The following is a 55,568-nucleotide window of genomic DNA, read 5'->3' as shown; positions in this document are numbered from 1 at the left end:
CGGTAACCATAGCGGGTCAGCAAACGGCGCGTGACGTACAGCACGTTTTCATCATCATCTACGAGCAACACATGCTCGTCCCCGGCGACCGCACGGACCTCAGCCTGCTGTTCAGAACTGAGTGCCGGCATCAGCGGATAAAACAAGCTAAACCGCGTGCCCTTACCGAGCTCAGATTGCAATTCGACCCGGCCACGAGATTCCTCAACACTATTATGAACAATGGTTAGGCCCAACCCGGTGCCCTTGCCCACCGGTTTAGTTGAAAAGAACGGCTCGAATACCTTCTGCTGCACCTCTTCGCTCATGCCCGGTCCGGTATCGGTGACATCCAATCGGACTACGCCGATCGCCTCATCCGGCAAATCGTCCAGCGCATTGTTTTCTGCCTGGCTGATCCGCAGAACAACTTCGCCTGGCTGATCGCCCATTGCCTCAAACGCGTTGTGGCACAGGTTCAAAAGGGTCTGGAAAAACAGGGTTGCGTCAAAATCGGAAAAGGCTGCGTCGATCTCAATGTCAAAACGGGTCTCGACGCTGGGCGGCGCGGAAACCTTGATCAGATCCAGAGCCTCTTGCGTCGCTTTCACCAAGTCGCCACGTTGCGGGTTGCGCGGACGCTGACGGGCAAAAGTCAGCATTTTGCGCACAAGAGCCTGTGCCCGGCGTGCAGCTATGCGGATATGGCTGACCGACGTCTGGACGTCATCGTTCCCTTCAGCATCCAATTCGATCAGATCGGCGTTGCCAATGACGCTCATCAGCACGTTGTTGAAGTCATGCGCGACCGAACCCGCAAGGATACTGACGGCCTCCATCTTTTGAACCTGGGCGAACTGTTCCCGTGTGCGGCGCGTTTCGGTGATGTCTTCACCGATACCGATGTAATGAGTGACAGCCCCGTTGTGGTCGACCAGCGGGAATATCGCGGTAGAAACCCAGAAATGCGTACCATCCTTGCGGAGGTTTCTGAACACGCCGTACCAGCTTTGACCACGTTTCAACCTGTCCTTCAGGTCTGCATAAACGCCTTGCCCAGAGTGCCCGGACTGCAACATTCTGGGTGAGTGGCCATAGACCTCATCTGCCGTATACCCGCTTAAGTCAAAGAATTTGCGGTTTGCATATTCGATCTTGAGGTCAGTATCCGTTATGAGGATCGAAGCTGGACTTTGCTCGACAGCGCGGGCCAGTTTTCTTTCAGCAAGCTCAACCTGTTCACGCAAGGCAAGCTCTGCCTTCAGACGCCTGTTGGTGCGCAGAATATTGGCGATCAGCAATGTGGTAAGTAGCGCGATCACTCCGACTAGAATGATCAGGCCGACCAGCAACACCGAGAAGTTCCGAACCAGCCGTTCGCCATCCGAAAACGCTCGAACCATGCCTGACAAGCTACGGTCACGTTCCTCGACCCAAAGGTTTTCTAATGTGGCCAGGGCTGCAAGCGCACTGCTATCGTCAACCCGTACAAGCGCATCAATTTCCTCGGCACTGAGGCCTGCTGCGATACCGTCCTCTATTAACGGGATGTTGCCGGTGTATTCTCGCGCTACCGCTTCAATCTGTTGTAACGCGTCCAGTTCGGTCTGCGACGGAGAGGAATTGCGATAGGCTTCAATCGTCGCCAACAGGCGGTCTGACTGCTGCCTGAGGATCGGACCGAAGTCCGGATTCTGACGCAACACGTAGTTCTTGAAATTGTGGATCAGGCCGCCGTAACCGAAATCTTCGCGAATATCCGAAATCCAATACCCGCGAGGCGTCGTTTCGGCTGAGTAACTATGCCAAGCCGTCCGCATCTCACCAATGCGGTTGCCGGTTTCCCGCGACATATAGAGAAACACTGACAAAATGATCGCCAGTGCAATCCCAATCGCAAACGCTACAGCCAGCGGCCGTTTCGGATATCCATCCACCGCTTCAGGGACGTTATTCATACCTGCACCTGACCAACCAGAACCTTGAGAACGGGTTTGTCACGTTTCGTCTGGCCGCGCCACGTTCGTCAGCGACGCACCCATTTGCCATCCTCAGCTTTGCCAAGCTCCAAACAATATGCCTAAACCGCCTGATGTACTTCGATAATGTTGCCTTCGGGATCTTGGAAGAAGACCTGATGCCATTCTTTCGCAAACGCAGTCCCGTAATCGGAATAGGGAACATCGTTTTCGTCCAACAATGCCTTGAAGGCCTCAATATCGTCTGTCCGAAAGGCAATGTGACCGTGTGAAACTGGGTTTATGGATTCGCCGTGCTTAAAGGCGACACCAAAATCCCGTTGGGCCAAATGCATCTGCATCTTTCCGTCAGTCGCAAACCGTATCTGACCACTGTATCCCTTTTCTTCGGTTTCTTTTGGCCGCGGAAAATTCTCGATCGGAATGTCATCCAATCCGAGAATGTCTGTATAGAACCGATGCAGCCCCTCAACGTTTTCTGAGACATAGTTGATGTGATGGAATTCCAGTTTCATTACAGCGTTTTCCTGATTTGCAGCGTATCTGAGCGGTGTTGATCAACCGCAGTCCAAGCGACGGCGCGAAATCCACATGCCGTGCTGATCTTAGTTTCTTTTGTAGTTGTGGCGTCTCGATCCCGCTGGCGTTGCCTAGCACAGACACTCAAGGTTTTCACCTACAGCCGCTATTAGAATTTGCCCTTATTACGCAAAAACCTCGCTCTGTCTTCGCACCCAACGTTGCAATAAATCCTAAGTTTTTCGTTTTTCGAGTTCTGCAACAGCGGCCTTTCCCACTGAAACAAAACCCGAGGACTCGAGTTAACTAGGCGTTGGGCCCACTGATTTTTTACGTTGAGACTAGCGATCCGTACGACACGGAAGTGTAAATTTTAAACCATTTCTCTCTGTTCAACGTAAAACAAATACCCGTGTGAGTGCGGGTACTATTTTGAGTACCTTTCGCATTGGTTAGCCCCGCGTCGTCTACAATGATCCCCAGGTGTCGATGCGGGGCGATTTCTTATGACAATCAGAAAATTGTTTAACCACGGCTGCAGACCCCTGCCCTATTTCGATCGGGCGTTGGAACCAGTGACTGATTGTGCTCAGCATGTTTGGATGAAAAGCCGTAAAGTCAAAAATTGTGATTTGAATATACATCATGTTGAAGTATCTTCTCACCTATAAACAACATATTGATCAGCAGCACAGGAGGGGATGGTGAGGCACATAAGGTCAGTCGTCTTAAGTACGCTATCTGCAATGTTGTTGATTTGCCCCAACTTAAGCCTTGCGAGCCAAGTCTCTGAACAGATTGCGGCATTGATCGGCAAAAGTGCGGACGTCAAAAACACGTTGCCTGACAGCAAGAGCCTGGATGCCGAGATTCTGGTGCCGCGTTTCTATCAAGAGAGGGATTATCAACCAGCTTGGACACGGCCTGAATTGGCCGACGAACTCTTTATAGAACTGGATAGCGCCGTTGAGCAGGGCTTTAGACCGGATGATTTCAAAGTTGCCGAACTTCGAGCCGCGTTTAGGTCGGCTCAAAGTGGTGGAGCCTCTGATCAGGCTTTGTTCGATATTCTCGCGACCGATGCAGCCGTAAAGCTCATCCATCATTTGGTGTTTGGAAAAGTTGACCCCAATGCGCTGGACGATGATTGGAATTTCTCGAAGCCAGTCATACAGCAAGATCCAGCAATCGTTTTGAGTCAGCACCTCCAAGGAGACGGATTTAGCGCACTGATTGAGCGCATCGACATCGACAACGCGCAATATGCGATGCTGGTAAGTGCTTTAAACAAATACAAAGCCATAGCTGCATTGGGCGGATGGACCAAAGTTCCCGAAGAAAACGCTCTGAAGCCAGATGTCGTGGATCCTGCCGTCGCAAGGCTGCGCGATAGGCTTGCTGCCGAGGGCTACGGTGAAGCGAGCGAATTACCTGAAGGCAACCAAGATGGCGTAAACCCAGCGTGGGTTTATGACGCAAGACTGGTGGAGGTCGTAAAGACTTTTCAGAACCGCCACGGACTGGAAGCGGACGGAGTCATAGGCGGCAAAACCTTCGCATCGCTCAACAAGCCTGTGGAAGATCGCATCAACAAACTGCGTCTGAGCCTTGAACGGGGCCGCTGGCTGATGCGGGAAGTCGATGAAGAATTTGTGTTGGTGAACATCGCAGGCGCCCGAACCTATTTGGTCAAGTCGGACGGCACGCTTTGGACCACCAGGTCAATTACAGGCTCCGCTTACCGAAAGACACCGATCTTTCGGGACGAAATCGAATATATGGAATTTAACCCAACCTGGACCGTTCCCGCCTCGATTTTCCGGAAGGATAAGCTTCAACGCATCCGCAAAGATCCGGCTTACCTAACGCGCAACAACTATATTGTTCGGACTAAAGACGGGCACACAATTCCACCTAATGCGGTGAATTGGGGGGCCAAAAATCCCGGTGTCACACTTGTTCAACAACCCGGCCCGGACAATGCTTTGGGATTGGTGAAGTTTATGTTTCCAAACAAATACGCAGTGTATTTGCACGACACCAACGACCGCAGTCTTTTTGACCGCAACGAGAGAAACCTCAGTTCAGGCTGTGTTCGACTGGAGTACCCGTTTGAATTTGCAAGTCTTCTGATGGAAGGCGTGCCGGGCTGGAATCGTCAAAAGATGCAATCCATTCTGGACAGCGGCAAGACAACCAGGGTCGAGCTTCCAGAACCAATGCCCGTTCTTCTCACCTACTGGACGGCATGGGTCGAAGACGGAAACGTTCATTTCCGCGAAGACCCCTATGAGCGGGATGACCGCATCCTGGCAGCATTGGATCGATGAACTCCGCTAGTTCGACGCAAAAGCGGCCGGTTTGTCCTGCAAGTTGGTTGGTCTTGGACTGCCGCCTAACTGATTTTGATTGAATGAAGAAAAGCTAGAAAGGGCTGGGTGGCCTGATTTAGCCTTTGAGCGGCTGAGGCTGCTCTGCCTGACATTCCAGAACCGCTTGGATTGCTTTTGCAGACCCGCTGAGATCCAGCGTCACCTCGGCTCCGCTTTCACCTGTAATCATCACGCTTTGCCTCTTTCCGAACTCGCTTACAAAGGCGGGGTTGTCGAAGTAGGCGTAACCACCGGGGACTCCATTCTTAAATGTTCCCACTGCATCCCCTGCAAATGTGGCATCACCAAAATCAAAGCGCACTATTCCGGTCACGCCTTCTTCGATTTGCTCCCAAGCAGGATTAAAGGCTGCGAAAAACCCACCCGCCTGATTGGGCGCAGCTCCGATCTCTACTGTCATCCCGTCTTCAAGCTGCTGCCATGCAAGACATCCATTGCCCTTTTCGGGATCGATCAAAATAGTCCAATCACCAGACTCGCCCCAACGCTCCATACCGGCGGCAGAAACAAATCCTGCAGAGAGCAGGAGGATCGCAGTCAGTACACTTCTGTTCATCTGGCACCTCAAATCCAAACCAAGACCTCGAAACTCAGCGAGGCTGATCATGCAAGAACACAAGAGAAAACTCGATAGCTTTGGTCCAAATTAATTCGTCTTTGCACGAAGATTCCAAATTGACTGCGATGGCCCCATACGTTCGCCTTTCCACAATGGGGAGCTTTCGCGGTGAGCAATCAGCGAGTCTTTAGGGTGACGCTCCAATTGGAGGAAAACCAAAAGACAACAGAGTTTTGTGCGCTGAAAACTTTCAGACCTTCTCGCAAGATTTTGATGTATCCTCGATATGTATAGTCAATTAGGAGAAGCTTTTGGGGGTAGAGAGATGAAGCCATGGATCGCCATGGTTCATATTTGTTTGGCGCTGGCTCTTGCTGCTTGCGCACCCAAAGTTCGCACGTACGAAAAAACCGTAACATCCCTAAAGCAATCACCCGCTAACAGCTCTCTTCAACGTGCGGCAAACAGGCTCGGAGACCCTAAGGACGGGCGTTCAGGCGTAAAACTGATCAGCGATGGAGAGCAAGCGCTTGTCTCAAGGTTGGTGCTGGCTGCTGAAGCCGAGCACACAATTGATGCCCAATACTACCTTTTGCACAACGACCCCACCGGCCACTTATTTGCAGCCAGCCTGCTTCGGGCCGCAGATCGGGGTGTACGTGTCAGGCTGCTGCTGGATGACATGGATACGTCCAGCTATGACGCAATGACTGCAGCCTTGGATCAACATGAAAACATTGAAATTCGGCTGTTCAATCCATTCTGGCGTGACCAAAGCCTGCTCTTTGCTGGCCTGACGGATTTCCAACGCATCAACCGAAGAATGCACAACAAGTCCATGACGGCCGACAACACGTTTACGATTGTCGGCGGTCGTAACATCGGAGCCGAGTATTTTCTGGCCAGAAAAGAAATGAACTACGCCGATCTGGACGTACTGGCCGCAGGCCCGGTCGTGAATGAGGTTTCAAAGAGCTTTGATGCATACTGGAACAGTGAATTTGCTGTGCCCGCGCGTGTCGTCATAGGAGAACCAGAAGACCTCAGCCTCGGCGATGCACGGCGAAGGCTCGACCAACTCGTCGAAGATGCGAAGCAAACGCAATATGGAGCTGCGCTGAGAAGGTCCGCCAAGGAAAACTTCTCGGATGGCGCGCTTTCGCTGGATTGGGTTTCCGCACGCCTCTACGCGGACCCTCCTTCAAAAGCCGCAGGAAAGGAGTCCGCTGACCCGATCCTTGCGTCTCAATTGCTGCCGTATTTCGAGAGCGCCGAAAGCGAAGTGAATATCGTTTCGGCATATTTTGTGCCACGCAATAACGGCGTTAAATGGATGACAGAGCTGGAAAATCGCGGCGTCGATGTGAAGGTTGTGACCAATTCGTTGGCCTCCAACGACGTTGCGCCGGTTTATGCACATTACGCCAAAAAACGCCGAGCATTGCTTCGTGGAGGCGTTGAACTCTATGAATTACGTCCGGACGCATATCAAGTTCAGCGGCGCGGCATAAATTGGGCACAGTCCCGCTCAGGCCTTCATTCCAAGGCGTTCGCGATCGACGACCGTTTTTTGTTTGTTGGGTCGTTCAATTGGGATCCACGTTCCGTAAACATCAACACCGAGATGGGAATACTTATCGACTCGCCCCAATTGGCCACCCAGACGATGCGCGCGCTAGACGATGCATTACCAGCATACACTTACAACGTGACGCTCGAGGAAGCGGGCCAGCTAAAGTGGAGTACGCGGCGCGAGGATGGAACTGTTGTTGAATATTCAGCGGAACCGACAGGCTCGACATGGGACCATATCGTGTCTGGGTTTCTGAGCATCCTGCCTATTGGGTCGCAGCTATAAAGCTTCTGGGGTCATGTAGTTGTTTGCATTGCCTCGCGCCGCAGAGGCCGAACGCGGAAGATCACTGCACTGACACCCAACAAAAGGAACCCAAGTGCAACGGGACGAGTCACAAAGATTATAAACCCGTTGCCGGATTAAGTTCGGGCCTGACGCGCGGCAGCCCTGCTTAAGGCCTTTTAAACCCCAGATCTTTTGTTGACACGCTGGTACCAAGGCTATCCAAATGCAGCGCAAAATTGAAAGCGCAGACCATGTCGAAACAGAGCAAGACATTATCCCGAATTCTGAGACACGAGCCGCAACTCGTGGGGTTATCCCTGATGCCGGGTGGATGGGTGCGTACCGAAGACCTGTTGCGCGGCATGAAACGGATTGGGTTGCCGCTGCGAATTGGAGAGTTGCGCGAAATCGTCGAGGGCAATGACAAGAAACGATTCACGCTGTCAGATGATGGAACACTTATAAGAGCAGCCCAGGGGCACTCGATTGAGGTCGACTTGGGATTGGATGCTGTCACACCACCACAAACCTTGTTTCACGGCACCGCCCGGTCCAACCTCGACAGCATTTTCGCCGAAGGGCTCAAACCCGGCAAACGGCAACAAGTCCACCTTTCGCTGGACCCGGACACAGCCGAAAAAGTTGGGCAGCGGCACGGCAAGCCGGTGGTTCTTCGCGTCGACACTGGCGGTATGCACAACGCCGGGCATCAGTTCTTTCGTGCAGACAATGGTGTTTGGCTGACAGATACTGTCCCCGTTAGTTTTATAGGCTTCTGATCACTACCCGCATTCAAAGGCAGGTACGCCAAAGCAGTCGACCTGACAGATGCAGACAAGGGTTGGTTCAACCAAAGGGTCGAGTAATTAGGCTGGGATACCAATGATCACCCCTTGCAAGCCGTCGATGCCTTGCTGAGGCTTGTGGCACGGATGCGTTGGTTCAAAAAGACATGCTCTTGGGGGGGTCAACACCCACCACATTCGCCACCCTTGCGGTCGTAGCCAACTATGTTTCCCTTTTGGTCCAGAGAAAACTCACAGCAATCCTCAAATAGCTTGCGTAGTTGCCGACGGCTTGCCTGAACTTGGGACTTAAGGGTTGAGTAACTAATGCCGACCTTGGCTGCATAGTCTTTTTGCGAAACACCCTGCAGGTCAATCTGCTGTAGCAGTTTGCCCATTTCGGGCGGCAAAGCGTCCAGAAAGGGTTCCACACACCCCTCCAGTACATGTTGATCATCTTCAGCCAAATTGCTGTACCAAAGATCGTCTGGGTGCACGGGCTTTTGCCGCCCCCTGTTCCGGTAAAAGTCGATGATCGTGTTGTTCGCAATTTGGAACAACCATGCTTTCAGGTTTTCAACCCCTTCAAGGTCACTCAAATTCTTGTGGGTTTTCAGCAAGATTTCCTGGAGTAGGTCTTCAGCATCCTCGCGGTTTGCGACTTTTGAGCGAAGAAAGGACAACAGGCTGGCCCGATACTCTGACCAAACATGCTCAAGATCTGGCGCCGCTTGTGTCATTGATTTTCGCCTCTGTTCTCTCACTTTTTAGTATTTATGATCAATGAGTTGATAAATACACCTCAAAACAGATCGTCTTTTTTGGCAGCCGTTCGTCTTACAGGTTAGATCAACCAAGAAGGACTACACCAATGATCAAGATCGTCAGTTTCAAGATCTGCCCGTTTGTTCAGCGCGTAACTGCTATGCTCGAAGCCAAGCACGTCCCTTACGATATTGAATACATCGACTTAAAGAACAAGCCCACGTGGTTTCTGGATATATCGCCCACCGGCCAGGTTCCAGTATTGATAACCGAAAGCGGGCAACCGTTATTCGAGTCAGATGCAATCGTAGAGTATATCGACGAAATTACTGCCCCGCTTCAGGCTGACCTTACCCCCGAGCAGCGCGCAATTAACCGCGCCTGGAGCTATCAGGCGACCAAACACTATTTGGTTCAATGCAGCACCATGCAAAGCAACGACAAAGGTGTGCTGGACGAACGCTTGGTCAAGCTCAACAAGTCCTTCGAAAAGGTCGAGCGGCAGTTGGGACATGGGCCTTATTTCTCTGGCGATAGTTTGGGGAACGTGGACATTGCGTGGCTGCCCCTTCTTCACCGTGCAGCAATTGTTGAGGACCACAACGGCTACGACATGTTAGCCGGATTTCCCAAGGTTAAGGCTTGGCAACAAACGCTTTTGAACAGTGGAATACCCGCGAAATCAGTGCCTGAGGATTTTCTAACGAAGTTCTCAGACTTCTATCTCGCCGATCGGACATGGCTAGGACGTGGGGCCAATCTGAACGAAGCGCCTTGCGAACCCAGGCAACCCAAATCGGGCGGGTGCTGCGGCTGACACTCCCCATCAACCCCGCCCATTTGCCAACTGCAAGTGGGCGGGCGCATAGTTGAACCAGGCAAGGCTACAAAAGTGAGCGTGAAATGGACAAATGGGTTGCAGAGGCCATCGCAAAGATCAATGCAGACGCACATAGGTCAGCGGACACGCACTTATTCAAGCTGCCAGTTCCACATCTGGATGGCGTTGACATCTATCTAAAGGACGAAAGTACGCACCCAACCGGTAGTTTGAAACATCGATTAGCCCGGTCTTTGTTCCTTTACGCGTTGTGCAACGGCAAGATCAAAAAAGACACGACGATCATAGAGGCGTCCTCCGGCAGCACCGCAGTTTCTGAGGCCTACTTTGCGCGTATGATTGGCCTGCCCTTTGTTGCGGTGATCCCCAAAAGCACAGCACACAGCAAAATCAAGCTGATCGAGTTTTACGGAGGCCAGACGCATTTCGTGGATTCCGCACCTGAAATGCACGGCACTTCTGTGGAATTGGCTGAGGCCATTGGTGGTTACTTTATGGATCAGTTCACCTATGCCGAACGCGCTACTGACTGGCGCGGAAACAACAACATTGCCGAGAGCATTTTCCGCCAAATGGAATATGAGCCGCACCCGGTGCCAACAATGTTGGTGATGAGCGCTGGCACCGGTGGGACTTCGGCAACACTGGGGCGGTTCATACGATACAAAGGGTATGATACATCTCTGACGGTCGTCGATCCTGAGAATTCTGTATTCTATGACAGCTACTTGACCGGAGATCGCACCCTTAAGTCTGACACTTCTAGCAGGATCGAGGGCATCGGCCGGCCCAAGGTTGAAAACTCATTCCAACCGGATGTCATCGACCGAATGATCAAAGTCCCGGATCCAGCAAGTGTCGCAACCATGCTTTGGCTGGAAAAAAGGATCGGGCGACGTGCGGGAGCATCTACTGGAACCAATTTATGGGGAGCGTTGCTGATCGCCAATGAGATGAGGCGCAACAACCGGCAGGGCTCAATCGTCACACTGCTATGCGACAGTGGGGATCGATACCTTGATACGTATTACAATCCAGAGTGGGTTGGTGCGCATATCGGCGATCTCGGGCCATTTACTGAAATTCTCAACCAAGAAATGCGCTAGGAACAACCTTGCCTTCCATTTATTACGGCCTCTGTTGACTGTTTACCGGTCGGACCATTCCGCAGGACTGTTTGTGATTTCGATCCAAGGCTTAGATTTTTACGGATATGATCGTGTTCGCAGAGTTGTCCTACCGCGACCTAAAAGGTCATTGTTGAACGAGGCCCACACCGAGCCGCTGAGCCGTACAAAACGCCAATACGGATTCTCAAAAGGCTCGTAGGCGCAATAAATGAAACAACAGTTTTTGCTGGATCGACACGGCCTCTGCTAAGGTAAAGGTGTTTGTGATTAACTCCGTTTGGCCGCCAACAAATGCGACAACCGAAGCGTTGCAGAGAGTGCTATCTGCTTATCAAGCAAATCAATCAATCGGCGCCTAACACTCATAAATTACAAGAAATCCAAATCCATTTTACACCGCTCAGCCAGAGCGGATTATTGGTCGTAAATGGCTTTCAAAGATCAAAGGCCGTTTGGCAGCCACGGTTCTGTACTTACTACTGTATCAACTCAGAATTGACCCATTCGACTGTTTGCAATTTGAGATCAAACGCACCCGAAGCCACAGATTGTGTCGCCGAAAATCACAGCTCCGCCATTTTCTTACCTTGTTTCACCTCTAGCGTCGGCAGTGCGAGCGTTAAATTGTGGCTCGAATCTTAAGTATAGCCATCAAACCGTGGCAGAGTTCAGTTCAGTGACCATGTGTAAAGAGATTGCCCAGTTAAGCCCTCATAAAACAAAAGCTCCCGAACCTATTCCGTTCTATCGACACGGGCTGGACCGCACAGACAGTGAAAAGATCGGGGCGATTCTTGCTTCTCCGATACTCACATCTGGACAAGTGGGGCGCGACGTCGAAGCGCAATTGTGCGAGTTCTACAACGCCTCCGGCGCGAAGTTGACGAACAGCTGGACCAATGGCGCCGTCGCCGTTCTGTTGGCCATGGAAATCGGGCCGGGTGACGAAGTCATCGTCCCAGCCATGACCTTTATCGCCAGCACCAATGTGGTTGAGTTAGTTGGCGCCACACCCGTGTTCGTCGATGTCGACCCTGCGACGCAACTGATTGATCTTGATGCAGTTCGCGCGGCCCTGACACCGCGGACCAAGGTGATCATTCCTGTGCATCTCTATGGACAAATGGTAGATGTGCAGCGCCTTCGCCAAATTGCTGGCCCCGATATTCATATCGTTGAAGACTGTGCGCACGCCTTTGAAAGCCAACTCTTCAACACACGACCTGCCGCTTATTCTGATGCTGCAATCTTTTCGTTCTATGCCACCAAGAACGTCACATGTGGCGAAGGTGGTGCGATCGTTTCGAACAATGAACAACTTATGGCGGAGGTCCGGCAGACTGTCCTGCACGGTATGAGCGCGGGCGCAGACCGCCGATTTGAGGGCGCTCATTACAGGCACTGGGAGATGGCACGCCTAGGAACCAAAGCCAACCTGCCCGACATTCTCGCCGCGCTTTTGCCAGAGCAGATCCGCAAGGTGGAAGAGCGCAGGTTACAGCGCGAGGCGCTGGTGCAACGATATCGTAACGCATTCTCGGAATTGCCGAATTTGTCTCTTGTAGCGGAAGTGAAGGAATGCGTCTCTGCACACCATCTCTTTGCAGTCGGTGCTCCGCTTGGTGCACGCGACCGTGTGATGCACGAACTGAATACAGCTGGGGTTGGAGCCACGGTCAATTATCGGGCTATCCACACGATGCAATATTACGAAAAGAAATATCGCATTCCCAAAGACGCCCTCCCCAACGCCTACGAATGGGGAGAACGAACGTTAAGCCTGCCGCTGTTTCCCGGACTTTCCTCGGATGAACAATCCCGGGTCATTTCTGTCGTCGACAAAATCTTCAGCGCGCTGGACAAACCTTTATAATATCTGGATTTATCATGAGCAGTCCTCAACTCCACGGAAAATCAGTTCTTGTCACCGGCGCCGGGGGATACATTGGCTGTGTCCTTACCGACATGCTTCTAAACGAGGGTGCGAGGGTCATAGCATTTGACCGTTTCTTCTTCGGAGAGCGAACTCTGGTGAATGGCTATCAATCGAATTCAGAGGAACTAAAGCTCATTAAAAAGGATATTCGCGACGCCGAAGAATCCGATTTTGAAGGGGTCGATATTGTGATCGACCTTGCGGCCCTGTCGAATGACCCCTCAGGTGACCTCGAACCTGAATTGACCTGGGCTATCAACTCTACCGGACGCCGGCACTTGGCGAACATGGCTAAGGCAGCGGGGGTGAAACGCTTTGTGATGTCATCGACCTGCTCAATCTATGGCGCGGCAGAAAACCATTTGTGTGACGAAACGACTTCGGCGAACCCGCTTAGCGTCTACGCAAAGTCAAACTATGAATGCGAACAAGCCGTGCGGGGCATGAACTCGGCCAACTTCACTACGTGCGCCTTGCGCAACGCAACCGTGTTTGGCCTGTCCCGCAGGATGCGATTTGATCTGGTCGTAAATCTGATGACGCTGTCCGCATTCGAAAAGGGCCAGATTACGATTATGGGCGGCGGCCGACAGTGGCGCCCACTGGTACACGTCAAGGACGTTGCCCAAGCCTTGATCAAGCTTGCGACAGCTGACGCTAACGTCGTCGGTGGTGAGATCTATAACGTAGGTATCGGCAATTTTCAGGTTAAGACCATAGCAGCTATTATCCGCGAAGTTCTTCCGTTCCCCATTCAGCTTCAGATCGCACCAGACGACCCGGATCGCCGGGACTATGCCGTCAATTTTGGTCGGTTAAAGAAAGACTTGGGCTTCGAGGCGCAGTACGACATCGAGTATGGCGTCAAAGAGATCTACGAAGGCCTGAAACTGGGCCAGATCGAGAATGGACCGCGGTGCTCTACTGTGGGTTGGTATCGCCACCTGCTTGAAGCGAGATCCATCCTTCAGGAAGTCGAGCTGAATGGCCGACTGTTCTAACGGAGGCACGTCATGACCCACATTGCCTGTATTGTTCCAGTATTGAACGAAGCGCCGAACATAGACGAACTTGTCAATCGTCTGGTTTCTGCCTTGGGTTCCATCACTACGAACTTCCGTGTGATTATCGTGGATGACGGCTCGACAGACGAAACATGGCGCAAGTTGTCAGTCCACTCCGAAGAGGATGCACGGGTTTGTGGCATACGTCTTTCGCGCAACTTTGGGCAGCACACAGCAATTACCGCGGGTCTTGATGCCGCTGACGCTGATTGGGTCATCGTGATGGATGGGGATTTGCAGGATCGGCCAGAGGTTATCCCTGATCTTTATGAAAAAGCGCAGGAGGGGCATCAGGTCGTTTTTGTACAGCGCAAAGACCGTCCTGAGGGCAAGCTCTATATGGCAATGCAAAGGTTGTTCTACGGCACGCTGCGCCGTTTGACGAATACAACCTATGATGGCTCACATGGGAATTTCTCAATCATTTCCCGCGATGTTCTGAACCAGTACAAAGATTTCTCAGAAAGCGGTCGCTTTTATGGTGGGCTTGTCGATTGGCTGGGCTTCGAACGCGTGAGCATCGAGGCGAAGCACGGAGAGCGTTTTGCCGGCAAGCCGTCTTACAATTTCCTAAAACGTTTCCGCTTTGCCAAAAACATAGTCCTTTCCTTTTCCACCAAACCACTGGAACTCACGCTATCGATAGGCCTGTTGGTAACCTTGGGCGCGCTGTCGTTTGGGTTTGTTACTCTGCTCAGGGCTTACTTCTTCGGTTATTCGATTGAAGGCTGGGCGAGCCTTATGGTCTCAATCTATTTCCTTGGCGGTGTACAGATGATCATGATCGGTATGGTCGGTCTTTATGTCGGCCGCATTTCTGACGAGGTAAAGGGGCGTCCTGGCTATGTGGCACGCGACCGATTGGGGTTTTGCGAAATCGGGGAACAATCTGATTCCTCCGATCAAAGCAAGAGCCGTTCGGACTTGTTGGTAGCGGAGTGACCAGATGGGATACCTCAGCGAGGATGACCTGCGGGCGTTGGGGTTTGCCCGGCTCGGGGAAAACGTAAAGATCAGCGACAAAGCAGCAATTTACGATGCGGAACGTATTGAGATCGGCGACAATTGCCGCGTCGACGATTTCTCGACCCTGTCGGGTACGATCACGATGGGGCGCAACGTGATGATTTCGGCCTTATGCCATGTCGCAGGTGGCACACCTGGCGTTGAGTTGGCGGATTTCGCCACGCTCGCATACGGCGTGAAAGTCATGAGCCAAAGCGACGACTACTCGGGCGCGACGATGACGGGACCAACTGTGCCGGCCGAGTTCAAACGCGAGATAAAAGAAAAGTCGCGCCTAGGTCTCCACGTCATTGTCGGAACAAACAGCGTGGTCCTGCCGGGTGTCGATGTGGCAGATGGCTGTTCGGTTGGCGCGATGTCATTGGTCACCAAATCTACTAAGCCTTGGGGCGTGTATGCTGGCTGCCCAGTGCGGCGACTGAAGGATCGGAAGAAAGACCTCCTGGCACTCGAACGCGCTTATCGCGCGACCGATCCGCATAGCTAGGAGACGCTGATGGACTTCGTCCGCAAACCAACAGCGCTCTTTAGTCAGCTGACAAGATACGGCCTGTTTGGAACTTTGCTGAACGTAGGCCTCTATGTGGCTTACTTGTGCCTGACAGCCGTACACCTTTCGCCGCCGATTGCGTCAACAATAGTGTTTGTGTTGGGCATACCCTTGTCTCTGATGGTGCATGGGCGGCTGACCTTTCGCGTACCCGGAGTAAACACGCGACGAAAGTTGCTTTTTGCTTGCGGATACATCGTTGGGTACACGGTGCAGATGGGAGTTTTGATCGGTCTCTACCGCGGATTGGGTGTACCGCACCAACTTGCTCAGCTTTGCGCGATTATCGGCGTCGCACTGGTACTGTTTTTCTATCAACGCCACGTAGTCTTTCAGCAATGAGGGCCTCCGTCGGCTATATCAAGGGCGCGATCCCGGTTGAGGCGATGGCTCTCATCGGGGGGCTTTTTGCTCTGCTTTTGATCAACTTACAGCTTTGGGGTATCGATGCCGCCCCACTGATAGATTGGCCGAACCATCTTGCCCGGCATATCCTGCAGTGCGGTGGGCCCGGAGCAGACTTGATCGGGCGGTACTACGAGTATGACTTGGAGATCGTTCCAAATCTCACCTCAGACCTAATCCACACGCTGGATGTTGCCTGCAGAAATCCCGAGATCACCCAGAAGGTTCTCATCCAAGCCTCAAGTATAGGGGTGGTCCTGTCGACTGTCGTGTTGAACCGAGCGATCTGGGGGACTTTCTCGGTCTGGCCGGTGATCTCTGGATTGATCATGCATCATATGTCATGGGCTTACGGTTTCGAGAATTTTACTCTGACCATTCCAATCACGCTATTGGTTCTCGCTTTTTGGTTCGCCTTTGCAAATCAAAGCACAGTGATCCGCCTCATGTTGCTTTGGCCCTTGGCCGTTGGTCTATATGTCCTGCATATCTACGCTTTTGCCTTTTTGCTCTTGGTGGTTGGCTGCCTAGAGATAGAACGTCTTTGGACCGCGGGCGTCTCAAAAAGCACATGGCGATCAACGATCACCACATTTGCTCTGCTTGTCTTGATCGCAGCCTTTCCAGCATTTCACACGATTACGTCAATAAATTCGTCGCCTGAAATACAAGCAACGCAGTGGCAGCATGGGGGACTCTCCACGCTTATCAAAACGTTGATTTCGCCGTTTTCCGGGTTCAGTGACCCAACTCAGTCCAACCAGGCGATGTTTTCTGGTGTTGCCGCGCTGTTAGCATTTGCCTTAATCTGCTCGGGTTTAAGCAGGTACAGCAAGGGAATGACCATAGACCCGCGCGTGCGGCACATCCTTCCTGTTTTATTGTTGGCTACCTTGGTTGCGCCCAATAATTTCTTTGGGGTCTTCTTTTCCAATATCCGCATTCCGGTTCTGGTATTGGCGCTTTTGATTGCCGCGACTCGGGTTGCAATGCCAACTCGAGTTGTTTGGGCTTTTACCAGCGCTGTAATGATCGCTGTCGCTCTAAAGACCGGTTGGATCGCTTCCAAATGGCGTATCCACGATGAACAGGTTGCCGAACTGAGACAGGCCGCAGATTTCCTCAAACCAACAGATCACTTGCTTGTCCTCAGAGAAGCGAGGAACGAGCCGGTTATCCTCCATTCCCACAGCGCATCATATTTGGTGCGTGATCGGGGTAGCTATTGGATGGGGTTGTTTACCGGTGGGAACTCACTCTCGCCGCGCCCGGAATATGCACAACGCGATCACACCCAGCCTTTTCCCTTTTATTGGCGCTATCTAGACTCCGACTACCAAGACCTACCCCTCTTTAACGAAGGAGGTCTGTTGTACCAGTGGCCAACGTTTTATACCCACGCTCTACTGTTGTTCGACCCGGAAACAGATCGGCCGGACGCTTCTGCTTTGGGGGATGTGCTTTCGTCAGGTTCATTCTTTACTATCTACCAAATCTCTCCGGCTACGGCCGAAGATGGAACAATTTCAAAGTTCTGAACGCGACGCGTAACCTCCGCAATCGAACCGAAATCACATGGCTGGCGCGACACGCAACTTGAAGGGTCAGAAGGCCGGGTTTCGTGCGTTAATCATCAATGTCAAAGTGCGCTCGTAACACTACATTTCCCACGCTGAGTTTATTCAGGAAAATCTAGGAAGTTTGCCCAAAACTGTGCGCGGCTTTCACGGATAACTTTGCGCGATCCTCCGAAAGTACTCACAGTTACCATTTTGGTGTGGGTTTAAATCCTTCCGAATGTTTCCTTAAGTTCCGCGACTTGTGCTGCATCCAACATCCGGGTTGGCATACCGCGTAAAGCCACGAGCAGCTTGGCCGTTTCTTCCAGCTCTTCTGCTGCACAGACCGCCGAGAAGAGGTTCTTTCCCGATACGACGGGTCCGTGATTGGCCAACAGAACAGCACTATAATTGCCACCCAGTTCACGGATCAAATCACCGGATTTCGGATCACCCGGCTTGACGTATGGAACCAGTTTGACCGTGCCGACACGCATCACCACGTATGGTGTAAGCGGTGGAATACAGTCATTGGGATCCGTGTCTTCCAGACAGGACAGAGCAGTGGCCCACGTCGAGTGCAGATGAACCACAGCACCCGCTTCCGGTCTTGTCTCATAAAAGGCTTGATGCAGAAAAACCTCTTTGGTCGGCTTATCCCCCGAGACGTGGTTCCCATCAAAATCAATCTTAGCGATGCGCTGGGGGTCGATATCGCCCAAGGTGCTATTGGTTGGCGTCATAAGTATTCCGTCTTTCAGACGCGCGGAGACATTGCCCGCAGTGCCAACGGAAAAGCCGCGCGCAAACAGCGAGGCGCACAGTTCCGACATCTGCTGTCGCAGCGCCAGTTCTTCAGAACTCATCTGCCTGCCTCCATCACGCTGAGCGCTTTAGCGAAGAAATCCTGAGCGCCAAAGTTCCCAGACTTTAGAGCCATCGCAATCGGTTTAGTTTTTCCAATACTCAGGACTGGCACGCCCGGGTCAATCTCTGGTCCGATTGACATTGCGGGCGAACCCAAGCTTTCAGACACGGCCTGAGAAACTGCGCCAGACGTCTCCCCTCCAGCTACAACCAGACGAGTGAAACCTGTCTGCAAAAGTTCCCTTGCTGTTTCCGCAAAGAGATTGTCCAGCTTTTCCGCAACTGCTTCCTGACCGAATTGACTTTGGATCGCGCGCACCTCTTCCGGGCTTCCTGATGAGTAGGCGAGCGGGGCCGCACCTGAATGAGTTTCAAAGAAATCCAGAAGCGTTTGCGTGGTCACATCCCCGGACATGACACCCGGAACATCGATTGCGAACGTCGGATTGGATTCCGCATGAACATCGATCTGACCGCGTGTCGCACCTGAACAAGACCCTGCAAGGATCGCGGCAGGCCCGGCGATACCGGTGAACTCATTGCCAGTAATTTTGGATGGGGCCTCTCTGCGGAAATTCCTAGGTAGCCCCAGCGCTATCCCCGATCCACCGGTAATGAGCTTGGCGTCTTTTAGAGACCCACCCCACGCCAACAGATCTTCGTCCGAAATCGCATCGCCGATCACAAATCGTTCCTCGGCGCACTGCAAAGCAGCAGCAATCGCCTCCGGTCCTTGCTTCACGGCGTCAATAGAAACCAACCCGACCGCTTCTTCGGTCTGATGCTGCAACCATCGCCTGATGTTCGCATCCGTCATCGGAGTAAGAGGGTGATTTTCCATCCCCGACTCGTGCAACAACTCACCAAGTACAAAGAGATGACCGTAATAGACAGTACGCCCCGTTGTCGGAAAGGCCGGGCAGAAAACCACCTTTTGCGCACTCAGTTCATTGGCCAACGCTTCCGCAACGGGGCCGATGTTTCCTTCCTTTGTGGAATCGAAAGTCGAGCAATATTTGAAGATGAACTGCTGGCATCCTTGATCTTTAAGCCACCGCAGAGCCCGCAGGCTGTCCGCAACAGCTTCTTCGACAGGTGCGGTGCGGCTTTTGAGCGAGATCACACCCGCTTCGATCTCTTCGTTGGCCGGGGCAGTCGGAATACCCGGAAACTGAGCCGTTCGTAATCCACCTTCCGGCTCCACGCCCTTTGCCAGGGTGTTCGCGATATCACTCGCACCGGTAAAGTCGTCCGCTATGACACCGATTTTCATAGTTCAATGTCCCTCGTCGGACCTGAATCCAGCCTATGGATATGTGGTGCCGCACCGATGGGAAACACCTCTCGCACAAGTGGATCATGGCCGGGTACGATAAGCCGAGGATGCGAGGCCAACCTCTCGAGTGTCTCGAAACCATCCATCATGTCTTGCAGGTCGACGACGATGGGAAAGGCTTTGCGCGCCATGAAATTCTCATAGTAATGCGACGCATCTGAGGCCAGAACCATCCACCCGGCTGCTGTCTTTACGCGAACGCACTGCAACCCACGCGAATGCCCCCCGATACAGTGCACGGTCACACCATCTGCTATCTCGGCTTCTCCATCGTAGAACACAACCTTCCCTGAATAGAGACGCTTTACCACCTCGCAAACATGGCCTGCCGTGAAAGGCGCACGCAGGTGGTCAAGGCACATGCACGGGCCGGTGGCGAAGGCCATTTCCGCCGATTGCATGTGTAACTTCGCGTTTGGGAACATATGCAGCCCCCCCGCGTGATCATAGTGAAGATGGGTCACGATGATGTCTGTCACGGCTTCCGGCGAAATGCCTAAAGGCTGCAATGCCTCGCGTGGGTCCATTGCAATGGGACGACCACGGGCAGCTGCCTCATCGGAATCGTAGCCGGTATCAACCAGAATGATTTCGCTGCCGCGTTTGAGCACCCACACAAAATAATCCATCGCATGAGGTGCATCGTGATTGTCATCGACGATGAAGCTATCGCGTCGTGTGCGGGCATTGCGATCCGCGTATTTGACGGCGTGGATTTCCCAATCGTTCATCGGATGACCTCGGAATACTGGTTAACTGTCTTCGTGGCGATCATATCAGTCACAGCCGCATCAAAGGATTTGAAATGCTCGCTTTCCAGGTGGGCGGAGAACGCCTCGCTGTCATCATAGACCTCATAGAGGAAAATAGTCTCGGGATCGCCGCCGAGGCAAACGTCAAACTGCTGACATCCGGGTTCTTCACGCAAAGAGGTTGAAGCGTTTTCGACCATTAGAGGCAAAAAGCTGCCCCGCGTTCCGGGCTTGAGAGTGAAGGTCACAGTAACTGCAAACATCAGACAGAAATTCCTTTTAGGCGTGAGAAAGCGCGTTTTGCGACGGGCAATTGGCTGAGGATCAGACCAATGTTGAGCACCAGCAGAATGGCGGCACCCGGTCGCGAAAAGAAGACCGATAGATCCCCGTCCGACAAGAACAGCGACCGGCGGAAGGTTTCGTCAAACAGGCTTCCTAGAATAACACCGATCACCAACGGGGCGATTGGGTATTTCATCAGGTTCATGAAATAGGCAACAGCGCCGACACCAAGCATCAGGTAGAGATCATTGATGCCACCACCGACACTGAAGGACCCGATTGTTGTCAGGACCATCACGACCGGCAAGAAGATGGTCTGCGGGATGGCGAGTATTTTGATAAAGACCCGAGCGGTAAAAAGCCCCATCAGGAACATCGTCAGGGATGCAAGTACAAGGATTGCAACCACGCGCAGAATGATCTCGGGATCAATCGTCGGCCCCGGTATCACATTGTTAATCTTGAAAGCGCCCATCAAAGCGGCGGCGGGTGGTGAACCGGGGATGCCCAACACCAAAAGAGGGATCAGCGCGCCGCCAATACAGGCGTTGTTTGCGGTCTCAGAGCACAGCAGACCTTCCAAGGACCCTTTTCCGTACTTGTCGCCCTCGGCGGATACGGTCTTTCCAACGCCGTAACTGACCCAACCGGCCACATCTTCTCCAACGCCAGGAAGCGCCCCTACCCCAGTCCCAATCACTCCTGATCGGCCAATTGTCGGTAGGTAGCGTCGAATAGAGCTGAGGTTTGGAAGGATACGACCTTTAAGCGCCAAAACTTTTCCGGCCTCGACGTGCCTCAAACCGTCGATGATTTGGGGGATCGCAAAGGCCCCCATCAAAACTGGCACGACCTGAAATCCGCTCATCAAGTACGACCAACCAAAGGTATAGCGCGGTTCAGACAACAGAGGGTCAAGCCCCACCATGGATATCGCAAGCCCGATCAGCCCGGCGATCCATCCCTTAATAACCAGGTCTTCGCTCATCAAAGTGCCAGAAAGCAAAATGCCGAACAGGGCCAGCAACGCTTTCTCCGGGCTTGCGATGTTCTTTGAAACCAATAGCAACGCCCAGACGAAAATCAAAAGCGTGATGGTCCCGATAACTGTGCCAATGAAGCTGGCCGTCGTGGTCAATCCTAGTGCCTCGCCACCTCGACCCGCTTTGGCCAAGGGATAGCCATCCATGGCCGTCGCCGCGCTGGCTGCCGTGCCCGGAATGTTCAGTAGGATTGACGGGTAGGAGCCACCGTAAATCGCGCCAACATAGGCCCCGAGCAAAGCAATGAGCGAATAGTCCAATGGGATCTTGTTGCCGAAAAAACCTGTCAGGATCGTCACCGCGAGCGTTGCCGTAAGTCCGGGCAACGCACCGAATGTGATGCCCAGAAATACGGATGCAATCAGATACAGGTAGGTCAGCGGGTCCACTGCGAGACCAACGAACGCCGCCCCAAATCCAGCCAGTTGCGATAGGATAAAGTCCATCCGGTCAGTCTTTCCATAACGGACGAAGCGTCACGTAATAGCGGTATTCGATTTGCTTGAAGATCAGCCCGCCGCGCGCGGGCACGTTCTGTCGGAAAACAAAGGCCATCGCGCAAACAAGGATCAGCGGGGCCAATATCGCGACCAACGGAACGAACCGCAAAACGCGTTCGGTAGTCGCTTTGGTCAGCACCAACAGCGTCAACGCGACCCATACGGCCAATGTAAACCAATCATCACCGTGTGCATTCCAATCCGCCTGAGCAGGAAACACGGCGAACGCAAACAAACCGGCGACGACAACTGCGATACAAGCCATCAAAGCACGCCGCGCGTGACCGCCGTAGTAGCCGTAAGTCAAAGCTGTAATCAGCAAGCCAGAACACAGAATGAAGTCCACTCTTGGAACCAACCCAACGACATATGCAAGAAGGATCAGTCCTATGGTTGTAGCTCGATAGGCTTCAGACTTATCCCATCCCAACCCTAAAGAACTGAGCGCGTGTTGGGCTCCACCTGCACGGATCGAAATAGCCAACAAAACGAAGGACAAGCCAAGCAATCCACCGAAGATGAACAGCGGAACAATTGCAGCCGAGTTGTACCAATCAGATCCACTTACACCTGCGCGGTTTTCACCCCAAAGCGGGATGTCCGACGTCTTCCAAAGGAAAAAAACGGACACTGCTATCAGAACAATCGCGGCCCAAAAGTCGCGCGTCCGCATGACCAGTGTTTCGTCAGGTTTGTCCATGCCTGCCTCCCGTGGGAAAGGGCGCGATCAAGCGCGCCCTTCCAAAAGTGATCGGATTAGGGCTTCTCGATACCCAGCGAGGCCGGATCGACCGTGGCTGCGCCCAGATCCTGCAAGGTATAGGCAAAGGTAGCCTCGAGGTTCGCAAACAACTCTTGAGCCTCTTCGCCGTGTTGACCACCGACATCATAATTGTTTGCAGAGGCCCATTCAGCGACGGTGTCGGAGGCAATCGCTTGCTCGAAGGCATCACCAAGCGCGGCCTTTACGTCGTCCCCGGCTGAACTGTGAACTGCAAACCCGATGGCCTGTTTGAGTGGCAGATACTGATCGAGGCCGTCATAGATGCCAAAGGCAGATGGCACCGTAACTCCTGCAATCTGAGCATCTTCGGGCGTGAGCATCGCAAGTGGTTTCAACTGACCGCCTTCGATCAAGGGTGCCTGTTCAGCCAGCGAAGTCACAACCAACGCAACCTCGCCCGCTATCGCTGCTTCCTGACCTGGTGCCGAGCCTTTGTATGGAACAAATTTGAATTCAGCCTCGGACCCCTTCTCGATGGCCAGAAGGTTCAAATGGTGGATCGAACCTGCGCCTGAAGCCGCAGCTGGAATAGTGCCAGGAGCAGCTTTTGCGGCGTCGACCAGCTCTTCCAGAGTATTGTAAGGGCTGTCTGCCGGGACCGAGATCAGATCAGGCGATCCGCCAACAATGAACGGATACCAGAAATCAAATTTCTTGTCCCAACCACCCTGCACAGCAGCGGTGACATTCGACTCTGATAGACCAACCAATGTGTAGCCATCATCTGGTTGGTTCATGACGTAGACCATACCGTTGGAGCCTGCGACCCCACCAGTTTGATTGATCACATTAATCGAGACCGGAAGGTGCTTTTCCATTTCGGCCATGATCATACGGTTGATCGTGTCCGTGCCGCCACCGGCCCCCCAGACCACAGCTGTGGTGATATCGCGATAGGGGTAATCCTGCGCGGAAACTGCCCCCGCGATCCCGGTCGCCATCACGGCTGCGGCCGCCAACCGCCCTAGCTTCAGTTTCATTTCCAAGTCCTCCCAAAACAACTTCGCGTTTATTGTTGCATTTATTTGCGTATACATTAAAGAATGCATTGTCAACGGACTGTAGTGGAAGCTGCGATCGCGCTATGAATGCGAAACGGGAAGGAAGCGGGCCAAAATGAAAAAGACTTACGATATTGCAGTGTTCCACGGGGACGGGATCGGCCCGGAAATTATGGTCCCTACGCTTGAAATTCTGCGTCAGCTCTCCGACAACGATCCCAGCTACGACCTGGCGTTTACAGACGCGCCAGCAGGTGCAGGCCACTACGCCAAAACTGGAGAATCGTTTCCAAAAGGATCACTTGAAACTGCACGCAAGGCCGACGCGATTCTGCTCTCTGCAATGGGTTTGCCGGATGTTCGCTACCCTGACGGAACCGAGATTTCACCACAGATCGATCTGAGAAAGCAGCTTGGCCTTTTTGCCGGTGTGCGCCCGGTAAAGGTAAGCAACGGGCAAACGACGCCTTTGTCGCTCCCCAACGGAAAAGAGATTGACTTCGTTTTGATCCGTGAAAGCACCGAAGGGCTTTTCTTCACCCAAGGAACAGGTGAGGTCACGGAAGATGAGGCGCGCGAAACCCTTCTGATCACCCGCGAGGTATCGGAAAAACTATTCCGATTTGCATTTGACCTTGCCAAAAATCGCAAAGCATCCGGCCGCGGCCAAGGACGGGTCACATGTGTCGACAAAGCCAATGTGTTCAGGGCTTTTGCATTTTTCAGGTCACTGTTTGACGCCGAGGCCGCCAACCATCCAGATTTGTATGCTGACCATGCCTATGTAGATGCGACCGCTCTATGGATGGTTCAAAAGCCTTGGGAATTTGATGTCTTGGTGACTGAGAACATGTTCGGAGACATCCTCTCTGACCTTGGCGCAGGCCTCATGGGTGGTCTTGGACTGGCTCCTTCCGCGGATATTGGGTTGAAGCACGCCGTATTCCAACCCTGCCACGGCTCCGCGCCGGACATTGCTGGACAAGGTATTGCCAACCCATTTGCGATGATCCTTTCCGCGGCAATGATGCTTGAATGGCTGGGGTTAACCCATGATCACCAAGAACTATCTAACGACGGAGAGCGTTTGCGCGAAGCCGTTGAAAAAGTGACAGCGAACGGTCGAAACCTGACGCGGGACTTGGGCGGCAGCGCGGGGACGCAAGACGCAGCCTCATCGGTATTGGAAGCGTTGCAGGCATGAACACTCCACAAGTCATCAGAGTCGCATGTGTGGGGGCGGGATATTTCAGCAAGTTCCACTACGAAAGCTGGTCTCGAATGCCCGGCGCCGTTCCAGTTGCATCTTGCAACCGTAATATTAACAAGGCGAAGGAGACGGGACTGACCGCCTACGATGATCTGACAAAAATGCTAAAGGCAGAAGAACCAGATCTCGTGGACATTATCCTTCCACCTGTGGCGCAAGCCGACGCTATCCGGACTGCGCTGCATTCGGGCATCAAATGGCTTATCTGCCAAAAACCTTTCTGCAAATCTTTGGATGAAGCGGAGAAGATCGTTTCTGAGGCTGAGGCAGTAGGTGCAACCATAGTTGTGCACGAGAATTTTCGCTTTCAGCCCTGGTATCGGGCAATCAAGGAGGCGATGGCCGAGGGTCAAATTGGAACACCACTACAAGCGACTTTCCGACTTCGGCCCGGCGACGGACAGGGGCCAAGCGCCTATCTTGACCGACAACCGTATTTTCAGGAAATGCCACGTTTCCTAGTTCATGAAACAGCGGTTCACTGGGTAGACACGTTCCGATATTTGTTCGGTGCGCCCAAAGCAGTTTACGCAGACTTGCGCAAAGTTAACCCCGTTATCGCAGGCGAGGATGCAGGTTACATCCTATTTGACCACCCCAACGGTTTGAAAGCTCTGTTCGACGGGAACAGGTGTTTGGACCACAGCGCTGAAAACCTGCGTCAGACAATGGGCGAAGCTCTCATCGAAGGAACAGAAGGCTCATTGGTTCTCAATGGCGACGGGTCAGTGGAACTCCGCGCTTTTGGAGAGCAGGAGCGACAGCGGATTCTACCTCCGAGCGATCATGATGGGTTTGGAGGAGACTGCGTCCATGCCTTGCAAAGTCACGTTGTTTCGGGCCTTTTAAACGGTACGCCATTGGAGAACTCTGCCCGAGATTATCTGGACGTGATCCGCATCGAAGAGAATATCTATCTTTCGGCTGCGGAGGGACGAAAAATCAACCTGGAGACGCCGTGAAGGATCAGGACAACAAAACTCTTTCCAATACACAACGCGCCGTAAGGGACTTACGGCGGATGATCCTGTCTGGCGAACTAGCAGCTGGGACTGACCATCTGGAGTCGGAGCTCGCCGAAACACTGGGCATGTCCCGCACGCCGATACGGGAAGCTGCACTGATGTTGGAAAGTAAGGGGTTGCTGGAAATGCGGCCCCGCAAAGGTGTGCGAATACTGCCCGTTTCGTCGGACGATATGCGCGAAATCTACGACATCTTAACAGAACTCGAGAGCCTCGCTGCACAGCGCGCTGCCGAAGCCGGCTATTCAGAAGATGAATTGGCCGTGCTTGCTGGATCAATCGCAAAAATGGATCAAGCCATCGAAACCGAAGATCTGGAAGCCTGGGCGGAGGCCGACGAGTTGTTCCATCAGGAACTCGTGCGTTTGGGAGGCAACAAACGGGTCGAAGCGATTGTCGCCATGATGAGCGACCAGGTGCGTCGCGCGCGTGCAACCACGTTGTTCATCCGCCCCCTGCCCGTCAAATCGAATGAGGATCACAGAGTCGTTTTCCAAGCGATTAGTGACGGTCGACCAGACGTAGCGCGAGAACGCCATCGAGAACACAGACTCCAAGCCAAGGCCATGCTTTGCGGGATACTAGAGAAGCATCGGCTTAACAGCCTTTGATCTACTTGGACGCTTTTTCGAGGATTCACTAAATCCCGACGACCACCGGCGAAATTGCTGCTTTCTGGCTCCTTGCAGCCATTTAGCGAAATTCACTGAAGGCCTTTGCTTTGGGGTTACTGATTTCAGAGCTCGATACGAGTCACCCTAATTCAGAGAAAACCCGGTGTTTTTCCCAAAAACGCTCAAGCTTCAGCGATCAATGTGCCCCAGCTGGAAAAACCACCGCCTGTCTCACAGATGATCGTTTCCGCCCCGGTTACCGTATCGTTCCCAAAGTAGCATTCCGCAAACGCACCAGTGCCAGCAAATGATAGGGTCAGGGCAACAAGGCCCAAAGCTGCAATCCTCTTCATGATACTCACTCCTTTAGATGAGCGTCATGTGGGAGTTGTTTTTGACTGGAAGTACTTTGCTTCGATTAAGATTATTTAATTGAAGAATGCCTGTGGAGTTATCTCTTTAGAAAGAAGCACGCCCAGCAAAGACATGTTCAGAACTTGAAATGAAAAAACGGCGCTTCGGCTTTAGCATTGTCACGTTTCGATCTCGCACGGTGTTAAGCAGACCTATATGGAGATTGCAGCCATCGCTTGTGCGACGTTCAGTAGAAACCAATCTCGCTGACATCTACGCGGACCTCGTGATCGCGCCCATAGGCCACAACTCCAACTGAGGTGATTTCGTCAGCGACTGGAATAGCCTGCAACACCGCACCTGAAGCCTTGAAGCCTGTCAAAGGTAAAGAGACTTCGCTCCATTCTTCAGAAGTTGCGAACTCGGCCTGATAGTATTGCGACGGAAGCACCGTGCCACGTGTCCTGAGATGAAGGAAGTATTGCTCGCCATTCCCTCGTACCAATAGCCTAACGCCCGATACACTCGCATCTGGCCAACCAGACAACTTGCGTCGAAACTGGATGAAACCACCGTTGTTTTTTGTACTGACGGTTCCGGTCAGCCGCGCGAATGCAACCTCACCTTCCGAACTAAACTGCACCTGCCCCGAAGAGACCCCTCCCATGACAGTGTCAGCAACGTAGTCCCAACGCGTCTCCGGAGACTTGGTGAAGTCCTCAGCAAGATTTTCATCAGCCTGTGCCATTGTAGATCCGATGATAACAAGACCTGAAACAAGCCCAATGAAGTTGGCACGCATTTTGTTCCTTCTCAGTTCAATATCGCAATGGAAAGGTTCAGCGCCGTGGCAAATGCGACCCACGCCAAGTACGGCAGGAAGGCTATTGCGGAAACCTGATCCGAGTTCCTTACCCGAGCGATGAACATGACAATCACAATCAACAACGCGACAATGACCACAAACGCAAACCACGGCAGTTGCAGTACGAAAAAGGTTGGGGACCATAAGAAGTTCAGACCCACCTGCGCCCACCACAGCTTCATGGCTGTCGAGCTTTGGCCTGCTTCGAACTGGCGCCAACCCGCCACGGCGATCAACACATAAAGAACCGTCCAAACCGGGCCAAAAATCCAATTTGGTGGATTGAAAGAAGGTTTAGAAAGCTGCGCATACCAATCACCGGGTGCGGTCAGCGTCCCGATCAGGATGCCGCCCCCCAACATGAGCGCAAGAAATGCTAAGCGGATCAACCAATTCGACACTGTAGGGAGCCTTTCAGCAGTCCTTGGTCTTTACGTTAACAAGCGCTTCCGAAGAGAAGTTAGCCGTACTGGTCTCATCCGCATCAGTATAGGACACCGTGGCGCCTTCGATCTCCGACCCTGATACGGTGATTTCGCGTTGCCCGATTGTGTCATCTACATCGATAGTAAAGGCTAGCTTGTCCCCAGCTGCGAGGGAGGCGATCTCTAGTTCAATTGTATTTTGCCCGTCTACGATCGAAGGAAGTTTACGTAATGCATCAACGCCCTCAACGAATTCGAGAGGCTGGAAGACTTCCACACCAGCACCTTTCTCGGTAACGTCGAAAATCAAACGTCCGGCAGATTGCGACAAGTCAATTTTTAGGGTCGAGGCTTCTACCTCGCACGTTCCGACATTTGTCAGAACAAAACGGTCCTTGGGCGCGCCTTCTATGAAGCGAATTTGAACTCCGGCTTGAAGCGAGGTGGCTGCGAACATTCCAAAAGTCGCCGCAAGAATACTCTTCGGAAGCATATTTATCTCCTTACTTAGAGGTTCGTGATAGATACGCTTCGGCGGGTTTCTTGGATCAGACTTATACCGTTTGACTATAGTGGCTTAGCCGGCGGGTACTTTCGGCGTTATTTCCAGAAGCTTTGCAATCAGATTCAACCGTAACATTGCACTCCAAATTTCAGGAGTACTTCGCATGCCGTCACCGTTCATGGTCGGCGAAGCTCGCCTCTCCCATCGAAATTTCCAAAGGAGGCAAACGGCCCAAAGCCGACCTTAGGTAAAGTCTTTGATTGCGACAGGTACAGCCTACGTTTCGGGCATTTTCTACCAGCGCATAATGAGGAAGCCGTAGTGGGCTAGCACAGCGGGTCGAAGCTGTCGTTCCCCCCTACGCCGGCTTTGGAGACAGCTCCAACAGCCAAGATGCACCACCGGTGGGCAGCGGTCATTCTCTACTGGGCTTATGCAACAGTTGAACTTCCCTGAAACAGACATTCATATTTCAACCAAAACCGGAGGCACATGGCCAACCCGTACCCTTCTCTGCTTTCCGTCGGCTGGTATGAAAGTGCCGTAGTAGCTAACTGCCACGCGCATGAAGCACATTCTTGCGATCGGTAGATAATAGTAACCGCGTTCGCCCAACAATTGGCTTCCGAATAATTATTCGCGGACCCTAAAAGCCTCGATTTCATCGGGCAAACCGCGGATAGAATGATAGCCAACTGACTGCATGCTTCGCGCCATGTGCTCTGAGACGCTCTGTGTCACCAGTAGCTTTTCGTCGAGTTTCTTGCACAGTTCTTGAACGCGGCTGGCGACGTTAACAGCCTGACCGACGACGGTGAAATCCAAGCGATCAGGACTGCCGATGTTGCCAAAGGTGACGCGACCGAAATCAATACCGACTACGAATTCGATTGGCTCTTTTCTCTTTTCAGCGGTTGTATCGTTATAGTGTCTCAGGTTGGCCAGGGCTTGTTCTGCCGCCTGCACCGCAGATCTGCACGAGGCTTCGGCGTCGTCATCAACGTTGAAGACAGCAAGTATACCGTCCCCCATGAATTTGAGAACGTCACCCCCCTCTTCCTGAATAGGTGATACCGCCATCTCGAAGTACTCACCCATCATGCTAAGTAAGTCGTTTTCTGACCAGGATGAGGCTTTCTCAGTGAAACCGCGAAGATCCGCAAAAAGGATAGCGGCCGAAACTGTTCTGTGTTCTCCGCGCTTTATGTGCCCCTGGTCGATTTCTTCGGCAGGACCGTGACCCAGATAAGTTTGAAGTAGACTCTTCTGTGAATGGCGCACCGCAATGGGTTCCAAAGCCGCGGCAAGCGCGTATCGCGTGTCTTCAATGTACCGGATGTGCTCGTCCGAAAACCCTTTGTCCGCATTCGAGGTGAAACTGGTACCCTGAACCGATCCGTTGCCATGTTCCAGCGGGATGGCCAGAAAATCGGTGGCGCCTGTTTCGACGAGCTCGGTATAGATCGGGTGTTCTGCCAGAAGGTCGAGATCGGACAGGCGTTTGCGCAATGGGCGCCGCTGTGTGACAACATATTCAAACGGGCTGCCGTGCCACGCGCTGGTCGACAAAACCGTGGTCGGCACGGTGTAGCGGCGGGTTTCTTCGGGTGTCCAGATGATCCCCCACGCACTGAGCAAAGGGTTGGAGTAATTCTGAGCGATGCGTGCCCGTGCCAAGGGGACGCCAAGGGCGGTCAGTCCTTCGCAATACCCTTTGACGATGAGTCTCTCGTCGCCTAGCAGGCGACCATCGGAAATCAACCAGTGGTTCAGGCGATCAGTCTCGGTCACAGTGGTCTCACACTCTTGTTCCGCGCTGATAGTTTACCTGTCATTGGTCGTGAGAGAACCCGCGCCGTCTGGAAAACCCGTGTTTTCTGCCCGGCGCAGGATAGGCTGACGTCAACTTACCGCCGCAGCCAGTGAAGGGTCGTCTTCCAATTGCTTGAGCAAACGGGCCTGTCTAACCTTGGGGTCCAGTTCGGGATCGCTCAAATAGGCCAGCATATGGGGCACGTTCTCATCTATCTGCTCCTGAGTAGCCACCGCCATGCCATGGGCCACAAACGGACGCAGATAAGTCATTCCGGCCAGAATCGCCGTTTGTTGGAACGGTTTCAGAAACTCGGCCATCGTAAAGTTGTTGTATCCGCCTGCGTGATAGCTGTGCTCAGGACCTCCGGTCGAAACAAGGATGAGGTACTCACGCCCTTTCAGTTGGTCACCGCCCGGCCCATAAGCGAAACCATAGTTCAACACCTGATCCATCCAAGCTTTCATGACCGGCGGCGCTGAGTACCAATAGAATGGAAATTGAAACACGATCCGGTCATGGGCCAGCAAGAGGGCCTGTTCGGCTTCGATGTCAAAACGCATCTCGGCACCGCCAATGGCGGTCAGATCTCGGGTCGTCACGTTGGCAGCTTCTGAAAGTGCGTCAAACCAGGCGCGGTTGATGCGCGATTTGCTCAGGTCCGGATGAGCGGTAAGAACGAGGGTTTTCATGTATCTGCCTCTTACAAGAATGTTGCGGAATAATGGGTGATCAGCGGGCGGCCATTGGGCCGGGTTTCAAAGCGCCAGTTCTCCAGAACCCGCGCTTCGAGACGCTCGCCCGCAATTGTCGTGGCACGAAACAGAACTTCGAACTGTGCAGCGCCGGGTGTGATCGCGAGGTTGCTGACGTGATGATCGGTCGGGCGCTGCAAGGTTTCAAGCACGCCACGATACCAGGCCCGCACACGATCATGCCCTCCGAGCGTGGTATCGACATCGGGCATGTCCCAGGTCACGTCGGGATGGAGGTCGGGTAGGAAGGCCTCAATCGGATCCAGCCTGTCAAATTGGGCAAACCAGTCTGTGATGAACCTGCGTATTTCGGGATAATCGGTCATTTGTTTCACCAGTCGATGGATTATTTGGCCAGCCGCTCGGGAACTGGGGCCAACGTGTATTGAGACCAGAAAAACGTGTTGGCCGCGTCCTGATCGGCGGACAGGTTGGTTGCCTCGACGATCTTGCCATTCTCGATCCGGTAGACGAGGGCCCACGTCGTATCGACATTTGGTTTGCCAACAGCGTTCGACCAGCCACGGTGGATATCAACCACGTGCGTCTCGTCCGCTCCGAAATAGATGGGTTCAGCCTGAAATCCGGCGACGCCCAGTTGTTCGAAGAAGGCCAGCACCTCATCCCGACCAATCTTGGTTCCGGACAGAGGGTGGCGGCCCGGGATGTGCCATTGGACGTTCTCGTCCATCACCGCTGCGATGCCATCCAGATCGTTGGCACCATAGGCGGTAAAAAAGTCCTGTACGACCTTGATATTGTCTTCGGGGGATGCGGCCATGGCGGTCTCTCCTGCGATCAGAGCGGCGGTGAGGGCAGCAACTTTGGTCAGATTGTTCATCTTGTGTCCTCCTGAATACTTGGTGACAGCCTTCTGGGCTGTGATGACACGAAGATAATAATCCCGGTGGAACGTGATAATTCACCCTGTTTTCACTTCTTTCATGTATATAGTCGAATAATGAAGTAGTTTGGGGACACGATGCGCCTGCCACTTGCCACGCTTGAAGTCTTTACCGCCATCGCGCGACACGGGTCGTTGCGTGCCGCGGCCGAGGCGCTGGGTATCAAGCCGTCGACCGTCAGCCACCAGTTGAAGGCGCTGGAAGAACAACTGGGAACCTCGCTATTCATTCGGACAACGCGATCGATCAGCCTGACCGAGGCTGGGCGAGCCCTGATCCGCGGCGCGGGACCCGCCTTTGATCAACTATCCGAGGCCGTGGAAAGCGCACGCAGCACCGGTCACGCCGCACGGGGGACTCTGAAACTGGCGATGCCGGAATTCGCCTATCACCTCTATGTTGGCCCGATCCTCAAAAGCTTTTGCGCCGAATATCCCGAGATCGAGTTGGAACTGTCACTGACCGATGCGCTATCGGATATTCTGGGCGAAGAACTGCATGCCGGGTTCCGTTTGGGGGATCGTGTAGCACAGGACATGGTGGCGGTGCGATTGACGCAACCGCTGCCGGTGACCGTCGTGGCCAGCCTGGACTACCTGTCCAACCGGGGGATCCCCGAAACGCCGCGTGATCTGCTTGGGCACAACTGCATTCGCTACAGGTTCCAGTCGTCGGGCCAGATTGCGCCATGGAGTTTTCAATCGAGTGAGGGGGAGTACTCTGTCGATGTACAAGGCAATCTGATCGCCAATGCCCTTCCTGCTTCCGTCGATTTGGCCAAGCGAGGGCTTGGGTTGGCCTATACGTTCCAAGCCTATGTCGACACGCAGATTGCTGCGGGAGAGTTGCAACAGGTTCTGGGCGACCACTTGGGCCTCACCCCCGGTATTTTCTTGTATTTCCCACGTGAATACAGGTCGATGATGCCGCTCCGGCTCTTCATCGATCACTTAAAACGCAAGCAAGGTGTTTGACCCTGCATCTGTTGGCCCCAGTATCTAATGTCGTCTATGCAGCCGAGCGCCAATCGTCGCGCGCGTCAACAGCGGTGCAACTGTAATCCGTATGCTTTGATGCTTGGTATTGTCGACAAAAACCCGCAAGGCCTTACAACGCCTCAATCTGGTTCTGACATCAGCACAGCAGCCGAAGGACGCCCAATCGCGTCGCTATAAAGCAACGGCTCAGAATGGCAGATGTCTGCATACCTCAGTGGCAACCTCTGTTTCCCGCCCTGACCTCGGACAATTTTCGTAGTTATCTGACTTGCAGATAACGTGCTTGGTTTCATGCAGGCGACAGAACCGCTCAATTCACCTGCTGGGTCCGGCCATCCACATTAGTTGCGTCACTCCAATAGGAGCCTTCTTTCCTGTCTATGTGGAGCTTCAACACATCCAGAGCTTTTGAAACATCACCATTCTCGACGCACTGAAGCAACTCAATGTGCTCCCGATAGGACTTAGCCATATGATCCGGGTGGTGCCCTAACCGGCTGCGTAACGCCGCCATTTTCAATGCAATCGTTTGATAGGCGTCATTCAGAAATCGATTGTCCGCACAATCAAATAGACATTGGTGGAACAGGGTATCCTGATACAAGTACTCTGCATCATCCGCTGCCTCCCGTGCCGCTTTCATCCGATCGATGCAAGCGGCAAGCGCAACATGAAGCGCCTGCGGGTCTGCTTGCATGGCTGAAGTTAGGGCGGTTGTCTCAAGGCAGACACGGGCATCGCAGAGCTTGGCCAATTCTTCCGGTTCCAGATTGAACACGAAAGACCCCCTTTGCGGCTCAACGACCAATAGACCTTCCATTTCAAGCCGGTTGATTGCCTCGCGCACAGGGGTGCGGCTGACTTCAAGATTTTTGGCGATTCTGGCTTCAGACAGTTGTTCACCCAATTCGAACTCACCTTTGATGATCCGTTCTCGCAAGTTCTCGGTCACCAATTCCGTCAATGATTTCGGTCTGTTGAATAGGCTCATATCGCTCTCCTCGCGTCGACAGTAGCAGCCCTGCACCTGGCATACAATGTGTTAGTGTTGACAGATTAGCATACTGTATGCCAGTTTTGATTCTCACGAGGAGACGGCATTGGGAGGGGCGTCTTTGCAAACTCTGGAAACATGGATTGTTGCGTTGAACAGGGCGCTGGTGGCTTTGGCTCTGGCTGCGGTCTTTGCAATCGTCTTCGCCAATGTGGTGGGACGGTACGGGTTTGGTACGTCCATGGCCTGGGTAGAAGAAGTCGCCCGGCACCTGATGATCCTTGGTGCGTTTTGCGGTGCGGGCCTGGCTCTGCGCGAAGGTCGTTTGGTTGCGATCACCACATTTCCAGACTTGCTGCCGGACCCGTTGGCCCGCCTTCTGCGCTGGGGAATTGTCATTGTGATGTTTGGATTCATGGCAACTATGCTGTGGCTCGGCATCCAGTTCGTTGAATTTGGTTGGAACAAGGAAACCATGTCCACCGGCATTTCGCGCGGCATCCCCTATCTGGCAATCCCGATCGGGTGCGCATTGTTCCTGATACAGCTGGCCTTTTTCGCAAAACGATTCGTCACCCAGGAGTTTGAACACGGCCCCGAAGGCGATGAGGCGGAGGTCTGAGCCGTGGCGAAAACTCTGATCATCCTGTTCTTTGCGACGCTGTTTCTGGGTGTTCCCGTCGCCTTTACGATGGGGATCGCCGGGCTGACGGCGATCTTTATCGACGGATCCTTGAACCCGCTTGTCGCAACACAACGCATGTTCGCCGGGATCGACAGTTTCCCGCTGATGGCGGTGCCGTTCTTCATTCTGGCCTCTGAACTCATGACAGCCTGTGGCCTGACCAACGCCTTGTTGCGCTTCGCCAATGCTTTGGTCGGCCATGTGCGCGGCGGGTTGGGGCATGTGAACATTCTGGTGTCGATGCTGTTTGCCGGGATCAGCGGGTCTGCGCTGGCGGACGCCGCAGGACCTTCGGCCATCGTCATGCGAATGATGCGAGAAGCAGGGTATGAAAAGAACTACGCTGGCGCTTTGTCCGCCGCGACAGCGACCATTGGCCCGATTATCCCACCATCCATTCTGGCCGTAATCTTTGCAATCTCAACCAATGGCGTGACTGTTGCGGGACTGTTTCTGGCCGGGATCGTGCCAGGGGTTCTGCTGGGCGTTGCGCTGGCCATCGCCAACCACATCGTCTCGACCCGCTATGGCTATCGCGGGCGCGAACATCGCGCCACCATGACCGAGCTGCGCAGTGCAACCCTGTCTGCGATTCCGGCCCTGATCATGCCCGCGATCATTCTGGGGGGTATCCTGTTCGGTGTGTTCACCCCGACCGAAGCCGGCGCGGTGGCCTCAGCGTATGCGCTGTTCCTGGGCTTCCTCCTGCGGGCCTTCACGCTTCGCACGCTGTATGTCGCGTTTGTGCGGGCTGCGGTGGTGACCTCCTCGGTCTTCTTGATCGTAGCGATGGCGTCGATCTTTGCCTGGCTACTGACCTACCTGCAAATCCCGCAGGAACTGGCGAAACTGATTACCCAGATCACCGACAACCGTCTGTGCATACTGTTCATTCTGGCCGCCTTTGCGCTAATCTGCGGATTTTTCATCGACACGTTGCCCGCGCTCATCATCCTGACTCCGATCCTCGGCCCCATTGCCTATTCCGCAGGGATCGACCCGCTGCAATTTGGGATGATGCTGGTGCTGAACCTCACCATCGGGATGATCACCCCTCCGGTTGGTCCGGTGCTGTTCGTGATCGCCACGGTCGGACAATTGAAAATCGAACGGCTTTCAAAGGCGGTGCTGCCGCTGCTGCTGGCTGAACTCGTGGTGCTTTTGCTGGTCATCCTCGTGCCAAGCGTCAGCACCTTCATCCCCAACTTCTTTGGATTTGCGAACTGACATGAAAGGGAGGAACCTCATGAAAACGATGTCGAAATTGATAACAGCCACGGCTGTTGTCGCCATGACCGCCGCAGGTGCGGCCTCGGCCAAGGAGCTGAAATACGCGCATTTTCAGGCCGCTGATCTGAGCTCGCCGAAACACGCCGCAGCTCTGGCCTTTGAGGCCTGTGTCGAGGGCAAGACCTCCGGCTCGATCGACGTGCAGATCTTCCCGGCGTCGCAGTTGGGCGGTGGTTCTGAAATTATGGAGGGTCTCCAACTGGGCACCGTTCAGATGGCGGCAATTCATGATGGTCCGATCTCGGCTGTCTACAAGCCCTTCTCGGTTCTGGCGATGCCCTACTTGTTCGACGATCAGGCGATGGCTTGGGCGGTGATGGACGGTGAATTCGGTGACGCGCTGGCCGAGGATATGCTGGCCAAAACCGGCATCCGCAGCTTTGGCGTAGCCGACAACGGCGTGCGCAACTTCACCAATAACGTCAAGCCCGTTGCCGAGCCTGCCGATATGGAAGGCCTGAAAATGCGCGTAATGACCGCGCCGGTCTGGGTGACTCTGGTCGAAAGCCTGGGAGCATCGGCAACTCCAGTACCGTGGCCTGAACTGCCCGGCGCTCTGCAGCAAGGCGTTGTGGACGGACAAGAGAATGGCGTGACCAACATCGTCAACGCCTCACTCTATCAGCACCAGAAATACGTCTCCTTGGATGGTCACGTGTTCAGCTGGCACGCCTATCTGATGTCGGACATGTTCTACGAAAGCCTGACGGACGACGAGAAAAAAGCAGTCGATCAGTGCGTTGAGATCTCGAAGACGATTCACCGCGGTATGACCGCCGCGCAGGACGCGAACGCAACTGCGATCCTGTCGGAAAAAGGCATGGAAGTGGTGCCAGTCAGCCCCGAGCAGAAGGCCAAGTTCCGCGCTGCCGCTCAGCCCGCCGTACGCGAGTACATTGTGGGTGAAATCGGCGAGGAATGGCCCGATCGCCTCGACGCCGCTGTCGAAACCTACAAGGCCCAATAATCCATGCCGAGAGACCGTCACATGACCCGCCAAACCATCGCAATCCTTGAACCAGGCTATGCCGCCTATGACACCGAAGCTTCGGTTCTGGCCGAGCAGGGCGTCAAGATCGCGCCGGTCGGGCCAGAGACTGAGGCGGTCCCGGCTTTGCGGGAACTGGATCCGGTCGCCATCCTTGTGCGGGAACGCACTGTGGATGCGGCCGTGATCGATGCTTGTCCTAACCTGAAAGTCGTCGTCCGCTATGGGGTGGGCGTCGACAATATCGATCTGGAGTATGCGCAATCGCGCGGCATCTATGTTGCTAATGTGCCGGACTATGGCGCGGAGACAGAAGTCAGCGAACATGCGCTGGCGCTGTATCTGGCCGTGCAGAGGCGCATCCCGTCCCGAGATGCCGAAGTGCGGCAGGGTCAATGGGGAATCGGACAGGCGGCGATGATCCCCGGCCGCGAAAATGCCACCCTTGGTCTGATCGGATGCGGTAAGATCGGCCTACAAACGGCGGGGAAATTCCGGGCCTTGGGGTTCTCTTCGGTTCTGGTATTTGACCCCTATCTGAGCGATGATGCAGTCCGAGCGGCGGACGTGCAAAAGGTGGATTTGATCGACCTATGCAAAGCCGCAGACGTGATCAGCCTGCATGCGCCCTTGACGCCCGAAACGCGTCATATTTTGGACGCCGAGCACATCGCCCTGATGAAGCCGACCTCGATCGTGATCAACGTCTCACGCGGCGGTTTGGTAGATGAGACGGCGCTGGCCGACGCCCTGAATCAAGGCCGCATTTTCGGGGCTGGGATCGATGTCTTCGAACAGGAGCCGGTCGACCTTACCAACCCCCTGCTTCACAGCCCCAACACCATCGTGTCGGATCATGCTGCCTGGTACTCCGAACGCTCGGTCGCGGTGCTGCAGCGATGTGCTGCCCGTGAAGTCGCGAGAGTTCTTAAGTATGAGCAACCCAATCACTGGGTGAACAAATGGTAGATTTGGTCGACACCCTTCGTTCTGCGCAAATTGTCCCGGTGATCCGCCATAGCGACCCGGAGATCGCTTGGACAGCCTGTGACCTGCTGGCAGAGGCCGGAATTCGCGCATTGGAGATTACTACGACGGTTCCAGACGCCGCTGCCCTGATCGCTGAACTGCGCCAACGCTATCCTGAAATCTGCACTGGCGCCGGAACGGTTCTTGAAGCTAGTCAGGCCGACAAGGTGTTGGCAGCCGGAGCCGAATTTGTTGTCTCTCCGTGCTGGAGCGATGCTGCCGCGCGGGAAGCCGGTGCTGCAAGAGTGCCCTATCTGCCCGGCGCAATGACCCCTGGTGAGGTTCATCATCATGCGGAAAACGGCGCAGCGGTGATCAAGATTTTTCCGGCCGATGCTGCGGGTGGTCCTCAATTCCTAAAGGCGGTCAAATCCGTGTTTCCCGGCCTCGCCCTGATGCCGACCGGAGGCGTGTCTCCTGACACCGCACAACCCTATCTGAACGCCGGCGCACTTTGCGTCGGCATGGGTGGAAACCTGCTGCCTGCCCAGGCACTTGAGTCCGGTCACATCGACTTGGCTCGCGCAGAAATCAACGCGGCTCTCACGGCCGCATCCTTTCAAACTTCCTAACGTAAGAGGATACTCTCATGAACACCCAAGAACTCGTTGCCGGGTTTCGCGACGCGGCTACCGCATCCGTCGCGGATGCCGTGGACAAGGTGGCGGGCAAGACCGGCTTTCTGCCCGCCTCGATCAAGCCTCGGATCAACGAAAAGAAAATAGTTGGCCCGGCCGTAACAATTCTGGAAGGCCCCACCGACGAATTCCTGCCGCCGCAGCACGCGCTGGACGCCATCGACGAATCCGAGGCCGGATCCGTCATCGTGATCTCGACCAATGGCACCACTGATGTGGCGCTGTGGGGTGGTCTGATGACCGCCGGCGCCGTCGCCAACAAACACGAAGGCGCCGTTCTGGACGGTGGCGTGCGTGATCTGGTTGAGATCAAGCGCGACTACGACTTCCCGGTCTATTCCCGCTGCGTTAACCCGGGCACCACTCTGGGCCGCGTTCGTACGCTGGCGTCGAATGTAGAAGTCGACATGGGCGGTGTGATTGTACACCCCGGCGACATCGTTGTGGCTGATATCGACGGTGCGGTTGTGGTTCCCCGTGAACATGCAGAAGCCATCTTGGAAATGGCGCGCGAGATTGATGAACGCGAAGCCGAGCAGGCGCGTCTGATCATCGAAACCGGCTCGCTGCGCGAAGGTCTGGCGAAATACGGTCGCATCTAACCAAAACGCCCCGCAGGTTGCTCGCAACAACCTGCGGGACACCAGAGCACAGCAAGGGAGGAATACATGCTGAAACGAATGCTCAACACGGTGGCCCTTACCGCCGTTCTGGCCACCCCGGCGCTCGCGAACGGGCCCGAGGTCGTCGCGGAATGGAACAGTCTGCCCTATGCCGTCAAGGACGAGGCAACAAAATCCGCCTGGGAGGGCAGCGAGATTTACGGCAAGGCGCTGGTTCAGGGCGCCAAGGTCGACAGTCAGGGCAACATCTATGTTTCGACCGCGCGCTGGGGTGGGGCCGAGATCCCCTCGACAGTCTCAAAGTTGGTCAAGAACGGTGACACGTGGGAGTTAGAGGCGTTTCCGTCTGAGGAAATAAACAGTATGTCAAACCCTGATGGGCTTAAGGCCGTGCTGGGTTTTGAGATCGACCGCAACGACGTGATGTGGATTCTGGATCAGGGCCATGTGGCCGGCCCTCCGTTCGAGGATGGCGACGCCAAGCTGGTGTTATGGGACCTGAAAGAGAACAAGGAAATTCAGCGTTACGTCTTCACTGCGGAAGAAGCAGACCGTCAATGCTCCTTCCTGAACGATCTGGCTGTCGATAACGACACCGGCTTTGCCTACATCGCTGACAGCGGCATCTTCTGCGATCCGCTGCATGGCGGTCTGATCGTCTATGACAGCAACACCAACTCGGTGCGCCGGATTCTGGATCAACACCGGTTCACCAATGACGAGCCGAACTTCTTCTTCAACATCGACGACCGCCCTGTTCTGAAAGAAGGCGGCATGCGCACAGGTGCGGATGGCATTGCATTGTCGGGCGACAAGGAAACGCTCTATTGGACGAACCTGACCGGCAATCACCTGTATAGTCTGCCGACGGAAATCCTGCGTGATTTTGAGACCAATGAGACGGTCATCGAAAACGCCGTTGAGGTTGCGGCAGTGCTGCCCTCGAACACCGATGGAATGACGGCGGACAACGCAGGCAACATCTACATGACCGCACTGTCGCTGGACGGGATCATGAAGTTCGATGAATCCACGCGCGAGGTCAGCCGTTTCGTCCACCACCCAGAAATGAACTGGCCCGACACGCTGGCCTGGGGTCCGGATGGCGAGATGTATGTGGTCTCGAACCACCTGCATATCTGGGTCGATGGCGACATGAACTTTGAAGACCCTGAAATCCCGAACTTCCGTATCTGGAAGATTCCGGGTGTCGGCCAAAGCTATACGGCCGAATAATCCTCCCAACACCTTGGTCAGCCCTGCTGGGCTGACCCTTGAAGCAAAGATGAGATGACCATGACCCCCGATATCCTGTGCCTTGGCGAACCGATGCTGGAGTTCAACCAGCAACCCGACGGGAACTACCTGCCCGGACATGGCGGGGATACCTCAAACTGCGCCATCGCTGCCGCGCGTCAGGGGGCGTCCGTCGGCTATGTGACGCATATCGGGGCGGACACATTCGGCAATTCCTTCATGGATCTATGGAAGGCTGAGGGGATCGACACCTCGACCGTGCGGCAGGTCACGGATGCTCATACCGGGGTTTATTTCGTGACTCATGGCGCAAACGGGCATGAGTTTAGCTATTTCCGCGCAGGCTCTGCCAGCAGCCGGATGGGGCCGGAAGATCTGCCGGTAGCCGCGCTAAAATCGGCCAAGATTCTGCATGTTTCAGGCATCAGTCAGGCGATATCGGATGTTGCGGCTGATGCTGTGTTTCGCGCCATCCAGATCGTGAAAGGCGCCGGCGGCCTCGTGTCATACGACACCAATCTACGCCTGAAGCTCTGGCCGATTGAGCGCGCGCGCGCCGTGACGCATGCCGCCATGTCGCAGTGCGGTATTGCCCTTCCCGGTCTGGATGATGCCGAGCAACTGACCGGCCTGTCTGATCCGGATGCCATCGCAGACTTCTACCTGAATCTTGGGGCAAAAACCGTCGCCCTGACGCTGGGGGCCGAAGGGACTCTGGTTGCGACATCTGACAAGCGCGAGCGTGTCAAAGGCCGCCGGGTCGAAGCGGTTGATGCCACGGCCGCGGGCGACACATTTGACGGTGCTTTCCTGTCTCGCATCGTGGCCGGTGACAATCCCTTCGCAGCCGCCCGCTATGCCAACGCAGCTGCTGCCTTGTCGACCCAGGGGTACGGAGCAGTTGCCCCGATGCCGCGTAAAGATGCGGTCGAGGCATTTCTGGCGAAGGGGGACTGACCTATGAAACATGTCGTTGTCATTGGTGGAACTCGGGGCATCGGTGCCGGGATCGCGGGTGAGTTGCGACGCAAGGGCTGGCGCGTGATGGTGACCGGCGTAGGCGCGGACGAAGTTGCTGCCTGCGCAGCGCAGAACCCTGACGAGACCTGCGCTCAGCTGGACGTGCGTGATACCCAGGCCGTCACCGCATTTTTCGCTGGGACTGAGAAACTGGACGGATTGGTTAATTGCGCAGGAATTCTCGCCCGAGGTGCGGAATACGAGATCGAAACCTTTGAAACGGTGATCGACATTAACCTGACTGGGACTATGCGCTGTTGTTTGGCCGCGCAGCCCCTGTTGGCTGCGTCAGGCGGGGCGATCGTGAACACGGCCTCGATGCTCAGCTATTTCGGTGGGCCATTGGTCCCGGCTTATTCCGCAAGTAAAGGCGGGGTGGCGCAACTGACCAAGGCGCTGGCTGGGAAATGGGCCCCAGACGGCGTGCGTGTCAACGCGGTTGCACCGGGGTGGATCGAAACCGAAATGACCGAGTCACTGCGCGCCGATCCGGCCCGCAACCAACCGATCCTGGGTCGGACGCCGCTGGAGCGTTGGGGCAAACCTGCGGAAGTGGGGACATTGGCGGCGTGGCTGCTGTCGGATGAGGCTGCTTTCGTGACCGGTGCTGTCTATCCCGTGGACGGTGGCTATTCTGCAATGTGAGGAGGAAATCTGATGCCAGTACAAGAACTCGATGACGATCCAAGAATGCCCTATCAACTGCCCTTTCCGAAGGATGCACAGGATGAGATCGTTATCCCCGACGCCGTTGCCGTGGATAAGCGCGTCTGGGTGCCGCAAACTGAGAACGTATCGTTCCGACCGCTCTGCCTGAACCGTTCGCAGGGATATTGGATGAACTTGCTGCGCGTACGGAAATCCGGGGTTCTATCGAGGCACCGGCATCCGCAGCCTGTTCACGGTTTTGTTCTGAAAGGCCGCTGGCACTATCTAGAACACGACTGGATGGCGCAGGAAGGCGGCTATGTGTACGAACCGCCGGGTGAAACCCACACTCTGGTCGTGCCCGATGACGTCGACGAGATGATCACCTATTTCCAGGTCAACGGCGTGATGCTCTATGTCGATCCATGGGGCAAAACCATGGGCTACGAGGACGTCTTTACCAAGATCGACATGTGCCGTAAGCACTATGAGGAAGTAGGTCTGGGTGCGGATTATGTCGAGCAGTTCATCAGATAGACGGCTGAAATTGGCGTTGGTTGCGCATGACGCCAAGAAAGACCTAATGGTCGAATGGGCCACAAGGCATTCCGAAACTCTGCGCCAAGCCAGCCTCTTTGCCACAGGTACCACTGGCGGGTGTATTAACGCAGCTCTGCCCAAGCTTCAGTTGACCGCACTCAAAAGCGGCCCATTGGGAGGTGATCAGCAACTTGGCGCAATGATTTGTGAGGGTGAGCTCGACGGCCTATTCTTCTTCATAGATCCGATGTCACCGATGCCTCATGATGTGGATGTCAAAGCCTTGAGCCGTCTGGCGATTGTTTACGACCTACCTTTCGCAAGCAGTCCAAGCACAGCGGATTTCGTTTTGAACGGAATTTTCAATAGAGAATTCGGTAAGGCGTGACTGTCCGTTTTCCGCCTCCCCACTCGCCAGTGCTACGCCTGCCGCTTGTACTAACCTGGGTGTTGCCATTGCCCTGATACTTCAAGCGTTCGCACCGGCGTGCAATGTTATGCCCGAACCTACAAAGTTTTGTAGGTGCGCTCATAACGCTGCATTCCCAACATTGAGTTCATTGAAGAAAATCTTGGAAGATTGCCCATAACTCTGCGCGGTATTTGCGCATAACTTTGCACGATTTGCCCATAAGTTTGCGTGCCACAGAGAACCCATCGAACAAACCAGCTCCTATGGCTTATCTGCGATTCTCAAATGCGACTTATTCCCAATCGCCAGCAGACGAGCGCCACGTCTTAGCGTCCGCATCCCAAACACTGGCGGTGACGCAAGGCGTTGGGTTTATTCCGTCGCAATTGGATCCATGAATATCCGCAACAACAACGCGTTGACGCCCAAAATCAACAACCGTCCAGCCCTGGTTGAGCAAGGATTGAACCTCCTCTTCAATCAAGAAGTGCGACATGCATCCGCCAGTTCCGCAGTAAAGAGATGCGGCGCTCGAACACGCAAAACCAGACTCATTCAAAACCCAGTCGCGTTGTAGATCTCCGTCGAGATCGACCCTTTCAACCGCGCCCCAATCTAAGTCAAACTGACCGTTGTTGAACTCCGCGCATACCTGCGCCGCCAGATCAACCTTTGCTCGCAAACCGGTTGGAAGTTGCGAAACGTCAGCCGCGACAACTGGTGAGGTCCAAACCAGGCCCGAACCAAGCAGGATCGCAGATACCAAACGTTTCAAGTAGCTTGCCAATTGGGAAGCCGGTTGGAAGGTGGCTTCAGTTGCATTGTTCATACCTGTAGTCCCCGTATTCCAGCCAGTTTGCCGAGCCTTCGTTAAAAATCAGAAATTCAGACCTGTCTTCACCAAGAAGGGCGACGACAAATCCGGCCGGTGGCTCAGAGTTTCCGAAGTAGCTGTAGGCTGTCATGGCTCTGATCGACTCGCCGTTGACCATTACTCGCGCGTCCCACTCCCCCTCTGGATTGTCCAAAATTACGGGTTCGATCACGCGCTCTATCGCTCCGCCACCACAATAGACGATGCCTTCGGGCGCTTCGTAGGACGTCTCTTGGCTAACTTCTGAATCGCACGCAGAACGAAGGGACCGAATTGCTGCGCTGGAACCTTTCAAGTCAAAAATTCCGTAGCTGACATCTCGATCAATCATCGACAGATTAACCGATGCATTGGCCGCAAGCTGGTCCAGTACAAAACCATAGTCTCGCTGACTATTGAAACTGACCTCGACAGGATAATTGTCGACGATCTGCAAAGCCGCGTTTTCTGCGCCAACCTGAAATGCTCCAACTTCGGTGGTGCCGTTCTTCAAGAAACGAATGGAAAGCCCCTGCTTGTCCGCAATGTCCTGGCTGTCCTCGAATCCAGCCGGAGCAAAGCGAATACGGTCACACTGAAGTTCCAGCGTCATGTTTCCTGTCTGAATAAACGCATTGGGGGTGGGCCCGGAGCTGAACGACCACTCCGCTGATGCTGTGGTCGCCACTGCCATCAGGAGCATTCCAATGGAAATGGTTTTGCAGCTCATTTTTTTCTCTCCATTGAGTTACGGTTCGCACTGTCGTTCAGCAGAAGTTCCAGCCAATTGCCCCGGCAACCAGATCAGGACACAGGTTCGCCGTATTCGTTTGCGCCTTCTTGGGAAGGTCGTGTCAGCCACCAGATCATCAGGATAGACAGAACCAATTGAAGAATTGAGACAACAACAATACCGGTCACGCCCAGTACTGCCGCGGGTCCCCGTAATGCATCGGGGTTTTCGGTCCCCTGCTCCAATACCGAAAAGAACGCCACCCCACCCAGCATAACAAATAGCGTTGTAATGCTGAGCGCCATCGGCAACAGCAAATACCAGCCAGGTCGTCCTGTATCATGCAGCCTTCGCCAACCGGCGGCCAGCATAGGTATGAGAACAGCCAGCTGGAAAACAGAGGACAGGACCCGAGATCCCTGGCCTGTTTCGGGGTTGGTCCCGAATATAATCGTATCCAGCACAGCTAAGGCAGCACTCACGACAACCACAAACAAGAAGAACCACCAGTATTCTGAGCGTATAGCCCGACCGGAGAACTGGAAGTATTTCGAGAAACACGTCTTAACGGCTTCACCAAATCCCATCTTTCAATCCCTTCATTGTTTTTGTGCGGCCTCAAATCGCTTCGCCGCTCAGGGGAACACACTCGTAGCTCCCACTTACTTTTTTGTTTGAACGCAGAGGCCTATCATACGAGAGCGTAGAGAAATTTACGCGCGGAAAAAATATTGATTTATTTCAAATTAGATTCAAACATGCGAATTCGACACAACTTTATTTTACCTCCGTTGTTGTCGTTGCTGCTCGCTGTGCCGAGCCCTTTCGACTGCTGGAGTGAGTACCGGCGGTCGGAAGGCACTTTACAATGATTGAGCGCTGGGAGGACGCGATGCTCAGACTTAACGTACTCGCCCTCTTTCCAGAGTTTGCTCTAGCATTTGCTAGTGACTTCATTCGGCCTTCACACGTTAACGTCGGCCCCGATAGTCAACGAAATATCGTCCCGCCGACCAAGCCCACCGCGGCAAGTTTTGGGAAAGGTAGTCACAGGATCAAGGTATGTTCAATTGGCTGCACAGACGCGAGAGCTTCAAACAAGCGCATCCAATTTCACTAATTTCAAGGGAACCAGAGGGAGAAGAAGATGACCAACAAGATTGTGATGATTGCGGGCGCGACATGTTTCGCACTGCTTGCGGCCTGCGACGATACGAGTACATCAAGTGCGTCCGCCGAACTCACGCCGGCTCAGCAGGCGTGTTTGCGAGATGTAGCCAACACGACGAACAATTCGCAAGTCGTGGTGCTCTCATCCGCGTTTAGCGAGGCGGGAACACAGGTCACAGTCGGCGTAGGCGAGGATCGTGCTCCTTGGAATTGCATTGCTTACAGTGATGGCGCAACGGCTGGAATCGAGTTCCTGGGCGACGAAGGCGCATTGTGACCTGTCTGCTGCGTAGCTGAAATCGGCTGCGCAGCACAGGCTTGGTCTTCTGAGGCTCGACTTGGTTTGTAGAACCACCATCATCGTATTCTCGGTCCTGTACCTGTTGGCGTTGGTTGCATTCTTGACGGGCACATTTGGCTGGTTGGGACAGGAACGAGACCCTTTGTCCGGAGCGTTCCTACTGCCGTTGGGACTACCTTGGATACTTGTAGCGGACTTAGTTTCGGAGTCCGCCAAGCCATGGTTCGCGGCGATTGCACCGGTGCTCAACATTTTGGCGCTGGTTTTCATTTGCAGGTGGGCTCGCAGTTTACACCAGAAATGAAGGCGGACTTCTGTCTCACCAAAAGGGAGGAAAGCATGGGAAAAGTGATCTTGGGAATTGTGATCGGGCTCGTCCTCGGCGTGGTTGGGGCTATGACCTTGGGTGGCGGGGCCGCGGTGGGTGTCGGCGTTGCGACAGGCTTGTCCGCCGGTGTCTGCACCACATTGAAAGGAGCACAAGCCGAGAACCTGATCACCGCCGAGCAAGCGGATCAACTCCTCAACCGCGTAAATTCCGAAATGGCGTCACTGCAAGGAATGGAAACGACGGGCGAGATCGTCGGCAGCGCACAGGCATGCGATGAATTTCTGTCAAAGTTAAGAGACGCGAAGTGAGGTTCCGCTTTGCACGGAACAAAACAGTAAGGACAAGCCAACAGGGAACCATCTGATGAAACTCGTTTTACTCAAGCTCCTCGCACCCATGTTCGCAATCGCGGGCACAGCTGCTTTTGCAATGTCAGAAGCCGACGACGCGTGTATCGACCATTTGCGGCAGGTTGGTGGACCAGACGGTCAATCAGGTACAATTGAAAGCTCTCAGTTCTCGGAAGCTGGTACGCTCGTCATGCTGCGAGACGCAGGTGGAACACTTTGGCGCTGCATCGCGTACAAGGATGGAAGCATCGGCGAGATGTCGGTTGTCGAAGCGATGGATGATGGCGGTGGAGCAATGGCAGGCGCCGCCGGTTCTACCGGTAGCCAACGTGTCAAATTCGATGCTGGCTCCACCGGCGCAGAACTCGTTGGTGAACTCGCGCCCGGCGCCTCTCAGCAATATGTTCTGGGTGCCAAAAACGAACAGTTCCTCTACGTCCGCGTTGCTCCGCGAAATGGCTCCTTGGACTACGTTATTCGTAACCCCGATGGTTCTGAACTGTTGGGATTGATGTCGGCGGACAAGGAGTATCGAGGACAGCTTTGGCAATCTGGTGATCATGTTGTGGAGGTTATCAATCGCAGCAACTCTTCCGTCAGCTACAACGTAATTTTCGGAATTGAATAGGTGATCGACTAGAAACCCCGAAACGTAACCCCCAAAATGCTAGGAAAAACAGATGAAATCCAAAGTACTATTGGTGATAGGCACGATGTGCATTTCTGCGCTTGCAGCATGCGATGAGAGCAGCGGTTCGGTGGATGCAAGTGCACCTACTGTGGGCAGCTCTAGCGATCTTTCTTCATTTGAAGGGGCAAGAGCGGGCCAAGCTGAAATGGGCATTCAAAGTCTCGGGTTTGAACTCATCCGAAGCGAAGGTCTGACCTCGTACTGGTTTAACAAGGATACTGGTGCATGTGCTCGGATCACGACATCCGAGGGAAGGTACTCAGATGTAGCAATGCTGCCATCAAGTGACTGCTGACAAAATTCCATCAATCCCAAATCTGAAAGAAGGAGCTCACACTTGCATTTCGACCTGGCACATGCGGCGGTCATCATCGCCGCTCTAGTTATCACAAACATGGCATTGAAATCGGCGGGGGTGATCAATGAAGAAAACAAGCAACAATGGAACTGGAAAGTTGTTCTAGCCTACTTCGTAGTCGTTGTTATCATCAATCTGGTGTGGCCCATCTAAAGTTTCACAGCGGAAAGCTAATCGCCCACTTGAAATGGTTATCGTGAACTAGCCCTTCCGAGAGATTATCAGGTCGGAAGAGTGTAGCCATCAAGTGCTCAAGAATAGGAAGGAGCTGGCATGCGGTTTTTGATGTCCCTCATATTCATTGGTGTTCTCGCAACCGCTGCCAATTCTGACGTGACCAGTCGAAACGGTGGCCCAAGCGACAGTCAATTGCTTTCAAAGGGTAGCAACGGCGGTGTTGATGGTGTCGCTTTTTTTCGCCCGGTCTTAAGCGGTGTCCTGTATCGATCCGGTTTCAAGGGCGGCGACAAGGATCGAACGGGCCTAAGTGAGGGTCAACGCGAAACTCTGTGCGGTGAAGGATTTTCAACCGGGTTTTATGCCGACTTTGGCAAAAACACTGAATACGGTCGCACCAGTTGTGGAAACGGATCCTTTGACTATCAAAGCGCCAGATCCTCCCGACCCGGTGCTGTCATGGCGTCCATACACGAGGTGATTGAAAACCCTGGAAAGGGCCCTGTTCTGGTGCACTGTATGTGGGGGGTTCATTCCTCAGGTGCATTGTCGGCGATGGCGCTCGTTCAGTTTTGCGGTTGGACAGAAGAAAGGGCCAAGGAATATTGGAATGATGCCCGAAACGGGGCCCCATGTTCAGGCGGGTGCGACCAGTGGATCGACTCAAAATTCTCCAACTTTAGTGTCGACCCCAAGTTGAAAATCTCCACCGAACAACAGGCAGCGATTTGCCCTAAATGATACCGGGAGGACTATCCAAATGAAGTTCAATCTTCTGGGGTCACTTGCTCTCATTGCACCCACTGTCTTGTGGGCGAACGACGATGTTCTAGGTGAAGCCACGACATTTGATAGTCCCAATGGTGTTACGGAACGCTGTATTCGGATCGAAAAAGTTCCAACGGGCGAGTACAGGAACAGCGATCTTGAAGAAGAAACTGCCTATTGCGAGATCGATTTCTATGCCTCCGAAATTGCTATTTGCCCGAAAACCTGGAGCACCAGCCCAGGAATGGCCGTCTACGATATTTCGGAAGGACCTTACGTGGGGAACCGTTCTGAATTCGAGAGAAACGCTTGCAAGGAGGGAAAGGCGGCAAAAGATCTGGCCAAGGACAGGGTGGCTAAATTCAAGTCCACCATGAACCAAAAAGGCACCAGTGGCACGTTTTCCACGTCTTCACTGCTTTACTATCATTTCTCCAGATATTTCGACGCGACTGTCAAAGTTCCAGTAGCCGTTTGGCGTAGCATGGACGCCCAGGCGCATTTCTCCGAGGTCGCCGAGCCTGGCCTTGCGATTTCCGGTGGTTCTCATGGCGGGCGCATGAACCACGAAGGCTGGCGGGTCTTCGCAGCTGCGGATACCGACCCGAACTCATACCAACCGACAGATGATCTATTCACATCGGATCGCACGCAAATATACGGTGTGCTGCTTGATAGCCCTGGCCATCGATACGGCTCGGAAATCAACGGCACCCGTAAATCCGGTTGGGGGAAAGGTCAGAACCGCGATTTTCAGGAAACGCCCGCTTTCTTGGCTTTGCGTTCTTCAAAACCATTGTCAGAGGCAATCGCAGAGGGCGTCAGAGAAGGACGAAAAGACCGGATGATCAACAAGGATCTCGGCCCCGATGTCAGTGACCAACAGATGGCATTTTGGATGCAAGAACTCACCGAGATTGTTCTACTCGACTTCATCTTTAGCCAGCAGGACCGCGTAGGAAACATAGACTTCACACCTTATTGGTATTGGGTCGAAGACGGAGGCCTGAAGCATAGGAAGGCCAAGCACCATGAGCCAAACGATGGAGATGTTCCCGCCGACGCATTATTGATCCGTCGCAGCAATCTAAACGACAACGATGCTGGTGGGCGGGTAGAGTATGCCAATTTCGCAAAATCTACTCAAATGCTAGAGAAAATGCGGCACTTCTCTCCAAGTACGTATCGGCGCTTGGTTGCATTGAATAATGACCTTCAATCGCAAGGCCCGGTTTATGAATGGTTGTCGCAGAGCCTTGGGTTGTCAGATAGGCAGATTGCACAAGTTGTAAAAAACACCGCGCTGGCAACATCCATCCTCCAGGACAATTGTTCTAATGGTGATTTGATGTTCGACTTGGATCCTGTCGCACTCTTTTTGAGAGGCGACACAGAAGTAAAGGCGGTGAACTGTAGTGACCCGTAAGCTTTCTACGCTCTTTGCGGCATTCATTTGGACCGCGCTGCTCGCCTACAAAGCCGTGGCTTTGGATGTCATCGTAATATCGGATCTGAACGGAAGCTATGGCTCGGTAAAATACGATGCGCGCGTCGACAAGGCGATTAAGCGGATAGTCGAGATTGATCCAGATCTGGTTATTTCGACCGGAGATATGGTCGCGGGACAGCGCATTCCCAACTTGTCCGACAAACAGGTCAGGGAGATGTGGAAGGCGTTTCACGAGGCCGTATCAGATCCTTTAGAGGCTGCCGGCATTCCATTTGCGGTCACGCCAGGAAACCATGATGCCTCTGCTTACCGTGGGTTCGAGCGTGAAAGAAAAATATACGCAGAGGAATGGGCTCCGAGAAAACCAGACGTTGATTTCCTAGTTTCAGATGACTACCCGTTCTTCTACGCGTTTGAGATGCAGGGCATTGTGTTTGCGTCTCTGGATGCAACGACCCTTGGTCCGCTATCCGGTGACCAGCAGGACCGGCTACAGGAATTGGGTGCAGACGGGGACCCGATTGTCACTTTCAGTCACCTCCCACTTTGGCCGTTCGCGATCCAGCGCGAACGCGAAATCATCGGTGATCCAACACTTGAAAAAATCTATCTGGAAAGCGGTGTTGTTCTGCATCTTTCAGGCCACCATCATGCCTTCTACCCCGGTTGGAAAGACGGTGTGGCTTATGTCTCTCAAGCTTGTTTGGGAGGTGGTCCGCGGCGGCTTATTGGCGATAGCGCCAGATCACCTCACAGCTTCACTCATGTTACGTTCCAGCCGAACGGAGAGTTTGAGATAGCCGTATATCGAGGCCCTGACTTCGAAAGGTCGGTAAACTTCAAGTCGCTCCCGAAAGAGATCAGATCCCCGAATGCGGTGTTGAAACGCTTAGACCTTGTGAAATGACTAGAGGTTGAGTTTCAGTTCGACTTTTTCAGGGACCAGATCATTTATCATCTCTTCGATCCGGGCTTCCGTCAGTCCACCCGAGGTGATGAAAAGCAATGAAACCCGAGATTTTCCGGGGACGTGGTGTTTTCTGACCAGCTTCCAGCCAGCCTCTGTGGCCATGGCTTCAATGGCTCCGGTGACTTTCAATGAGTGCTCTTCGTCCGAAGCTTTGAGCGAAATTTCCACACCCTTGTTTCGCCCTCCGAGCCAAATGAAACACCAACAAACAACCGCCACTAGTGTGGCCATCAGCGGCAAGCCCAAACCGACCGCAAGACCAAGAACAGTCACGATTATCATTTCGACAGTGTCCACCGGATCATCGAGATTGGAGCGGAACCTGAGCAACGCTCCGATACCAAAGATAACGAAACCGATCATTGACCCGTGCTGAACCACCAGGAAACCAACCGCCATGCCGATAAGCGCATACAGGAAGAAAAGCCTTGGCATAACTATGTCGCGGACGCTTCTACGGGCTTTACGTCTCACCGGATGATATACGATCAAGCCAGCCAGAATGATCGTGACGATCACATCGAGAGTAAAGAAATACAGTTCCTGTTTGCCACGAAACTGCGTCCACCGGCGTTCGATAACGATTTCCGACCCCGAAGCCCCGGCCAGCATCGTCGCAGGGTCGACTTGTGACACCGCAGCACCTGGCAACAGCAGCATCAACAACACGGTCACAAATGTGAGGGTCGTATTCAACTTGTCTTCCTCCCTGCTCACGCCAAAGGCTTACGCTTAACCAAAGGCACATCGTGCCCTATTCAATTCAATCGCAACAGGCGGGATCAGGTAAAGAGATTACAGTGCATTCTTCGGACATCGTATCCGGACTGTGATACGAACGCTGATACAGGGATGTGGTCCAAGCGCGAGAGAATCCAATGACAGAAAACAGAGTGTTTTCGTCAAAAGCTGAAATTTCACGGTGTTTCTGCAAACTTAGACGACTCGCTTTTACGGCCAGCTCGGTTGCGGCAGCCTTCTTGCCTTGGACCAATTTCGCCTACGCCGAAAGTGCTGGTTTGGTTCTGGTCGATAAATTCAAGGTGGCAGACAAATCAGAGGGATTTTCAGAGCCTTCCGGTTTGGCAATGTCTAACGCTGAAGGCTTCTTGTGGTCTGTAAGTGATGCCGAACCTAAACTGCACCTACTCGGAGTCGACGGGGTATTAGGAAACTCTTTCAAGTTACCAGCATTGGCAGGATCAGATTTGGAGGGTGTTGCACCTCGAAAAGATGGGTCTGTTTTGGTGCTTCAAGAAACTGACCGATCAATCCTAGTCGTTCACCCAACTGACCCCATTCAACTGACGACAATACCTCTCGCATCTCTTAAAGGTTACCCGACCGCCGCTGCATCACTCGTCGGCAACCCATTGAACAAGGGACCCGAAGGCATCGCCGTTGACCCGGAATCCGGGCGGGTCTTCGTTGGCATTGAGGGACAACCAAGGTTGTTAATGGTGTTATCGCCAGAGCTAGACGAAATTATTGAGATCATTCCTTTAGCCCGCGATGCAGGTTTTATCTCCGAGCGTGTAGATGATGATGAACTGGATTTGAGTGGCCTGACATGGTCCCGGTCCTCGCGTTCTCTTTGGATTGTGAGTGACAAAAGCCGTCAGATCTTCGTCTACAATCCAGAGTCCAAGTCCGTAAAGTCTATCAGTTTGACGTTCACAGAAGATGGAAAACAAAAAGAAGTTAAACATCCCGAAGGGATCGCCCTCGATGAAACCAGAGGGCTTCTCTATATCCTGACAGACGATGCCAAGAAATCGCGGCTTTATGTTTTTGAGCAACCGGAATTGTGAGGACTGTTCTACTAGTTCTCTACTCTAACTTGTTGAAAAGCCGGGTTGTGTAATTGAGCGCCGTCGTATGTGCGGTATATTAAGTAAATCTGCGTTCTGTTCACTGTGTTTCTTAAAAACATCACCCATCAATATATTCGAGTAGCGTCAGGTTCACACATGCGAACCACATAATAACATTGGACTTCAACATGCTCAGTCACTTTAAGGTTGTCAAAAATGCGCGTATTCAGCTCAGTTGTTTTTGCGATCATTTGCACTCTTGTGGCCACTGCATCAGTTCCAAGAAGTAGCATTGCCCAAACCTGGGACATCGCGTCCCAGCACTCGGTCAGCGGCGTAACGGTGTATGATGCGGATGAGCTGTTAACTTTTGCCGGTCAATTGGCCTTCAATCGGTCTGGGCGCATCACAGCGGTGGAGGTCGCATCAACGATTACTCAGATCTACCGAGAAGACGGTTACTTTTTGGCTGAGGCCTGGCCCGGTCCCGATGGGCAGAGCATAATTGTTGATGAAGGGCGCATTCAAACCATCGAAATTGAAGGCGTAGATACTCGCACGTTCCAAACACTAGAGAAGATTTTTCAGCCCCTCACCACCGCATATCCAATAACTCTCAAACGATTTGAGCGAGCGGTTATGCTAGCCGAGGACATACCCGATTTGGACGTGTCGACCGAACTTGATTACCCGGATCAGGCTGGTGCTCGGCTGAGAGTATTGGGAGAACCTCTGCGCAAACAAGCCGGTAGTGCGACACTAGACAACCCTCCGCGTGAGCTTGGGGAAGCGCTCAGTTTCTATGTCGTACAAGAGTTTTATTCGACACTGACCGTTGGGGATCTGCTGCGATTTGAGGGTTCAGGCAATTACAATTGGGACAAAGACGATGAACACTCTTTATGGGGCGCTCTTACCTATCGCACCCCGCTGAACAGTAATGGTCTGTACGGTGAGATCTTCTACGGGAACATAAACGCAAAACGTGACCTCTCAGGAAATTTTGCTAGAACAGATATTGACGGCGAAAACTTCACCGTCGCGATGGGTTACCCCGTAATCCGAGATGTAGCCCGATATGGATACTTTCTGCTGGATTATCGCCTTTCAAAAGCGGACTCAGTCAGTGGCGGCGTTCCATTATCCAGTGACGCGAGTGTCGTTGGCCTTACTTATCTTTACGGGCAAAACTATCCAAAGGGACAAGCTCTGGAAGCGGGGCTAACCTTATCTTTTGGCGATAATGACAATGAAACGACAGACGCGAATTTTGACGACGGGGACTCTTCGTTCTGGCATCTACGAGGCGGCATCGGATACGAAAGCCCACTAACGGGCTTGTCGCCCAACACAGCTTGGCGCACCGAGATCTGGGGGCAGTACACAACAGACCGGCTGCCCTCTGTCGAAGAGTACTTCCTTGGTGATCGCTACGCTTTGCGCGGATATCGTTTTGACGAAGTGGATGGTGATTCCGGGATTTCGGCGATTTTCGAAGTGTCTCATTCCTACTTCCCCAGTTCCCAGAGCATCCATCGCTTAACACCCTTTGCCTTTTTCGACGTGGGTTACATCTCGAACAATGACCCTGCGAGTTTTGAAGTTGACAATGCTACACTGGCATCGACAGGTCTCGGGTTGGACATTGAGTTTAAGCAAAATCTATTCCTGTCCGGATATGTCGGTGTCCCTTTGAGAGACGGCCCTTTGACCGACTCTGGCGATCCTGGCGCGTATCTTGCTCTGACAACAAGTTGGTGAGGATGTTATGAAACTGAACCGAATTGCTGTACTTACCGCAACTTATCTAATTGCAGAACTGACCGCTACTCAGGTCTTTGCCCGCGGAAATCACTACGGGTGGTGCCGAGGCGTAGGGAACCCACACCAGTCGAGCCAAGGGTGCGGGCAGGCTGGTGGGCAAGGGGCAGGTAATCAAGTTACTGGCCCAACTCAGCCGGTGGCAAATCAGTTGCCGCCTAAGGGAACGCAGCAAACGCCCACGTCCGTTACTGTTCCAGTCCTTGCGC

At 53.6% G+C, this 55,568-nt stretch carries 60 protein-coding genes (2 of these 60 running past the window's edge); 36 read left to right on the top strand and 24 right to left on the bottom strand.

Annotated elements, in window-relative coordinates; all coding sequences use genetic code 11:
- Together ACR0EO_RS16720 and ACR0EO_RS16715 are read right to left on the bottom strand one after the other, a co-directional pair.
- Positions 1-1,937: the 5' portion of a hybrid sensor histidine kinase/response regulator gene (locus ACR0EO_RS16720; protein WP_480691678.1), read on the bottom strand. Its footprint begins 286 nt before the window's first position; 1,937 of the gene's 2,223 nt are visible here — the first part of the coding sequence; its start codon is at positions 1,935-1,937; its stop codon lies beyond the left edge, outside the window.
- 122 nt (positions 1,938-2,059) lie between these two features.
- Positions 2,060-2,473 (bottom strand): VOC family protein, encoded by a 414-nt coding sequence (locus ACR0EO_RS16715; RefSeq protein WP_480691676.1) that lies wholly within the window; start codon positions 2,471-2,473, stop codon positions 2,060-2,062.
- A 750-nt stretch (positions 2,474-3,223) separates the two neighbouring features.
- Here ACR0EO_RS16715 and ACR0EO_RS16710 point away from each other — a divergent pair.
- Positions 3,224-4,807, top strand: coding sequence for a L,D-transpeptidase family protein (locus ACR0EO_RS16710; RefSeq protein WP_480691674.1), 1,584 nt, complete (start codon positions 3,224-3,226; stop codon positions 4,805-4,807).
- A 118-nt stretch (positions 4,808-4,925) separates the two neighbouring features.
- Here the strand turns inward: ACR0EO_RS16710 and ACR0EO_RS16705 are convergent, their stop codons facing one another.
- A complete protein-coding gene (locus ACR0EO_RS16705) occupies positions 4,926-5,426 on the bottom strand; it encodes a hypothetical protein (RefSeq protein ID WP_480691673.1) in 501 nt (166 codons plus the stop codon).
- Between the two features lie 328 nt (positions 5,427-5,754).
- Between ACR0EO_RS16705 and ACR0EO_RS16700 the strand changes: the two genes are divergently transcribed.
- Both ACR0EO_RS16700 and ACR0EO_RS16695 read left to right on the top strand, forming a co-directional pair.
- Positions 5,755-7,287: a phospholipase D family protein gene (locus tag ACR0EO_RS16700; protein ID WP_480691671.1), complete on the top strand. Its 1,533-nt coding sequence runs from the start codon at positions 5,755-5,757 to the stop codon at positions 7,285-7,287.
- A 254-nt stretch (positions 7,288-7,541) separates the two neighbouring features.
- The gene (locus tag ACR0EO_RS16695) at positions 7,542-8,069 is read left to right on the top strand and encodes an RNA 2'-phosphotransferase (protein ID WP_480691670.1); all 528 of its coding nucleotides are present in this window, start codon (positions 7,542-7,544) and stop codon (positions 8,067-8,069) included.
- A gap of 188 nt (positions 8,070-8,257) precedes the next feature.
- On the opposite strand, the gene sigZ is transcribed toward ACR0EO_RS16695, so the two are convergent.
- Positions 8,258-8,815 (bottom strand): RNA polymerase sigma factor SigZ, encoded by a 558-nt coding sequence (sigZ, locus tag ACR0EO_RS16690; protein ID WP_480691668.1) that lies wholly within the window; start codon positions 8,813-8,815, stop codon positions 8,258-8,260.
- A gap of 131 nt (positions 8,816-8,946) precedes the next feature.
- On the opposite strand from sigZ, the gene ACR0EO_RS16685 reads away from it, so the two are divergent.
- From ACR0EO_RS16685 to ACR0EO_RS16650, 8 genes are all read left to right on the top strand, one after another.
- Positions 8,947-9,657 carry a glutathione S-transferase family protein gene (locus ACR0EO_RS16685; protein ID WP_480691666.1) on the top strand — a complete coding sequence of 237 codons (711 nt, stop codon included), beginning with the start codon at positions 8,947-8,949 and terminating at the stop codon, positions 9,655-9,657.
- 86 nt (positions 9,658-9,743) lie between these two features.
- Positions 9,744-10,787: a PLP-dependent cysteine synthase family protein gene (locus ACR0EO_RS16680; protein ID WP_480691664.1), complete on the top strand. Its 1,044-nt coding sequence runs from the start codon at positions 9,744-9,746 to the stop codon at positions 10,785-10,787.
- Positions 10,788-11,493: 706 nt separating this feature from the next.
- On the top strand, positions 11,494-12,684 hold the full coding sequence (locus ACR0EO_RS16675) for a DegT/DnrJ/EryC1/StrS family aminotransferase (protein WP_480691759.1): 1,191 nt from the start codon (positions 11,494-11,496) through the stop codon (positions 12,682-12,684).
- A 14-nt stretch (positions 12,685-12,698) separates the two neighbouring features.
- On the top strand, positions 12,699-13,748 hold the full coding sequence (locus ACR0EO_RS16670; RefSeq protein ID WP_480691662.1) for an NAD-dependent epimerase/dehydratase family protein: 1,050 nt from the start codon (positions 12,699-12,701) through the stop codon (positions 13,746-13,748).
- Positions 13,749-13,760: 12 nt separating this feature from the next.
- On the top strand, positions 13,761-14,753 hold the full coding sequence (locus ACR0EO_RS16665; protein ID WP_480691660.1) for a glycosyltransferase family 2 protein: 993 nt from the start codon (positions 13,761-13,763) through the stop codon (positions 14,751-14,753).
- Positions 14,754-14,757: 4 nt separating this feature from the next.
- The gene (locus ACR0EO_RS16660) at positions 14,758-15,324 is read left to right on the top strand and encodes an acyltransferase (protein ID WP_480691658.1); all 567 of its coding nucleotides are present in this window, start codon (positions 14,758-14,760) and stop codon (positions 15,322-15,324) included.
- A 9-nt stretch (positions 15,325-15,333) separates the two neighbouring features.
- Complete coding sequence (locus ACR0EO_RS16655; RefSeq protein WP_480691656.1) at positions 15,334-15,729, top strand: GtrA family protein; 396 nt, start codon at positions 15,334-15,336, stop codon at positions 15,727-15,729.
- Positions 15,726-17,330, top strand: a complete 1,605-nt coding sequence (locus ACR0EO_RS16650) for a hypothetical protein (protein ID WP_480691654.1) — start codon at positions 15,726-15,728, stop codon at positions 17,328-17,330. Before ACR0EO_RS16655 ends, ACR0EO_RS16650 begins: the two co-directional genes overlap by 4 nt.
- Positions 17,331-17,575: 245 nt before the next feature.
- On the opposite strand, the gene otnC is transcribed toward ACR0EO_RS16650, so the two are convergent.
- From otnC to ACR0EO_RS16615, 7 genes are read right to left on the bottom strand one after another with little or no spacing between them, the layout of a single operon-like run.
- Positions 17,576-18,217 carry a 3-oxo-tetronate 4-phosphate decarboxylase gene (gene otnC, locus ACR0EO_RS16645; RefSeq protein ID WP_480691652.1) on the bottom strand — a complete coding sequence of 214 codons (642 nt, stop codon included), beginning with the start codon at positions 18,215-18,217 and terminating at the stop codon, positions 17,576-17,578.
- Positions 18,214-19,491 carry a 3-oxo-tetronate kinase gene (gene otnK / locus ACR0EO_RS16640; RefSeq protein WP_480691650.1) on the bottom strand — a complete coding sequence of 426 codons (1,278 nt, stop codon included), beginning with the start codon at positions 19,489-19,491 and terminating at the stop codon, positions 18,214-18,216. Before otnK ends, otnC begins: the two co-directional genes overlap by 4 nt.
- A complete protein-coding gene (locus ACR0EO_RS16635; RefSeq protein ID WP_480691649.1) occupies positions 19,488-20,285 on the bottom strand; it encodes an N-acyl homoserine lactonase family protein in 798 nt (265 codons plus the stop codon). Before ACR0EO_RS16635 ends, otnK begins: the two co-directional genes overlap by 4 nt.
- Positions 20,282-20,569 carry a putative quinol monooxygenase gene (locus ACR0EO_RS16630; protein ID WP_480691648.1) on the bottom strand — a complete coding sequence of 96 codons (288 nt, stop codon included), beginning with the start codon at positions 20,567-20,569 and terminating at the stop codon, positions 20,282-20,284. The genes ACR0EO_RS16635 and ACR0EO_RS16630 overlap by 4 nt, the downstream gene beginning before the upstream one ends.
- On the bottom strand, positions 20,569-22,080 hold the full coding sequence (locus tag ACR0EO_RS16625; RefSeq protein ID WP_480691647.1) for a tripartite tricarboxylate transporter permease: 1,512 nt from the start codon (positions 22,078-22,080) through the stop codon (positions 20,569-20,571). The genes ACR0EO_RS16630 and ACR0EO_RS16625 overlap by 1 nt, the downstream gene beginning before the upstream one ends.
- A 4-nt stretch (positions 22,081-22,084) precedes the next feature.
- Entirely contained in the window at positions 22,085-22,834 is a 750-nt protein-coding gene (locus ACR0EO_RS16620) for a hypothetical protein (protein WP_480691646.1), read from the bottom strand.
- Between the two features lie 56 nt (positions 22,835-22,890).
- The gene (locus tag ACR0EO_RS16615; RefSeq protein ID WP_480691645.1) at positions 22,891-23,898 is read right to left on the bottom strand and encodes a Bug family tripartite tricarboxylate transporter substrate binding protein; all 1,008 of its coding nucleotides are present in this window, start codon (positions 23,896-23,898) and stop codon (positions 22,891-22,893) included.
- Between the two features lie 136 nt (positions 23,899-24,034).
- Between ACR0EO_RS16615 and ACR0EO_RS16610 the strand changes: the two genes are divergently transcribed.
- Genes ACR0EO_RS16610 through ACR0EO_RS16600 form a run of 3 tightly spaced genes read left to right on the top strand, consistent with a single transcriptional unit; the run spans position 24,035 to position 26,825 of the window.
- Positions 24,035-25,123, top strand: coding sequence for an isocitrate/isopropylmalate dehydrogenase family protein (locus tag ACR0EO_RS16610; RefSeq protein WP_480691644.1), 1,089 nt, complete (start codon positions 24,035-24,037; stop codon positions 25,121-25,123).
- Positions 25,120-26,151 carry a Gfo/Idh/MocA family protein gene (locus ACR0EO_RS16605; RefSeq protein ID WP_480691643.1) on the top strand — a complete coding sequence of 344 codons (1,032 nt, stop codon included), beginning with the start codon at positions 25,120-25,122 and terminating at the stop codon, positions 26,149-26,151. Before ACR0EO_RS16610 ends, ACR0EO_RS16605 begins: the two co-directional genes overlap by 4 nt.
- A complete protein-coding gene (locus ACR0EO_RS16600) occupies positions 26,148-26,825 on the top strand; it encodes a GntR family transcriptional regulator (protein WP_480691642.1) in 678 nt (225 codons plus the stop codon). Before ACR0EO_RS16605 ends, ACR0EO_RS16600 begins: the two co-directional genes overlap by 4 nt.
- A 185-nt stretch (positions 26,826-27,010) precedes the next feature.
- Here the strand turns inward: ACR0EO_RS16600 and ACR0EO_RS16595 are convergent, their stop codons facing one another.
- From ACR0EO_RS16595 to ACR0EO_RS16560, 8 genes are all read right to left on the bottom strand, one after another.
- The gene (locus ACR0EO_RS16595; protein WP_480691641.1) at positions 27,011-27,181 is read right to left on the bottom strand and encodes a hypothetical protein; all 171 of its coding nucleotides are present in this window, start codon (positions 27,179-27,181) and stop codon (positions 27,011-27,013) included.
- Positions 27,182-27,429: 248 nt separating this feature from the next.
- On the bottom strand, positions 27,430-27,984 hold the full coding sequence (locus ACR0EO_RS16590) for a CIA30 family protein (protein ID WP_480691640.1): 555 nt from the start codon (positions 27,982-27,984) through the stop codon (positions 27,430-27,432).
- A gap of 11 nt (positions 27,985-27,995) precedes the next feature.
- Entirely contained in the window at positions 27,996-28,448 is a 453-nt protein-coding gene (locus ACR0EO_RS16585) for a TspO/MBR family protein (protein ID WP_480691639.1), read from the bottom strand.
- A 13-nt stretch (positions 28,449-28,461) separates the two neighbouring features.
- Positions 28,462-28,965 carry an aggregation factor core gene (locus ACR0EO_RS16580; RefSeq protein WP_480691637.1) on the bottom strand — a complete coding sequence of 168 codons (504 nt, stop codon included), beginning with the start codon at positions 28,963-28,965 and terminating at the stop codon, positions 28,462-28,464.
- 645 nt (positions 28,966-29,610) lie between these two features.
- Positions 29,611-30,768 carry an adenylate/guanylate cyclase domain-containing protein gene (locus ACR0EO_RS16575; protein WP_480691636.1) on the bottom strand — a complete coding sequence of 386 codons (1,158 nt, stop codon included), beginning with the start codon at positions 30,766-30,768 and terminating at the stop codon, positions 29,611-29,613.
- Positions 30,769-30,879: 111 nt separating this feature from the next.
- Positions 30,880-31,482, bottom strand: coding sequence for an NAD(P)H-dependent oxidoreductase (locus ACR0EO_RS16570; protein ID WP_480691634.1), 603 nt, complete (start codon positions 31,480-31,482; stop codon positions 30,880-30,882).
- 11 nt (positions 31,483-31,493) lie between these two features.
- Entirely contained in the window at positions 31,494-31,871 is a 378-nt protein-coding gene (locus ACR0EO_RS16565; RefSeq protein WP_480691632.1) for a nuclear transport factor 2 family protein, read from the bottom strand.
- A gap of 20 nt (positions 31,872-31,891) precedes the next feature.
- A complete protein-coding gene (locus tag ACR0EO_RS16560; RefSeq protein WP_480691630.1) occupies positions 31,892-32,386 on the bottom strand; it encodes a nuclear transport factor 2 family protein in 495 nt (164 codons plus the stop codon).
- Between the two features lie 141 nt (positions 32,387-32,527).
- Between ACR0EO_RS16560 and ACR0EO_RS16555 the strand changes: the two genes are divergently transcribed.
- The gene (locus tag ACR0EO_RS16555; protein ID WP_480691629.1) at positions 32,528-33,424 is read left to right on the top strand and encodes a LysR family transcriptional regulator; all 897 of its coding nucleotides are present in this window, start codon (positions 32,528-32,530) and stop codon (positions 33,422-33,424) included.
- 334 nt (positions 33,425-33,758) lie between these two features.
- On the opposite strand, the gene ACR0EO_RS16550 is transcribed toward ACR0EO_RS16555, so the two are convergent.
- The gene (locus tag ACR0EO_RS16550; protein WP_480691627.1) at positions 33,759-34,439 is read right to left on the bottom strand and encodes a GntR family transcriptional regulator; all 681 of its coding nucleotides are present in this window, start codon (positions 34,437-34,439) and stop codon (positions 33,759-33,761) included.
- A gap of 124 nt (positions 34,440-34,563) precedes the next feature.
- Between ACR0EO_RS16550 and ACR0EO_RS16545 the strand changes: the two genes are divergently transcribed.
- The 11 genes from ACR0EO_RS16545 (at position 34,564) to ACR0EO_RS16495 (ending at position 43,548) form a co-directional block, all read left to right on the top strand.
- Positions 34,564-35,064 (top strand): TRAP transporter small permease, encoded by a 501-nt coding sequence (locus tag ACR0EO_RS16545; RefSeq protein ID WP_480691625.1) that lies wholly within the window; start codon positions 34,564-34,566, stop codon positions 35,062-35,064.
- Between the two features lie 3 nt (positions 35,065-35,067).
- Positions 35,068-36,354, top strand: a complete 1,287-nt coding sequence (locus ACR0EO_RS16540) for a TRAP transporter large permease (protein ID WP_480691623.1) — start codon at positions 35,068-35,070, stop codon at positions 36,352-36,354.
- A gap of 19 nt (positions 36,355-36,373) precedes the next feature.
- The gene (locus ACR0EO_RS16535) at positions 36,374-37,384 is read left to right on the top strand and encodes a DctP family TRAP transporter solute-binding subunit (RefSeq protein ID WP_480691621.1); all 1,011 of its coding nucleotides are present in this window, start codon (positions 36,374-36,376) and stop codon (positions 37,382-37,384) included.
- Between the two features lie 21 nt (positions 37,385-37,405).
- Positions 37,406-38,374: a C-terminal binding protein gene (locus ACR0EO_RS16530; RefSeq protein WP_480691619.1), complete on the top strand. Its 969-nt coding sequence runs from the start codon at positions 37,406-37,408 to the stop codon at positions 38,372-38,374.
- Positions 38,368-39,006 carry a bifunctional 4-hydroxy-2-oxoglutarate aldolase/2-dehydro-3-deoxy-phosphogluconate aldolase gene (locus tag ACR0EO_RS16525; RefSeq protein WP_480691617.1) on the top strand — a complete coding sequence of 213 codons (639 nt, stop codon included), beginning with the start codon at positions 38,368-38,370 and terminating at the stop codon, positions 39,004-39,006. Before ACR0EO_RS16530 ends, ACR0EO_RS16525 begins: the two co-directional genes overlap by 7 nt.
- 17 nt (positions 39,007-39,023) lie before the next feature.
- Positions 39,024-39,674: an RraA family protein gene (locus ACR0EO_RS16520; RefSeq protein WP_480691615.1), complete on the top strand. Its 651-nt coding sequence runs from the start codon at positions 39,024-39,026 to the stop codon at positions 39,672-39,674.
- A 66-nt stretch (positions 39,675-39,740) separates the two neighbouring features.
- A complete protein-coding gene (locus ACR0EO_RS16515) occupies positions 39,741-40,931 on the top strand; it encodes an L-dopachrome tautomerase-related protein (protein ID WP_480691613.1) in 1,191 nt (396 codons plus the stop codon).
- 60 nt (positions 40,932-40,991) lie between these two features.
- Positions 40,992-41,909 (top strand): sugar kinase, encoded by a 918-nt coding sequence (locus ACR0EO_RS16510; RefSeq protein ID WP_480691611.1) that lies wholly within the window; start codon positions 40,992-40,994, stop codon positions 41,907-41,909.
- A 3-nt stretch (positions 41,910-41,912) separates the two neighbouring features.
- On the top strand, positions 41,913-42,617 hold the full coding sequence (locus ACR0EO_RS16505; protein ID WP_480691609.1) for an SDR family NAD(P)-dependent oxidoreductase: 705 nt from the start codon (positions 41,913-41,915) through the stop codon (positions 42,615-42,617).
- 12 nt (positions 42,618-42,629) lie between these two features.
- Positions 42,630-43,157, top strand: a complete 528-nt coding sequence (locus ACR0EO_RS16500) for a 2,4'-dihydroxyacetophenone dioxygenase family protein (RefSeq protein WP_480691607.1) — start codon at positions 42,630-42,632, stop codon at positions 43,155-43,157.
- Positions 43,135-43,548: a methylglyoxal synthase gene (locus ACR0EO_RS16495; RefSeq protein ID WP_480691605.1), complete on the top strand. Its 414-nt coding sequence runs from the start codon at positions 43,135-43,137 to the stop codon at positions 43,546-43,548. The genes ACR0EO_RS16500 and ACR0EO_RS16495 overlap by 23 nt, the downstream gene beginning before the upstream one ends.
- A 316-nt stretch (positions 43,549-43,864) precedes the next feature.
- Here the strand turns inward: ACR0EO_RS16495 and ACR0EO_RS16490 are convergent, their stop codons facing one another.
- From ACR0EO_RS16490 to ACR0EO_RS16480, 3 genes are all read right to left on the bottom strand, one after another.
- Positions 43,865-44,401, bottom strand: a complete 537-nt coding sequence (locus tag ACR0EO_RS16490) for a hypothetical protein (RefSeq protein ID WP_170337098.1) — start codon at positions 44,399-44,401, stop codon at positions 43,865-43,867.
- The gene (locus ACR0EO_RS16485; protein ID WP_170337100.1) at positions 44,385-45,155 is read right to left on the bottom strand and encodes a hypothetical protein; all 771 of its coding nucleotides are present in this window, start codon (positions 45,153-45,155) and stop codon (positions 44,385-44,387) included. The genes ACR0EO_RS16490 and ACR0EO_RS16485 overlap by 17 nt, the downstream gene beginning before the upstream one ends.
- A gap of 74 nt (positions 45,156-45,229) precedes the next feature.
- Complete coding sequence (locus ACR0EO_RS16480; protein ID WP_170575351.1) at positions 45,230-45,745, bottom strand: DUF805 domain-containing protein; 516 nt, start codon at positions 45,743-45,745, stop codon at positions 45,230-45,232.
- A 560-nt stretch (positions 45,746-46,305) separates the two neighbouring features.
- On the opposite strand from ACR0EO_RS16480, the gene ACR0EO_RS16475 reads away from it, so the two are divergent.
- From ACR0EO_RS16475 to ACR0EO_RS16445, 7 genes are all read left to right on the top strand, one after another.
- Positions 46,306-46,605 carry a hypothetical protein gene (locus ACR0EO_RS16475; protein WP_480433223.1) on the top strand — a complete coding sequence of 100 codons (300 nt, stop codon included), beginning with the start codon at positions 46,306-46,308 and terminating at the stop codon, positions 46,603-46,605.
- 363 nt (positions 46,606-46,968) lie between these two features.
- Positions 46,969-47,268 (top strand): hypothetical protein, encoded by a 300-nt coding sequence (locus tag ACR0EO_RS16470; RefSeq protein ID WP_480691603.1) that lies wholly within the window; start codon positions 46,969-46,971, stop codon positions 47,266-47,268.
- Positions 47,269-47,323: 55 nt separating this feature from the next.
- On the top strand, positions 47,324-47,938 hold the full coding sequence (locus ACR0EO_RS16465) for a hypothetical protein (protein WP_170575347.1): 615 nt from the start codon (positions 47,324-47,326) through the stop codon (positions 47,936-47,938).
- A 400-nt stretch (positions 47,939-48,338) separates the two neighbouring features.
- Positions 48,339-48,512 carry a hypothetical protein gene (locus tag ACR0EO_RS16460; RefSeq protein ID WP_480691601.1) on the top strand — a complete coding sequence of 58 codons (174 nt, stop codon included), beginning with the start codon at positions 48,339-48,341 and terminating at the stop codon, positions 48,510-48,512.
- Positions 48,513-48,632: 120 nt separating this feature from the next.
- On the top strand, positions 48,633-49,277 hold the full coding sequence (locus ACR0EO_RS16455) for a hypothetical protein (RefSeq protein WP_480683002.1): 645 nt from the start codon (positions 48,633-48,635) through the stop codon (positions 49,275-49,277).
- A gap of 19 nt (positions 49,278-49,296) precedes the next feature.
- Positions 49,297-50,730 (top strand): hypothetical protein, encoded by a 1,434-nt coding sequence (locus ACR0EO_RS16450; protein ID WP_480691599.1) that lies wholly within the window; start codon positions 49,297-49,299, stop codon positions 50,728-50,730.
- Complete coding sequence (locus ACR0EO_RS16445) at positions 50,720-51,661, top strand: metallophosphoesterase family protein (RefSeq protein WP_480691597.1); 942 nt, start codon at positions 50,720-50,722, stop codon at positions 51,659-51,661. Before ACR0EO_RS16450 ends, ACR0EO_RS16445 begins: the two co-directional genes overlap by 11 nt.
- On the opposite strand, the gene ACR0EO_RS16440 is transcribed toward ACR0EO_RS16445, so the two are convergent.
- Positions 51,662-52,420, bottom strand: coding sequence for a DUF4956 domain-containing protein (locus ACR0EO_RS16440; protein WP_170493949.1), 759 nt, complete (start codon positions 52,418-52,420; stop codon positions 51,662-51,664).
- Positions 52,421-52,617: 197 nt separating this feature from the next.
- Between ACR0EO_RS16440 and ACR0EO_RS16435 the strand changes: the two genes are divergently transcribed.
- The 3 genes from ACR0EO_RS16435 to ACR0EO_RS16425 form a co-directional block, all read left to right on the top strand.
- Entirely contained in the window at positions 52,618-53,535 is a 918-nt protein-coding gene (locus ACR0EO_RS16435; RefSeq protein WP_480691595.1) for an SdiA-regulated domain-containing protein, read from the top strand.
- 219 nt (positions 53,536-53,754) lie between these two features.
- Positions 53,755-55,299 (top strand): ShlB/FhaC/HecB family hemolysin secretion/activation protein, encoded by a 1,545-nt coding sequence (locus tag ACR0EO_RS16430; protein ID WP_170334787.1) that lies wholly within the window; start codon positions 53,755-53,757, stop codon positions 55,297-55,299.
- A gap of 7 nt (positions 55,300-55,306) precedes the next feature.
- A protein-coding gene (locus tag ACR0EO_RS16425) for a hypothetical protein (protein WP_480691593.1) crosses the window boundary here: on the top strand, positions 55,307-55,568 show its 5' portion. Its footprint extends 950 nt past the window's final position; the window shows 262 of its 1,212 coding nt (coding positions 1-262); its start codon is at positions 55,307-55,309; its stop codon lies off the right edge, out of view.

The sequence above is a fragment of the Ruegeria sp. BE9 genome (assembly GCF_056538765.1).
The sequence above is the reverse complement of the archived record's forward strand: the minus strand, read 5'-3'. Positions and strand labels throughout refer to the sequence as shown.

Bases quoted from the DNA above. Each gene is read 5' to 3' on its own strand.
- ACR0EO_RS16480 (WP_170575351.1), bottom strand. From the start codon at position 45,745: ATGGGATTTGGTGAAGCCGTTAAGACGTGTTTCTCGAAATACTTCCAG.
- ACR0EO_RS16665 (WP_480691660.1), top strand. From the start codon at position 13,761: ATGACCCACATTGCCTGTATTGTTCCAGTATTGAACGAAGCGCCGAAC.
- ACR0EO_RS16680 (WP_480691664.1), top strand. From the start codon at position 9,744: ATGGACAAATGGGTTGCAGAGGCCATCGCAAAGATCAATGCAGACGCA.
- ACR0EO_RS16660 (WP_480691658.1), top strand. From the start codon at position 14,758: ATGGGATACCTCAGCGAGGATGACCTGCGGGCGTTGGGGTTTGCCCGG.
- ACR0EO_RS16555 (WP_480691629.1), top strand. From the start codon at position 32,528: ATGCGCCTGCCACTTGCCACGCTTGAAGTCTTTACCGCCATCGCGCGA.
- ACR0EO_RS16635 (WP_480691649.1), bottom strand. From the start codon at position 20,285: ATGAACGATTGGGAAATCCACGCCGTCAAATACGCGGATCGCAATGCC.
- ACR0EO_RS16655 (WP_480691656.1), top strand. From the start codon at position 15,334: ATGGACTTCGTCCGCAAACCAACAGCGCTCTTTAGTCAGCTGACAAGA.
- ACR0EO_RS16495 (WP_480691605.1), top strand. From the start codon at position 43,135: ATGTCGAGCAGTTCATCAGATAGACGGCTGAAATTGGCGTTGGTTGCG.
- ACR0EO_RS16455 (WP_480683002.1), top strand. From the start codon at position 48,633: ATGCGGTTTTTGATGTCCCTCATATTCATTGGTGTTCTCGCAACCGCT.
- ACR0EO_RS16450 (WP_480691599.1), top strand. From the start codon at position 49,297: ATGAAGTTCAATCTTCTGGGGTCACTTGCTCTCATTGCACCCACTGTC.
- ACR0EO_RS16620 (WP_480691646.1), bottom strand. From the start codon at position 22,834: ATGGACAAACCTGACGAAACACTGGTCATGCGGACGCGCGACTTTTGG.
- ACR0EO_RS16475 (WP_480433223.1), top strand. From the start codon at position 46,306: ATGACCAACAAGATTGTGATGATTGCGGGCGCGACATGTTTCGCACTG.
- ACR0EO_RS16490 (WP_170337098.1), bottom strand. From the start codon at position 44,401: ATGAACAATGCAACTGAAGCCACCTTCCAACCGGCTTCCCAATTGGCA.
- ACR0EO_RS16515 (WP_480691613.1), top strand. From the start codon at position 39,741: ATGCTGAAACGAATGCTCAACACGGTGGCCCTTACCGCCGTTCTGGCC.
- ACR0EO_RS16525 (WP_480691617.1), top strand. From the start codon at position 38,368: ATGGTAGATTTGGTCGACACCCTTCGTTCTGCGCAAATTGTCCCGGTG.
- ACR0EO_RS16615 (WP_480691645.1), bottom strand. From the start codon at position 23,898: ATGAAACTGAAGCTAGGGCGGTTGGCGGCCGCAGCCGTGATGGCGACC.
- ACR0EO_RS16590 (WP_480691640.1), bottom strand. From the start codon at position 27,984: ATGCGTGCCAACTTCATTGGGCTTGTTTCAGGTCTTGTTATCATCGGA.
- ACR0EO_RS16605 (WP_480691643.1), top strand. From the start codon at position 25,120: ATGAACACTCCACAAGTCATCAGAGTCGCATGTGTGGGGGCGGGATAT.
- sigZ (WP_480691668.1), bottom strand. From the start codon at position 8,815: ATGACACAAGCGGCGCCAGATCTTGAGCATGTTTGGTCAGAGTATCGG.
- ACR0EO_RS16465 (WP_170575347.1), top strand. From the start codon at position 47,324: ATGAAACTCGTTTTACTCAAGCTCCTCGCACCCATGTTCGCAATCGCG.
- ACR0EO_RS16595 (WP_480691641.1), bottom strand. From the start codon at position 27,181: ATGAAGAGGATTGCAGCTTTGGGCCTTGTTGCCCTGACCCTATCATTT.
- ACR0EO_RS16695 (WP_480691670.1), top strand. From the start codon at position 7,542: ATGTCGAAACAGAGCAAGACATTATCCCGAATTCTGAGACACGAGCCG.
- ACR0EO_RS16560 (WP_480691630.1), bottom strand. From the start codon at position 32,386: ATGAACAATCTGACCAAAGTTGCTGCCCTCACCGCCGCTCTGATCGCA.
- ACR0EO_RS16580 (WP_480691637.1), bottom strand. From the start codon at position 28,965: ATGCTTCCGAAGAGTATTCTTGCGGCGACTTTTGGAATGTTCGCAGCC.
- ACR0EO_RS16505 (WP_480691609.1), top strand. From the start codon at position 41,913: ATGAAACATGTCGTTGTCATTGGTGGAACTCGGGGCATCGGTGCCGGG.
- ACR0EO_RS16565 (WP_480691632.1), bottom strand. From the start codon at position 31,871: ATGACCGATTATCCCGAAATACGCAGGTTCATCACAGACTGGTTTGCC.
- ACR0EO_RS16700 (WP_480691671.1), top strand. From the start codon at position 5,755: ATGAAGCCATGGATCGCCATGGTTCATATTTGTTTGGCGCTGGCTCTT.
- ACR0EO_RS16685 (WP_480691666.1), top strand. From the start codon at position 8,947: ATGATCAAGATCGTCAGTTTCAAGATCTGCCCGTTTGTTCAGCGCGTA.
- ACR0EO_RS16625 (WP_480691647.1), bottom strand. From the start codon at position 22,080: ATGGACTTTATCCTATCGCAACTGGCTGGATTTGGGGCGGCGTTCGTT.
- ACR0EO_RS16485 (WP_170337100.1), bottom strand. From the start codon at position 45,155: ATGAGCTGCAAAACCATTTCCATTGGAATGCTCCTGATGGCAGTGGCG.
- ACR0EO_RS16675 (WP_480691759.1), top strand. From the start codon at position 11,494: ATGTGTAAAGAGATTGCCCAGTTAAGCCCTCATAAAACAAAAGCTCCC.
- ACR0EO_RS16705 (WP_480691673.1), bottom strand. From the start codon at position 5,426: ATGAACAGAAGTGTACTGACTGCGATCCTCCTGCTCTCTGCAGGATTT.
- otnK (WP_480691650.1), bottom strand. From the start codon at position 19,491: ATGAAAATCGGTGTCATAGCGGACGACTTTACCGGTGCGAGTGATATC.
- ACR0EO_RS16650 (WP_480691654.1), top strand. From the start codon at position 15,726: ATGAGGGCCTCCGTCGGCTATATCAAGGGCGCGATCCCGGTTGAGGCG.
- ACR0EO_RS16530 (WP_480691619.1), top strand. From the start codon at position 37,406: ATGACCCGCCAAACCATCGCAATCCTTGAACCAGGCTATGCCGCCTAT.
- ACR0EO_RS16520 (WP_480691615.1), top strand. From the start codon at position 39,024: ATGAACACCCAAGAACTCGTTGCCGGGTTTCGCGACGCGGCTACCGCA.
- ACR0EO_RS16610 (WP_480691644.1), top strand. From the start codon at position 24,035: ATGAAAAAGACTTACGATATTGCAGTGTTCCACGGGGACGGGATCGGC.
- ACR0EO_RS16670 (WP_480691662.1), top strand. From the start codon at position 12,699: ATGAGCAGTCCTCAACTCCACGGAAAATCAGTTCTTGTCACCGGCGCC.
- ACR0EO_RS16550 (WP_480691627.1), bottom strand. From the start codon at position 34,439: ATGAGCCTATTCAACAGACCGAAATCATTGACGGAATTGGTGACCGAG.
- ACR0EO_RS16715 (WP_480691676.1), bottom strand. From the start codon at position 2,473: ATGAAACTGGAATTCCATCACATCAACTATGTCTCAGAAAACGTTGAG.
- ACR0EO_RS16710 (WP_480691674.1), top strand. From the start codon at position 3,224: ATGTTGTTGATTTGCCCCAACTTAAGCCTTGCGAGCCAAGTCTCTGAA.
- ACR0EO_RS16430 (WP_170334787.1), top strand. From the start codon at position 53,755: ATGCGCGTATTCAGCTCAGTTGTTTTTGCGATCATTTGCACTCTTGTG.
- otnC (WP_480691652.1), bottom strand. From the start codon at position 18,217: ATGAGTTCTGAAGAACTGGCGCTGCGACAGCAGATGTCGGAACTGTGC.
- ACR0EO_RS16570 (WP_480691634.1), bottom strand. From the start codon at position 31,482: ATGAAAACCCTCGTTCTTACCGCTCATCCGGACCTGAGCAAATCGCGC.
- ACR0EO_RS16535 (WP_480691621.1), top strand. From the start codon at position 36,374: ATGAAAACGATGTCGAAATTGATAACAGCCACGGCTGTTGTCGCCATG.
- ACR0EO_RS16500 (WP_480691607.1), top strand. From the start codon at position 42,630: ATGCCAGTACAAGAACTCGATGACGATCCAAGAATGCCCTATCAACTG.
- ACR0EO_RS16510 (WP_480691611.1), top strand. From the start codon at position 40,992: ATGACCCCCGATATCCTGTGCCTTGGCGAACCGATGCTGGAGTTCAAC.
- ACR0EO_RS16470 (WP_480691603.1), top strand. From the start codon at position 46,969: ATGGGAAAAGTGATCTTGGGAATTGTGATCGGGCTCGTCCTCGGCGTG.
- ACR0EO_RS16630 (WP_480691648.1), bottom strand. From the start codon at position 20,569: ATGTTTGCAGTTACTGTGACCTTCACTCTCAAGCCCGGAACGCGGGGC.